General features: G+C 63.9%; 40 protein-coding genes and 3 pseudogenes (1 of these 43 running past the window's edge). 16 read left to right on the top strand and 27 right to left on the bottom strand.

Annotated elements, in window-relative coordinates; genetic code table 11:
* The 6 genes in view from WCY17_RS06125 to WCY17_RS06100 are tightly spaced (at most 51 nt apart) and all read right to left on the bottom strand, a layout consistent with a single transcriptional unit that may run on beyond the window.
* Nucleotides 1-463, bottom strand: the 5' portion of a protein-coding gene (locus tag WCY17_RS06125) for a TRAP transporter small permease (protein WP_372701292.1). The gene continues 5 nt to the left of window position 1, outside the view; the window shows 463 of its 468 coding nt (coding positions 1-463); it begins with the start codon at nucleotides 461-463; its stop codon lies off the left edge, out of view.
* A 24-nt stretch (nucleotides 464-487) separates the two neighbouring features.
* The gene (locus tag WCY17_RS06120; RefSeq protein WP_372701291.1) at nucleotides 488-1,477 is read right to left on the bottom strand and encodes a TRAP transporter substrate-binding protein; all 990 of its coding nucleotides are present in this window, start codon (nucleotides 1,475-1,477) and stop codon (nucleotides 488-490) included.
* Nucleotides 1,478-1,528: 51 nt separating this feature from the next.
* Nucleotides 1,529-2,614 (bottom strand): glycerol dehydrogenase, encoded by a 1,086-nt coding sequence (locus WCY17_RS06115; RefSeq protein ID WP_372701290.1) that lies wholly within the window; start codon nucleotides 2,612-2,614, stop codon nucleotides 1,529-1,531.
* A gap of 3 nt (nucleotides 2,615-2,617) precedes the next feature.
* Nucleotides 2,618-4,135 carry a xylulokinase gene (xylB, locus tag WCY17_RS06110; RefSeq protein ID WP_372701289.1) on the bottom strand — a complete coding sequence of 506 codons (1,518 nt, stop codon included), beginning with the start codon at nucleotides 4,133-4,135 and terminating at the stop codon, nucleotides 2,618-2,620.
* A gap of 31 nt (nucleotides 4,136-4,166) precedes the next feature.
* Nucleotides 4,167-4,934 (bottom strand): SDR family NAD(P)-dependent oxidoreductase, encoded by a 768-nt coding sequence (locus tag WCY17_RS06105; RefSeq protein WP_372701288.1) that lies wholly within the window; start codon nucleotides 4,932-4,934, stop codon nucleotides 4,167-4,169.
* Nucleotides 4,935-4,982: 48 nt separating this feature from the next.
* The gene (locus WCY17_RS06100) at nucleotides 4,983-6,437 is read right to left on the bottom strand and encodes an FAD-binding oxidoreductase (protein ID WP_372701287.1); all 1,455 of its coding nucleotides are present in this window, start codon (nucleotides 6,435-6,437) and stop codon (nucleotides 4,983-4,985) included.
* Between the two features lie 152 nt (nucleotides 6,438-6,589).
* Between WCY17_RS06100 and WCY17_RS06095 the strand changes: the two genes are divergently transcribed.
* The 6 genes from WCY17_RS06095 (at nucleotide 6,590) to WCY17_RS06070 (ending at nucleotide 17,705) form a co-directional block, all read left to right on the top strand.
* Nucleotides 6,590-7,468: a LysR family transcriptional regulator gene (locus tag WCY17_RS06095; protein ID WP_372701286.1), complete on the top strand. Its 879-nt coding sequence runs from the start codon at nucleotides 6,590-6,592 to the stop codon at nucleotides 7,466-7,468.
* Nucleotides 7,469-7,560: 92 nt separating this feature from the next.
* A complete protein-coding gene (gene rpoN, locus WCY17_RS06090; protein WP_372701285.1) occupies nucleotides 7,561-8,907 on the top strand; it encodes an RNA polymerase factor sigma-54 in 1,347 nt (448 codons plus the stop codon).
* Nucleotides 8,908-8,993: 86 nt separating this feature from the next.
* Entirely contained in the window at nucleotides 8,994-10,400 is a 1,407-nt protein-coding gene (gene glnA, locus WCY17_RS06085; RefSeq protein ID WP_372701284.1) for a type I glutamate--ammonia ligase, read from the top strand.
* A gap of 10 nt (nucleotides 10,401-10,410) precedes the next feature.
* Nucleotides 10,411-15,120, top strand: coding sequence for a glutamate synthase-related protein (locus WCY17_RS06080; protein ID WP_372701283.1), 4,710 nt, complete (start codon nucleotides 10,411-10,413; stop codon nucleotides 15,118-15,120).
* 21 nt (nucleotides 15,121-15,141) lie between these two features.
* Nucleotides 15,142-16,617, top strand: coding sequence for a glutamate synthase subunit beta (locus tag WCY17_RS06075; protein WP_372701316.1), 1,476 nt, complete (start codon nucleotides 15,142-15,144; stop codon nucleotides 16,615-16,617).
* Between the two features lie 104 nt (nucleotides 16,618-16,721).
* Nucleotides 16,722-17,705: a diaminopimelate dehydrogenase gene (locus tag WCY17_RS06070; protein ID WP_372701282.1), complete on the top strand. Its 984-nt coding sequence runs from the start codon at nucleotides 16,722-16,724 to the stop codon at nucleotides 17,703-17,705.
* Between the two features lie 60 nt (nucleotides 17,706-17,765).
* Here the strand turns inward: WCY17_RS06070 and ntrC are convergent, their stop codons facing one another.
* Together ntrC and glnL are read right to left on the bottom strand one after the other, a co-directional pair.
* Nucleotides 17,766-19,277 (bottom strand): nitrogen regulation protein NR(I), encoded by a 1,512-nt coding sequence (gene ntrC / locus WCY17_RS06065; RefSeq protein ID WP_372701281.1) that lies wholly within the window; start codon nucleotides 19,275-19,277, stop codon nucleotides 17,766-17,768.
* Nucleotides 19,270-20,394: a nitrogen regulation protein NR(II) gene (gene glnL / locus WCY17_RS06060; protein ID WP_372701280.1), complete on the bottom strand. Its 1,125-nt coding sequence runs from the start codon at nucleotides 20,392-20,394 to the stop codon at nucleotides 19,270-19,272. The genes ntrC and glnL overlap by 8 nt, the downstream gene beginning before the upstream one ends.
* Nucleotides 20,395-20,589: 195 nt before the next feature.
* Here glnL and WCY17_RS06055 point away from each other — a divergent pair, with 195 nt between their 5' ends.
* Entirely contained in the window at nucleotides 20,590-21,060 is a 471-nt protein-coding gene (locus tag WCY17_RS06055) for a copper resistance protein NlpE (protein WP_372701279.1), read from the top strand.
* Here the strand turns inward: WCY17_RS06055 and trxC are convergent.
* The 11 genes from trxC to wrbA all read right to left on the bottom strand — a co-directional run bounded on the left by trxC (nucleotide 21,055) and on the right by wrbA (nucleotide 28,908).
* The gene (gene trxC, locus WCY17_RS06050; RefSeq protein WP_372701278.1) at nucleotides 21,055-21,486 is read right to left on the bottom strand and encodes a thioredoxin TrxC; all 432 of its coding nucleotides are present in this window, start codon (nucleotides 21,484-21,486) and stop codon (nucleotides 21,055-21,057) included. The two genes, WCY17_RS06055 and trxC, sit on opposite strands and share 6 nt — an antisense overlap.
* A 119-nt stretch (nucleotides 21,487-21,605) precedes the next feature.
* Nucleotides 21,606-22,484, bottom strand: a complete 879-nt coding sequence (locus tag WCY17_RS06045) for a F0F1 ATP synthase subunit gamma (RefSeq protein ID WP_372701277.1) — start codon at nucleotides 22,482-22,484, stop codon at nucleotides 21,606-21,608.
* Nucleotides 22,484-24,079 (bottom strand): F0F1 ATP synthase subunit alpha, encoded by a 1,596-nt coding sequence (locus WCY17_RS06040; protein WP_372701276.1) that lies wholly within the window; start codon nucleotides 24,077-24,079, stop codon nucleotides 22,484-22,486. The genes WCY17_RS06045 and WCY17_RS06040 overlap by 1 nt, the downstream gene beginning before the upstream one ends.
* Nucleotides 24,066-24,836, bottom strand: a complete 771-nt coding sequence (locus WCY17_RS06035; RefSeq protein WP_372701275.1) for a hypothetical protein — start codon at nucleotides 24,834-24,836, stop codon at nucleotides 24,066-24,068. Before WCY17_RS06035 ends, WCY17_RS06040 begins: the two co-directional genes overlap by 14 nt.
* Before the next feature lie 6 nt (nucleotides 24,837-24,842).
* The gene (locus WCY17_RS06030) at nucleotides 24,843-25,121 is read right to left on the bottom strand and encodes a F0F1 ATP synthase subunit C (RefSeq protein ID WP_372701274.1); all 279 of its coding nucleotides are present in this window, start codon (nucleotides 25,119-25,121) and stop codon (nucleotides 24,843-24,845) included.
* Complete coding sequence (locus WCY17_RS06025) at nucleotides 25,118-25,813, bottom strand: F0F1 ATP synthase subunit A (protein WP_372701273.1); 696 nt, start codon at nucleotides 25,811-25,813, stop codon at nucleotides 25,118-25,120. Before WCY17_RS06025 ends, WCY17_RS06030 begins: the two co-directional genes overlap by 4 nt.
* Nucleotides 25,814-26,119 (bottom strand): ATP synthase subunit I, encoded by a 306-nt coding sequence (locus WCY17_RS06020; RefSeq protein ID WP_372701272.1) that lies wholly within the window; start codon nucleotides 26,117-26,119, stop codon nucleotides 25,814-25,816.
* A complete protein-coding gene (locus tag WCY17_RS06015; protein ID WP_372701271.1) occupies nucleotides 26,112-26,471 on the bottom strand; it encodes an AtpZ/AtpI family protein in 360 nt (119 codons plus the stop codon). Before WCY17_RS06015 ends, WCY17_RS06020 begins: the two co-directional genes overlap by 8 nt.
* The gene (locus WCY17_RS06010) at nucleotides 26,468-26,878 is read right to left on the bottom strand and encodes a hypothetical protein (RefSeq protein ID WP_372701270.1); all 411 of its coding nucleotides are present in this window, start codon (nucleotides 26,876-26,878) and stop codon (nucleotides 26,468-26,470) included. The genes WCY17_RS06015 and WCY17_RS06010 overlap by 4 nt, the downstream gene beginning before the upstream one ends.
* Before the next feature lie 14 nt (nucleotides 26,879-26,892).
* Nucleotides 26,893-28,245: a F0F1 ATP synthase subunit beta gene (atpD, locus tag WCY17_RS06005; RefSeq protein ID WP_372701269.1), complete on the bottom strand. Its 1,353-nt coding sequence runs from the start codon at nucleotides 28,243-28,245 to the stop codon at nucleotides 26,893-26,895.
* 66 nt (nucleotides 28,246-28,311) lie between these two features.
* A complete protein-coding gene (gene wrbA, locus WCY17_RS06000; RefSeq protein ID WP_372701268.1) occupies nucleotides 28,312-28,908 on the bottom strand; it encodes an NAD(P)H:quinone oxidoreductase in 597 nt (198 codons plus the stop codon).
* Between the two features lie 166 nt (nucleotides 28,909-29,074).
* Here wrbA and WCY17_RS05995 point away from each other — a divergent pair, with 166 nt between their 5' ends.
* Together WCY17_RS05995 and WCY17_RS05990 are read left to right on the top strand one after the other, a co-directional pair.
* Nucleotides 29,075-29,983 (top strand): LysR family transcriptional regulator, encoded by a 909-nt coding sequence (locus tag WCY17_RS05995; protein ID WP_372701267.1) that lies wholly within the window; start codon nucleotides 29,075-29,077, stop codon nucleotides 29,981-29,983.
* 171 nt (nucleotides 29,984-30,154) lie between these two features.
* Nucleotides 30,155-30,565 carry a DUF2628 domain-containing protein gene (locus tag WCY17_RS05990; RefSeq protein WP_372701266.1) on the top strand — a complete coding sequence of 137 codons (411 nt, stop codon included), beginning with the start codon at nucleotides 30,155-30,157 and terminating at the stop codon, nucleotides 30,563-30,565.
* A 188-nt stretch (nucleotides 30,566-30,753) separates the two neighbouring features.
* Here WCY17_RS05990 and WCY17_RS05985 read toward each other — a convergent pair whose 3' ends face one another.
* The 3 genes from WCY17_RS05985 to WCY17_RS05975 all read right to left on the bottom strand — a co-directional run bounded on the left by WCY17_RS05985 (nucleotide 30,754) and on the right by WCY17_RS05975 (nucleotide 36,503).
* Nucleotides 30,754-34,269, bottom strand: a complete 3,516-nt coding sequence (locus tag WCY17_RS05985; RefSeq protein WP_372701265.1) for a beta strand repeat-containing protein — start codon at nucleotides 34,267-34,269, stop codon at nucleotides 30,754-30,756.
* A 102-nt stretch (nucleotides 34,270-34,371) separates the two neighbouring features.
* The gene (locus tag WCY17_RS05980; RefSeq protein WP_372701264.1) at nucleotides 34,372-35,637 is read right to left on the bottom strand and encodes a CsgG/HfaB family protein; all 1,266 of its coding nucleotides are present in this window, start codon (nucleotides 35,635-35,637) and stop codon (nucleotides 34,372-34,374) included.
* Between the two features lie 209 nt (nucleotides 35,638-35,846).
* Nucleotides 35,847-36,503: a hypothetical protein gene (locus tag WCY17_RS05975; protein WP_372701263.1), complete on the bottom strand. Its 657-nt coding sequence runs from the start codon at nucleotides 36,501-36,503 to the stop codon at nucleotides 35,847-35,849.
* Nucleotides 36,504-36,739: 236 nt separating this feature from the next.
* Here WCY17_RS05975 and WCY17_RS05970 point away from each other — a divergent pair, with 236 nt between their 5' ends.
* The 3 genes from WCY17_RS05970 to ftsH all read left to right on the top strand — a co-directional run bounded on the left by WCY17_RS05970 (nucleotide 36,740) and on the right by ftsH (nucleotide 45,635).
* Entirely contained in the window at nucleotides 36,740-40,456 is a 3,717-nt protein-coding gene (locus WCY17_RS05970; RefSeq protein ID WP_372701262.1) for an AAA family ATPase, read from the top strand.
* A 119-nt stretch (nucleotides 40,457-40,575) separates the two neighbouring features.
* Entirely contained in the window at nucleotides 40,576-43,602 is a 3,027-nt protein-coding gene (locus WCY17_RS05965; protein ID WP_372701261.1) for a UvrD-helicase domain-containing protein, read from the top strand.
* A gap of 131 nt (nucleotides 43,603-43,733) precedes the next feature.
* Nucleotides 43,734-45,635, top strand: a complete 1,902-nt coding sequence (gene ftsH / locus WCY17_RS05960; protein WP_372701260.1) for an ATP-dependent zinc metalloprotease FtsH — start codon at nucleotides 43,734-43,736, stop codon at nucleotides 45,633-45,635.
* Here ftsH and WCY17_RS05955 read toward each other — a convergent pair.
* Nucleotides 45,632-46,321: a DNA-3-methyladenine glycosylase I gene (locus WCY17_RS05955; RefSeq protein WP_372701259.1), complete on the bottom strand. Its 690-nt coding sequence runs from the start codon at nucleotides 46,319-46,321 to the stop codon at nucleotides 45,632-45,634. The genes ftsH and WCY17_RS05955 overlap by 4 nt on opposite strands.
* Nucleotides 46,322-46,850: 529 nt before the next feature.
* On the opposite strand from WCY17_RS05955, the gene WCY17_RS05950 reads away from it, so the two are divergent.
* The 4 genes from WCY17_RS05950 to WCY17_RS05935 all read left to right on the top strand — a co-directional run bounded on the left by WCY17_RS05950 (nucleotide 46,851) and on the right by WCY17_RS05935 (nucleotide 54,135).
* The gene (locus tag WCY17_RS05950; protein ID WP_372701258.1) at nucleotides 46,851-49,151 is read left to right on the top strand and encodes a TonB-dependent receptor; all 2,301 of its coding nucleotides are present in this window, start codon (nucleotides 46,851-46,853) and stop codon (nucleotides 49,149-49,151) included.
* 49 nt (nucleotides 49,152-49,200) lie between these two features.
* Entirely contained in the window at nucleotides 49,201-49,767 is a 567-nt protein-coding gene (locus WCY17_RS05945; protein WP_372701257.1) for a MotA/TolQ/ExbB proton channel family protein, read from the top strand.
* Nucleotides 49,755-50,093: a DUF2149 domain-containing protein gene (locus tag WCY17_RS05940; protein WP_372701256.1), complete on the top strand. Its 339-nt coding sequence runs from the start codon at nucleotides 49,755-49,757 to the stop codon at nucleotides 50,091-50,093. The genes WCY17_RS05945 and WCY17_RS05940 overlap by 13 nt, the downstream gene beginning before the upstream one ends.
* Before the next feature lie 94 nt (nucleotides 50,094-50,187).
* Nucleotides 50,188-54,135 (top strand): cobaltochelatase subunit CobN, encoded by a 3,948-nt coding sequence (locus WCY17_RS05935; protein WP_372701255.1) that lies wholly within the window; start codon nucleotides 50,188-50,190, stop codon nucleotides 54,133-54,135.
* On the opposite strand, the gene WCY17_RS05930 is transcribed toward WCY17_RS05935, so the two are convergent.
* From WCY17_RS05930 to WCY17_RS05915, 4 genes and pseudogenes are all read right to left on the bottom strand, one after another.
* Nucleotides 54,126-54,266 carry a hypothetical protein gene (locus WCY17_RS05930; RefSeq protein ID WP_372701254.1) on the bottom strand — a complete coding sequence of 47 codons (141 nt, stop codon included), beginning with the start codon at nucleotides 54,264-54,266 and terminating at the stop codon, nucleotides 54,126-54,128. The two genes, WCY17_RS05935 and WCY17_RS05930, sit on opposite strands and share 10 nt — an antisense overlap.
* A gap of 122 nt (nucleotides 54,267-54,388) precedes the next feature.
* Nucleotides 54,389-55,951: pseudogene (locus tag WCY17_RS05925) on the bottom strand (IS1634 family transposase); the annotation flags it as partial.
* Between the two features lie 275 nt (nucleotides 55,952-56,226).
* A pseudogene (locus tag WCY17_RS05920) lies at nucleotides 56,227-56,400 on the bottom strand (AAA family ATPase); the annotation flags it as partial.
* Between the two features lie 128 nt (nucleotides 56,401-56,528).
* Nucleotides 56,529-57,620 (bottom strand): annotated as a pseudogene (locus tag WCY17_RS05915) (DDE-type integrase/transposase/recombinase); the annotation flags it as partial.
* Between the last annotated feature and the right edge of the window lie 51 nt (nucleotides 57,621-57,671).

The following is a 57,671-nucleotide window of genomic DNA, read 5'->3' as shown; positions in this document are numbered from 1 at the left end:
TGGCGCTCTGGCCAGACAGCCTGCGCCGGATGCGCAGGACATATTCGATCAACATCAGTGCAGACCCCAGCGGGACCGCAGCATAGATCCAGGACTTGGAAATGCCCAGCGCGGGCGTGATCTGCGTCTGCGCCATCTGCATCAGCTGCAGGCCGCCGTACAACAGTGCGGCGAACAGCACCATACAGGCCAGATCGATCAGGTTCAGCAGCCAGACCCTGGCCCGGCCCCGATAGCGCACGAGAAGCAGTTCGACGCAGACGTGCTGGCCCCGCACCAGGGTACTGACCATGCCGACATATACCAGCCAGACGAGCGCATAGCGGGCCACCTCGTCGGCCCACGGCAATGAGTATTCAAGCACGTAACGGCTGACCACCCCAAGAAAGGTAGCCAGCACGATCACGAGAAAGCAGAGGATGACGATCACCTCGCTGAACAGGGGATGCCAGGATTTGTTCATCGGGTGACCCCACTCGAGCCTTGATTACTTGCCCAGTTCTTCGCGCACCTTGACCACGTAGTCGTAGATGCCCCTATCCTTGGCGTATTGATCGACCATGGGCTCGAACAGCGCATTGAGCTCGGCCTGGTCGAGCTCGACCACCTTGACGCCATGCTTTTCCTCGAGTTCCTTGCGTGCAGCCAGTTCGGCTTCGAGACCGGTCAGCGGACGGAACCAGATGCCTGCCTCGCGCGCCGCATCGATGAAGATCTGGCGATCCTTCTCGGGCAGCTTCTGGAAGAACTTTTCGCTGACTTCCCACACCGCCGACTGATACATATGGCGCGTCACGACCGCCCGGTTTTCGACCTCGTAGAACTTCATGGCCAGCATACCCGGATCTTCCTGTTCGTGGCCATCGACCACGCCCGTCTGCACGGCGGTATAGATTTCATTGAAACCCATGGGCGCCGCATTGAAGCCCATCGTGCCCAGCACCTGGAGGTACAGCGGCGAATTGGGCGAGCGCAGCTTGATCCCCTTGAGATCGGCCACGGACTTGACATCCTTGTCTTTCAGAAACACGTTGCGGTGTGCCTGGTCGACGAACCAGAGAATGCGCACGCCGGTGCTGTCCAGTACTTTTTGTGCGAGATCTTCGCCGATCGGGCCATTCATGACCTTGTGCACTTCGTCGAAATCGGACAGCAGGCCAGGCAGGCCGATGATTTCGGTTTCCTTGACGTAATTCGGCAGAATCGCCGAATAACCGAACATCATGTCGAGCAGGCCCGCCTGCATCTGTTCGAACATCTCGGATTCGCTGCCCAGCGTACTGTTGTAGTACACCTTGAAATTGTAGGCATTGTCGGTCTTTTCACGAACGATTTCCTCGAATTTCTTGATGTACGGATTCATGTAGAACTCTTCGGACTGTATGCTGCCGACCCGCACGGTCGTTTCAGCATGCAGGGCGGTCGCACCCACGGACAGGGCGAGCGCCGTAGTGCAGATCGAGAGCCATTTTTTCATGGTGTGTCTCCTTGGTGTGTCATACCATCATGGATTTTCTGTCCATCTGCATCATGCGTTTGACCGATGGACATCAAGGATTGCAGCTGCCAGCCGCTTTTGATCCAGTGGGTGCGTGAAAGCCCCTGTATAAGGGGCCCGTTCCCACGTGATCTGCGCGATCAGATCAGCTGCCTGTGCAGGATCACCCTGCAAACCGAGCCCGGTCAGGGTCCGGGGCAGACCCATGCGACCGTAGAACATCAGCAGGTCCGCCATGAAATCCGCAGACCGGCCTTCCAGCAACAACTGGACCAGCAGGCCAAAGGCCACCTGCTCACCATGCAGGGCCGCTGCCGGGCCTGGCACCGCGGACAGGCCCCGGGTCAATGAATGCGCGATGGACAGACCTGCACTTTCGAATGCCAGCCCGGACAGCAGGATGGTGGCTTCGACCGTACGCTCGAAGTCATCATTGACCCGCCGGTTGCGCACGGCCTCGAGCGCGCCATCGGCATGCGCCCGTACCGTGTCGTAGCACAAGTCGGCGATGGCTTGCGCCAGCAACGTCGCCTGTCCGTCGTGAAAATTCCTGCGTCGGCTGCCGATGCACTGCGCAGCCTCGAATTTCTTGGACAGTGCATCGCCCACCCCCGAGACAAAGAAGCGTTCGGGCGCCTGCACCAGCACCTGGGTATCCACCAGAACCAGATCCGGATTGGTGGGCATGAGATCGACCTTGTCCACCGCATGATCGGCGGTATACAGCACCACCAGGCGACTGGTGGGCGAGTCGTTGGACGCAATGCTCGGCACGATGAAAATGGGCAGGCCGGACTGGATCCGGACCCCCTTTGCGCTGTCGATGGTCTTGCCGCCCCCGACCGCCACGATGACATCGGCCTGGGCGCCCGCAGCCAGGCCCGCCAGCCGGTCGATCTCGGCGCCGGTACATTCGCCGCTGAACACGGTGACGATGGCCTGGTCGGCCAGATCCCCGAGGCCCTGCCGTATGCGCTCGAACAGCAGATCGCGCACGAACGAATCCATGATGACCAGTGGGCGGCGTGCGCCCAGGACCGCGGCCTGGGCGCCCAGCTGCGCGAGCGCATCAGGCCCCTGAATGTATCGATGTGGGGCAGCAAAGACCTTGAGCATGGATCACCTCGGACTGATGGCCGACAGACGGTGGTTGATATCGAACAGCGCCCGGGCCGCATCACGGTAGATCGCATGCATGTCCAGATAACGCTGGTGCTGCCGGGGGTCCGGTTCGTGATGAGCCACGAAAGCCACCGTGCGTTCAGCCGCCGTGGGCAGGTCTGGAAAGGCACCCGCCCCCACTGCCGCAACGAGGGCCGCCCCGAACGAGGCATCGGTGATGCGTGGCATGGCGATGGATATCCCGAGCACGTCGGCCACGATCTGGCGCCAGGTGGCACTGTGCGAGCCACCACCGATGATGCGGGCCTCGGTCATCGCCTTGCCCTGCGCTTCGAGCGCCTGCAGCACATCGTACAGGGAAAAGGCGACCCCCTCGTAGAGCGCGCGTACAAAATGGCGCCGCTCGTGCGCAAACGTGATGCCCAGAAAATCGCCGCGCAGCAGCGGATCCCAGTAGGGCGTGCGCTCACCCTGCAGATAGGGGTGAAACAACAGCCCGCCCGCGCCGGCCGGTACACTGGCCGCATCGCGGTCCATGGCCTGGAAGGCCTGTGCCCCCGTCATGCCGTTGCCGGAAAAGAACGTGTCGCGCAACCAACGGTGCGCCGAGGCGCACGAATTGGTCGCGCCGATGGCGTACCAGTGATCCGGCACACAGAACGGATAATGGATCACGGACGCCGTGGGCCCCGGCTCGGCATTGACCATGGTGATGGTGGCCGCAGTCGCCAGCTTGACCGCCCCGGTGCCCAGGGCCACCGCGCCCGCCCCATAGGTTTCGATGGATGTATCGGAACTGCCGCAGACCACGGGCGTGCCGACCGCCAGGCCGGTGGCCGCGGCGGCGGCCGTGGTCACCTGGCCCACCACGTCCGTCACCGCCACCAGGGGCGGCAACAGGGCTGGATCCAGCCCGATCATCGCGCAGAGGCGATCGGACCACTGCCGACGCTGCACATCGTACAGCAAGGTGCCCGCCGCTTCGGTGTGATCGGTTTCCCAGGTGTCCGTCAGCTGCGCCCGCAGCCAGTCCTTGGCCACATACAGGCGTTTCGTGCGCGCCAGTGCATCTGGCTCGTGACGCGCCAGCCAGAGCAACTGCGGCTGCGTCCAGGTGGGCGCCGGCACGTTGCGGGCAATGCCGAAGATCTCGGATCCGTGATTTTCCTTGAGTTCGGCTGCTTCAAGGCGGCTGCGCGTGTCGCTCCAGAGGATGGCCGGGCGGATGACCTGCCCGGCGGCATCGACGAGCACAGGCGTATGCGCACCCGCGCTCAGTGCGACGGCCCCGATCTGGTCGGCAGCCAGCGACCCCTGGGCCAGTGCCTGGCGGGCCGTGCCGCACAGCGCATGCCACCAGTCGTGCGGATCCTGCTCGCTCCAGCCGGCGTGGGGGCTGTGCGTGGTCAGTTCGGCACTGGCCGAGCCGACAACCTGCCCCTGCAGATCGATCACCGTCGTCGTCAGACTGCCCGCGCCAATGTCGATACCGATGAAATAGTGTTTATTGCCCATGCCATCCATGCCCGTCCGTCCCGATCCGGGATCAGCCCCAGTAGAAATCACGCCGGCCACCATCCATGCAGATCAGTTCACCATTGATGAAGCCGGCATGCCCGGAACACAGAAAGGCGACCAGCGCAGCCACTTCTTCGGGCTGGCACAGACGCCCCATCGGATTCTGGCTCTGCAGACGCCGCATCATGTCGGCCGAGAACTGGGCGATCAGTTCGGTCGCCACGTAGCCGGGGGCGATCGCATTCACGGTGATCCCCAGCGGACCCACCTCCTTGGCCATCGTCCGGGTCAGGCCGACGATGCCGGCCTTGGCCGCCGAGTAATGCGCCACCCCGGGCCGGCCGCCACCGGTGAAATTCATCGAAGAGGTATTGATGATGCGCCCGAAACCGTTCTCGCGCATGGGCGCCACCGCAGCCCGCGACCACAGGAAGGTACTGTCCAGATGGACATGCAGCATGCGTTGCCAGGCGTCGAACGGCATCTCCTGCACCAGGGCGGCCGGCTTGACCCCGATGCCGGCATTGTTGACCAGGATGTCCAGCCGGCCGTGTTCCGACAACACCCCGGCCACGGTGTCTTCGACCACGTCCGGGACCGTGGCATCACCCGGCCGAAAACCGACCTGTATGCCGTCGGCACGCAGGCCACCGACCGCCGCTTCGGCTGCCTGCTCATCGACATCGTTGAGGATGATGACGGCGCCTTCATGACCGAGCGCACGGGCATGCGCCAGACCGATGCCACGCGCACCGCCGGTAATCAGGGCCACACGCCCTGCCAAGCCCAGATTCATTGCGTCACCCCCATGCCATGCATCGGAAACCGCCGTCCACCCGGGCCATCAGCCCGCCAGCGGGCTGGACAGCCCCAGTTTGCCGGGACTCAGGATCCCCTGCGGGTCCAGCCCCGACTTCACCCCCTGCAGGAGGCTCATGCCCGCCGCCCCGAATTGAGCCTGCATGTGGGGCCCCAGACGCATCCCCACACCGTGATGATCGTTCATCACCCCACCGGCGGCCAGGGTGGCCTGCACCGCAGCAGCCACGATCCGATCATGCAGCGCCACGGCCTCCTGCAGATTGTCCGGCCCTCGAGGCACATTGACCCTGGCGTAGATCATTGCACCCCATTCATACCAGTGCGACAGGTGCGTCTTGACCGAAAGCCCCCACTTGGGGTCGATCGAACTGGCAATGGCGGCGGTCACCCCGTCGTACAGCCCCTGAATGCAGCGAAAATCGGACACCGCATCCATCGTCATCCAGATCTGCGGCAACGCTGGCGTATGCGGCGGATGGGACATCCCATAGCGATCATCCCACCACAAGGCGCCGATACGGTCATCGAGTTTCTGCCCGCCGTGATCCTGGCAGATCTGCTCGCAAATCTGCATCTCGGCATCGACCAATGCCGCGTGCTGGCCTTCCACCATCAGCACCATGGTTTCGCCCTGCAGGCCGGCGCGCACGATCTTCTCGAGGCTGAGCACCGAGGAATGCGCATCGTAGAGGCGGATCACCGCCGGGCGCAGCCCCGAAGTGACGATCTCCCGCCCGGCTGCAATACCCGCGGCCAGTGAAGGAAAGCGCACGGCACTGAAGCGCCGGGCTCCGGGCTGCTTCTGGATTTTGACACGCGCAGCAGTGACGATGCCCAGCACCCCCTCGCTGCCCACGAACAACTGGCTGAGTTCGGGCCCCACGCCATGCTTGGGCACGGCCGGCAGCTGCACCACCTGGCCATCGGCCAGCACGACTTCCAGGGACAGCACGTGATCCTGTATGTTGCCATAGCGGGTCGACAGCACCCCCGAACCGCGCGCCGCGATGGCGCCGCCCACCGAGGCCCATTCGGCCGACGCCGGGTCGTGCGTGAAGGTCAGGCCCTGCCTGGCCAGCTCGGTATCGAAGCGCTTGACGTTCATGCCGCACTCGACCGTGCAGGTCAGCGACGCTTCGTCCACGTCACGGATGCGATCCAGTCGGGTGAGATCCAGCAGCAAGCCGCCCAGGTTGGCATTGGCGGCCCCCTGGACACCCGAACCGCCACCCAGCGGGGTGACCGCCATCCCGGTGCGCGAGGCCAGGCGCATGATGTCCGAAACCTGCGCCACCGTGGCCGGTGCCACAGCAATTTCAGGCTGGTTCAGCGGCTGGCCATAATGCGCATGCACGATCGTCAACCAGCTCTTGTCGCCCGGGTAGCGCTGGCGGGCCTGTTCGCCACACCAGACATGGTCGGCCCCCACGATGCCGGCCAACTCGGCGGCCACCGCGTCGCGGGTGGCCAACGGCATTGCCTGACTACGACGATATGCATCATGCACTGGACTGCCCACGCGTTTCTCCTTCGATACAGTCTGATTCGTATGCTCTTCACCGATTGTAGGAAGACGATAAAATAAACAAAAGTTGAATATTCTGACCTTTTGATTCATGAATCATAAACATGCGCGAACTGAACCTCGATCGTCTCCGAACACTCGTCACCATTGCCGAGCAGGGTTCCTTTGTCGCGGCCGCACGGGCGCTGCACCTGGCACCGCCCACTGTCAGCCTGCACATCAACGAACTGGAAAAACAACTGGGGGTCGAACTGCTGCTGCGCAAGCGCAAGAAGGCCGAACCCACCGGCGTCGGGGCGGCACTGATTGCACGGGCACAGCGCTTGCTGAACCAGAGCGACGCCATGCTGCAGGACATCCAGCTGCATGCGCAGGGCAAGATCGGTCGTGTGCGGGTCAGCGCGGCGACCCCGGTGATCACCTATCTGCTGCCCATGGCGCTCAGGCGCCTGTCGGAAAAACACGCGGGCATCGAAGTCGAACTGGCCGTACTCAACTCACGCGAAGCGATGGACCGCCTGGCCAAGGGCCTGCTCGACATCGCCGCGGTGGCCTTGCCGCAAAGCCAGATGGCCGAAGTCCAGGTGCGTCCATGGCGAAAAGACCCCGTGGTGGCACTCGTGCCGGCACACTGGGACAGCCCGGAGAAGGCCACGGCCGCCTGGCTGGCGGCACGCCCGCTCATCCTCAATGACGACAGCACGCAACTGGCCAGAATCATCAACGAATGGTTCGCCGCCGGTGGCCTGCGCCCGCAGGCCAAGATTCGCGTCAACTACAACGACTCGGCCAAGAGCCTTGTAGGGGCGGGCTATGGGGCCACCCTGCTGTCCTACGAAACGCTGCAGCCGCAAATCGATGAACGCATCAGGATCCTGTTCCTCGACCCGCCCCTGTGGCGCCCGATGGGCATCGCCCATCGCACGGGCCCCCAGGAAATTGCGGTTCAGCATGTGCTGGACGAGCTGAATCGCATCCGCTGACAGGGGCGCGCAAGCCGCAATCCAGCCCGCTTGCACGCCAATCGGGCTGCGGTAAGATGAATCCGCAAGCATCCCGCAGCCGATGAATCACCATGCCCAATCTCGCCCAGCAGCCTGGCGTCAGAACCACGCAGCAGTTGACCATGACGCCCGAACTGCGGCAGTCGGTACGGCTGCTGCAGATGTCCGGCCCCGAATTGCTGCAGGAAGTCGAGCGGCAGCTCGAATCCAATCCGCTGCTCGAGCGGCAAGAGGCGGAGCCCTTGGTACCCGCCCAGCCCGCGGGTGATGCCGATGCGCGCAAAACTGCGCACGAACCCATCGTGCCCGACACGCTCTTTCAACATTTGCTGCAGCAATTGCGGCTGCTGGGCCTTGCAGATGCAGAATTCGCCATTGGCTGCGCCCTGATCGGCGCGTTGGACGAGCGCGGCTACCTGTGCGAGGCGCCCGAGGCACTGGCACCCGTCTGTCGCGACCTGCTCGGAGCGGCTGTGCCACCGGATTGGCCACAACCGCGCCAGGTGCTGGCCGTACTGCGCCAGATCCAGCAATTCGACCCTGCCGGGGTTGCTGCCCGCGATCTGGTCGAGTGTCTGCAGTTGCAGCTCGAAGCCCTGCCGGCCGCAACCCCGTGGCGCCTCCAGGCGCACGCCTGGCTGGCTAGCATGCGCTCGGGACAGGGCCTGCAGGCACTACCCACCCCGGCCCTGCCACCTGGCATGCAGGGCATCGGGATCCTGCTGCGCCAACTGGATCCCGCGCCGGGCGCGCGCTTTGCCGACGCATCGGCAGGGTCATCGTCAGCCGCTGATCTGCCCGACGTCATCGCCAGCCGGCACCATGGCGGGTGGCAGGTCACACCGAACCCCATACTGCAGCCCACGTTGCGCATCGATGCCGGCTATGCCGGCCTGATCCGCACGGTGGCCGATGCAGCAGCCCGCACCTACCTGAGCAGCCGGCTGCGCGAGGCACGCTGGCTGCTGCGCGGACTGCAGAACCGCCAGGCGACGCTGGCCCGGGTCGTCCATTCGATCCTGGCCCTGCAGGACGATTTTTTCAGGCATGGCGCGCAGGCCATGAAGCCGCTGGTACTGGCCGACGTGGCAGACGACACTGGCTTGCATGTGTCCACCGTGTCACGCGCCATTGCCGGGAAATTCCTGCTTGTCCCGGGCAGCGGCCTGCACGCCCTGCAGTATTTCTTCTCCAGCGGGGTTCCGGGTCGCCATGGTGAGCGATGCTCCAGCACCGCCATCCAGGCGCGGATCCGGCGCCTGGTGGCGTCCGAGTCGGCGTGCGCTCCATTGAGCGACAGCCGCCTGGCCCAGCTGCTGAACGCCGACGGCATCCAGGTGGCGCGACGGACCCTGGCCAAGTATCGCGAGGACGCCGGCATTCCATCATCCCGGGCACGCAAGGCGCGCCCGGGCTGACCGCACAGCTCTGGTTTGGCATGTTTTTTGCTTAATGATGGATGTGCGCCGGACCATGGTGGTTCGGCCCTGCAGAGGCACATCCCATGTCCGATTCAAGAACGCTCGACCTGATCCAGCAACACGACGCCCAGTGGGTAGATCTCCGATTCACGGATACCCATGGCAAGGCGCATCACATCACCTATCCCGCGGCCACCTTCGATGCCACCGCGCTGCACGAGGGACGCATGTTCGACGGCTCGTCGATCCAGGGCTGGAAGTCCGTGCATGAGTCGGACATGCTTCTGATGCCTGACGACGCAACGGCTGTGGTGGACCCCTTTGCCGCCGCAGCAACGGTCATGGTGACCTGCACCGTGCAGGATCCGGCCACGCTGCAAGGCTATGAGCGGGATCCGCGTTCCATCGCGCTGCGCGCCGAGACGTTCCTCCAGGCGTGTGCGGTGGCCGATGCGGCACTCTTTGGCCCGGAACCCGAGTTCTTCGTGTTCGACGGCGTACGCTGGCAGACCGACATGCAAGCGGCCCTTTATGAAATCGTGTCGAGCGAAGGGGCCTGGATGAGCGCGGCGTCAGACAGCCCGAACCATGGCCACCGGCCACATGTCAAGGGTGGCTATTTTCCGGTGCCGCCCATGGACTCCCTGCGAGACCTGCGCGGCGCCATGTGCGATGCCATGGCGGCCATGGGGCTCGAGGTCGAGGTGCATCACCACGAAGTCGCCACCGCGGGCCAGTGCGAGATCGGCGTACGGGCCAATACCCTCACACGCAAGGCCGACGAGGTGCAGATCCTCAAGTATTGCGTACACAGCGCAGCGCACGCCTGCGGCAAGACCGCCACTTTCATGCCCAAGCCGCTTCTGGGCGACAATGGTTCAGGCATGCACGTCCACCAATCGCTCGTGAAGGACGGGGTCAATCTGTTTGCCGGCAACGCCTATGCCGGCCTGTCCGAAATGGCCCTGCACTACCTCGGTGGCATCATTCGGCACGCCCAGGCGCTGAACGCCTTCACCAACCCCACCACCAACTCCTACAAGCGCCTGGTGCCCGGATTCGAGGCGCCGGTCATGCTGGCGTACTCGGCCCGCAACCGCTCGGCGTCCATCCGCATCCCGCTCGTGGGCAGCCCATCGGCGCGACGCATCGAGGCACGTTTTCCCGACCCCGCCTGCAATCCGTACCTGGGCTTTGCTGCGCTCCTGATGGCGGGCCTGGATGGCATCCTGAACAAGATCGATCCAGGCGATGCCATGGACAAGAACCTGTACGACCTGCCGATCGAAGAGGCGCAGGGGGTGCCGTGCGTCGCCACATCGCTGGCGCAGGCACTGGACCGTCTGGAGCAGGATCATGATTTCCTGACGCAAGGCGGCGTGTTCAGCGAAGACATGCTGGCGGCCTACGCAGCGCTCAAGCGCGAGCAGGTCCAGCGCGTGGCCATGGCGCCCTGCCCGGTCGAATTCGACCTGTACTACTCGGTCTGAAGGTGACGCGATGAACCAGTGTGCCAATCCGGATCCAGGTGCTGGCCTGTACGATCCATGCCACGAACATGACGGCTGCGGCGTGGGCTTCGTCGCCCACGTCAAGGGGAAAAAATCCCACGCACTCATCGAACAGGGGCTGCTGATTCTCGAGCACCTGGAGCACCGGGGCGCAGTGGGCGCCGATCCCCTGATGGGTGACGGCGCAGGCGTCCTGATTCAGATCCCGCATGCACTCTTTCGGGCCGCGATGGTGCGCCACGGGGTCACCCTGCCCGATCCCGGCGAGTACGGCGCCGGCATGCTCTTCCTGCCCAGGGATGCCACGGCGCGCCAGGCCTGCGAACAGGCGCTGGAACGCTGCGCGCTGGCACATGGCCTGCAGGTACTGGGGTGGCGCGACGTACCCACGGACCGCACCATGCCCATGTCGCCCATCGTGCGCGCCCATGAACCGGTGATCCGCCAGGTTTTCATCGGCTGCGGTCGCGCACACGTGCAAACCGATGCGCTGGAACGCAGGCTCTACGGCTTGCGCAAGAGATGGGACCATGCCATCCGTGCCCTGGAGCACGTACCGGCGGGCACGTATTGCATGGTTTCGCTATCGGCGCGCACCATCGTCTACAAGGGCCTGCTGCTGGCGGAGCAGGTGGGCCAATATTACCCGGACCTGCGCGATCCGCGCGCAGCTTCGGCGCTGGTGCTGGTCCATCAACGCTTTTCCACCAACACCTTTCCGGCCTGGGAACTGGCCCACCCCTACCGCATGATCGCCCACAATGGCGAGATCAACACGATACGCGGGAACATCAATGCGTTGAACGCCTGCCGCGGCACCGCCACCGCAGCGCTGCCGGGTGGCGACCTGGATGCACTCTGGCCGATCATCCATGCGGGGCAATCGGACACGGCCAGCTTCGACAACTGTCTGGAGTTGCTGGTCATGGCGGGTTATCCCCTGGCGCAGGCAATCATGATGATGATCCCCGAGGCCTGGGAGCATGATGTCCACATGGCGGCCACGCGCCGTGATTTCTACGCCTATCACGCGGCACTGATGGCCCCCTGGGACGGGCCTGCAGCCCTGGTGTTCACGGACGGCCGCCAGGTCGGGGCGACGCTCGATCGCAACGGCCTGCGCCCGGCGCGCTACGTCGTGACCGGCGACGATCGCGTGATTCTGGCCTCCGAGGCCGGCGTTCTGGCCATCCCCGAGAAAAATATCGTGCACAAATGGCGCCTGCAGCCTGGGCGAATGTTGCTGATCGACACGGAAGCCGGGCGCATCATCGGCGATGACGAGATCAAGGACCAAATGGCCAGTGCCCGACCCTACGCCCAGTGGCTGGCGCGCACCCGGATCCGCCTTCGGGACCTGCCATCGGACGATGGCGAACCGAGACCGGCGACCGACACAGGCAAGCCGCGGCCGGCCACTGACAAAGGCGCGTTCCTGCTGCGGCGCCAGCAGGCATTCGGCTACACACGCGAGGACCTCAAGTTTCAGTTGCTGCCCATGGCGCAGTCCGGTGCCGAGGCCTTGGGATCCATGGGCGATGACCGGCCGCTTGCGGTGCTGTCGAACCAGCACCGGTCGCTCTACGATTACTTTCGCCAGCAGTTCGCCCAGGTGACCAACCCGGCAATCGACCCCATCCGCGAGCGCCTCGTCATGAGCCTGGCCACGCTCATCGGCCCGCGCCCCGGCCTGCTCGAGCGCAATCCAGCCCATCTGCCGGCGCTTCTGGAAGCCCCACAGCCGGTGCTGGATGAGGCGGACATGGCCGCGCTGCGCTGCCTGGGCCGGGCGGTCCCGGACCGTTTGCGCAGCCACGTGCTGGATATCACCTGCGAGGCACAACAGGATGCGTCAGGCATGGCGGCGCGCCTGGATACACTCTGCACCGACGCTGAAGAGGCCTTGCGCCAGGGCGGCAACATCCTCATCCTCAGCGACCGCAGCGCAAGCCGCGAGCGCGTGGCCATCCCGGCCCTGCTGGCCACCTCGGTCGTACACCAGCACCTCGTGCGCCAGGGGCTGCGCACCCGCACGGGCCTGGTCGTCGAGACCGGGTCGGCGCGCGAAGTGCATCACTTCGCCGTACTCGCCGGCTATGGCGCCGACGCCATCCATCCATACCTGGCACTGGAAACCGTACGCCACGAGCACGCCGCATCAGCCGGCTCGCCGGGCGGCCAGCAGGCCGTCGAGAACTACGTGCACGCCATCGGCAAGGGTCTGCTCAAGGTGATGTCCAAGATGGGCATTTCCACCTATCTTTCCTATATGGGCTCGCAACCTTTCGAAGCGGTGGGCCTGGCCGATGACCTGGTCGAGCGCTGCTTCGCGGGTACCGCCTCGACCATTCAGGGCATCGGCCTGAAAGAACTCCTGGAAGAGGCGCTGTGGCTGCACCGCTCAGCCTGGCGCGGCGATCCGGTGCTGGCCGATTCGCTGGCCGACGGCGGCGACCATGCCTGGCGCGAGCGCGGCGAGGCCCATATGTGGACCCCGGACACCATTGCCCATCTGCAGCACGCGGTCCGCGGCCGTGATGCCCGCACCTACGCCCAGTATGCCCGGCTCGTCAATGAGCAGAGTACCCGCCTGATGACGCTGCGCGGACTCTTTCGGCTGCGGCTGGGACCCAGCGGCGCAGTGCCGCTCGACGAGGTCGAACCGGCCGCCGAGATCGTCAAGCGCTTCGTCACCGGGGCGATGTCGCTGGGATCGATTTCCACGGAAGCGCACACCACGCTTGCGATCGCGATGAACCGCCTGGGCGGCAAATCGAATACCGGCGAAGGCGGCGAGGATCCGGCGCGCTATCGCGCCGAGATGGCCGGCGGGCACATCCAGGCCGGCGACACCCTGTCGGGCCTGCTGCCGCAGGCGGGCATCGTGCGCGATCAGGTGCTTCAGGAAGGCGATTCGCTGCGCAGCCGCATCAAGCAGGTGGCCTCGGGTCGCTTTGGAGTGACGGCGGCCTATCTGGTGTCGGCCGACCAGATCCAGATCAAGATCGCACAGGGTGCCAAACCTGGCGAGGGCGGGCAGCTGCCTGGCCACAAAGTCACACCCTATATCGCCGACCTGCGGTTCTCGGTGCCCGGCGTGGGATTGATTTCGCCGCCGCCGCACCACGACATCTATTCGATCGAGGATCTGGCGCAACTCATCCACGATCTGAAATGCGTCAATCCGGCCGCCTCGATCTCCGTCAAACTGGTGTCGGAGGTGGGTGTGGGCACCATTGCGGCCGGGGTGGCCAAGGCCAAGGCAGATCACGTGGTGATCTCGGGGCACGACGGTGGCACCGGCGCCTCGCCATGGTCATCCATCCTGCGCGCCGGCTCGCCCTGGGAACTGGGGCTGGCCGAAACGCAGCAGACCCTGGTGCGCAATGGTTTGCGCGGGCGCATCCGGATCCAGGCCGACGGCCAGATGAAAACCGGCCATGATGTCGTGATCGCCGCGCTGCTGGGGGCTGACGAAATGGGTTTCGCCACCGCCCCCCTGGTGGCGATGGGCTGCATCCAGATGCGCAAGGGCCAGACGAACACCTGTCCCACGGGCATTGCGACGCAGGATCCAGAACTGCGCCGGCGCTTCGTCGGCCTGCCCGAGCACGTCATGGCGTATTTTCTGTTCGTCGCCCAGGAAGTGCGCGAGATCATGGCGCAATGCGGTTTCCGTCGTTTCGATGACATGGTGGGACGGGCCGACCGACTGGACATGCGTGCGGGTATCGACCACTGGAAGGCACGGGGCCTGGATTGCACGCGCATCTTCCACCGCCCCCCGGTCGCCGGCGATGTGGCCATCCGCCACGTCGACAGGCAGGATCATGCCCTGGACAAGGCACTGGATCACGTGATCCTCGCCCAGGCCCGCCAGGCCATCGACACTGGACAGGCGGTCTGCCTGGCACTCGATGTGTGCAATGCCGATCGCAGCGTCGGCGCGCTGCTCTCGGGCGAGATCGCGCGCCAGCATGGCGAAGCCGGGCTGCCCGAAGACACCATCCGGATCCACCTGACCGGCACGGGAGGGCAGAGTTTCGGCGCATTCCTCGCAGCCGGCATCACCCTGGACCTGGAGGGCCAGGCCAATGACTACGTTGGCAAAGGCCTGTCGGGCGGCCGGATCATCGTGCGCCAGCCCGACGGATTTCGCGGTTGGGGCCCTGAGCAGATCATCGCGGGCAACACCCTGCTGTATGGCGCCACGCGTGGCGATGCCTGGTTCAATGGCGTGGCCGGCGAGCGCTTCGCCGTGCGCAACTCCGGGGCGGTGGCGGTGGTGGAGGGCGTGGGCGACCACGGCTGCGAATACATGACGGGCGGCACCATCGTGGTGCTGGGCGAGACCGGCCGCAATTTTGCCGCCGGCATGTCCGGCGGCGTGGCGTACGTCTTCGATCCGCACGGCAGGTTCCCGGCGCGCTGCAACCCCGACATGGTGGCCCTCGAACCCGTCTGTCGGCAAGTGGGCCGCGATGCACCCGAAACGGACGATGAGCGCACACTGAAGGCCCTCATCGAGGCGCATCGCCGCCACACGGGCAGCCGCCAGGCCGCGCGGATCCTGGCCGACTGGCAAGCCAGCCGGCCGCATTTCATCAAGGTCGTGCCACATGAATACCGGCGCGCACTGGCGCAGCTGCGCGGCACGGTGCCCGCAGCAGACGCTTGCCGCCCCATTCAGGTCGCCTGAAAGGAGTACAGCATGGACGATATGGACAAATTGCGCGGCTTCATGCGGATTCCGCGCCAGAAGGCGCCGACCCGGTCACCCGCAGTACGCGTGCATGACTTCCTTGAATTCGTCGAACCCATGGACACGGCCACGGCCCGCAAGCAGGCTGCGCGATGCATGGATTGCGGCATTCCCTATTGCAGCCACGGCTGTCCGGTGGGCAACATCATTCCCGACTGGAACGATCTGGTGTTCCGCGATGATTGGCATGCTGCACTGCAACGCCTGCTGTCGACCAACAATTTCCCGGAATTCACGGGCCGCATCTGTCCGGCGCCTTGCGAAGCGGCCTGTTCCCTGGCGCTTTCCGACGATCCGGTGGGAATCAAATCCATCGAGCATGCCATCATCGAGCGGGGCTGGGCCGAGGGTTGGGTCGTGCCCATGCCCGCCGAAGAACAGACTGGCAAACGGGTGGCCATCATGGGATCCGGTCCTGCGGGACTGGCCTGCGCACAGCAATTGGCGCGTGCCGGGCATGCAGTGACCGTCTTCGAGAAGAACGACCGCATCGGCGGCCTGCTGCGCTATGGCATACCCGACTTCAAACTGGAGAAGCGGCACATCGACCGCCGCATCGTCCAGATGGAGCAAGAGGGTGTGGTCTTTCGCAGCAGCAGCTACGTCGGGCACGCCGCGGATGCCAGCCGCTTCAGTCACGGCATGGCGCCCGTCACCTGTGTGCACCCAGACACCCTGTTGCGGGAATTCGACGCCATCGTCATGGCGGGCGGCTCGGAAACGCCCAGGGATCTGCCGATCCCCGGCCGCGCGCTGGACGGCGTGCGCTTTGCACTCGATTTCCTGCCCGAACAGAATCATGTCGACGCCGGCGACGATCTCGCGCAACGGTGCACCGCCCAGGGCAAGCGGGTGATTGTCATCGGCGGCGGGGATACGGGTTCGGACTGCGTGGGCACCTGCAATCGCCAGGGCGCACAGGCCGTCGCGCAATTCGAACTCATGTCCATGCCGCCCGTTACCCCCGACAGACTCATGACCTGGCCGGGTTGGCCACTGCGCCTGCGGACCTCGAGTTCACATGAAGAAGGCTGCCAGCGCGACTGGGCCATACGGACCCTGCGTTTCAACGGAGATGATGCGGGACGCGTGCGCAGCGTCTCCTGTACGCGCGTCCAGTGGCGCGGGCGCGAGATGGTGCCGGTTCCGGACAGCGCATTCGACATGCCGGCCGATCTGGTGCTGCTGGCCATGGGCTTCGAGTGCCCGCGCCAGGCCGTGGTGGATGCCTTCGGTGTGGCGCGCGATGCGCGCGGCAACGTGGCGACTGGCGGCGACGAGGGCACCCGCTACCGGACGAGCGTTCATAACGTCTTTGCTGCGGGCGACATGCGCCGAGGGCAGTCTTTGGTAGTCTGGGCGATTCGGGAAGGACGCCAGTGCGCCCGTGCGGTCGATCAGTACCTGATGGGGTCGAGTCACTTGCCCCGTTGAGTATTGGCATGATTTTTGCTTGTATCTGGGCAGGCTCAGGTCGGGCGCGACGCCCGGCATGGCCGTTTGATCAACCATGCGGGTGACCGCAAGAGGATAGCAACATGAGCGAAATTCGTGCCGCCATCGTGGGCCACGGCAACCTTGGACGAGGCGTCGAGCAGGCGCTTGCCCAGGCACTGGACATGCACCTGGTCGGTATTTTCAGCCGCCGCCCCGCAGAGGACATCCAGCCTCTGACGGCTGGCGTGCCGGTATACGCCCTGAGTGATATTGACAGTCACCAGGATACGATCGACGTGCTGATCCTGTGCGGCGGTTCCAGAAGCGACCTGCCCGAACAGGGCCCTGCACTGGCTGGGCGTTTCACCACGGTGGACAGCTTCGATACGCATGCCCGGATTCCCGATTACTACGCGGCCATGGACGAGGCCGCGCGCCAGGGGCACAACGTCTCGCTGGTTTCCATCGGCTGGGATCCCGGGCTGTTCTCGCTGAACCGCCTGCTGGCCGAGGCGGTACTGCCGCAAGGCACGACGCACACATTCTGGGGCAAGGGCGTCAGCCAGGGGCACTCCGATGCGATCCGCCGCATACCCGGTGTGCGCGCTGCCGTGCAATACACTGTTCCGGTGCCCACAGCCCTGGCACAGGTACGCAATGGCGAGAACCCCGCGCTTTCCACGCGCCAGAAGCATACCCGCGAGTGTTACGTCGTACTCGAAGAGGGCGCCAACCCGCAGACCGTGCGCGAGGCGATCGTGTCGATGCCGTATTATTTTGATGAATACGATACCCAGGTGAATTTCATCTCGGAGGCGCAACTGCAGGCGGATCACAAAGGGATGCCGCACGGCGGCTTCGTCATTCGCAGCGGCAGCACAGGTGCAGGCACCGCGCAGACCTGTGAATTTTCATTGCAGTTGCAGAGCAATCCCGAATTCACGGCCTCGGTCATGGTGGCCTATGCCCGTGCGGCGCAACGCATGAAGGCGCAGGGCCTGACCGGTGCATACAGCGTCTTTGACGTGGCCCCCGCGCTGCTGTCGCCGCGGCCCGCGGCCGAGTTGCGCCAGATGTTGCTGTAGGCACGCGTGGTCTACCGGCCAGTTGCGCCGGGCGATCAGCGATCCATGGCAGGGGCTGGATCAGGGCGTGGGCGGCCGCTCGCGGCACTTGCGCGCCAGCGTGTTGCGCCCCCAGCCCAGGCGCCGGGCGGCTTCCTGGCGCTTGCCATGTGACGCGCCCAGGGCCGCGTCAATCAGTGTGCGTTCGAAAATCGGCAGGGCCCGGGCCAGGAGATCCTGTGCGCCAGCGGCCAGCGCATCGTCGGCCCAGGCCCGCAAGGCCTGCGGCCAGTCAGGCGGGGCGGCTGTAACCGGCCCCGTTCGTGCAGGGATAGCCGATGCAGGCGCGGACCGTGCAGGCGTGGGCGGTGCAGGCGTCGCCGGGATGTCGAACGCCGGCTGTGCCGATGCGACGGGTGTCCGGGCGTCGGCCAGCAATGTGTCGGGCAGATCGCCCCGGCGGATGATGCCACCGGCCACCATCACGGTCAGCCAGCGGCAGAGATTCTCAAGCTGGCGCACGTTGCCCGGCCAGGGCAATTGCGCGAGCAGGCGCATGACGTCGTCATCCAGCCGTTTCTGCTCTACACCCATCTCCCGCGCTGCCTGAGACAGAAAGTGGTACGCCAGCTGGGGGATGTCTTCGGGACGCTGGGCCAGATCGGGCAGGCGGATGTTGATCACATTCAACCGGTAGAACAGATCCTGCCGAAAACGGCCCTCCTGGACCCGCTGCGCCAGGTCCTGGTGGGTTGCGGCGATGATGCGCACGTCCACCTCGATGAGCGAGGTGCCGCCCACCCGATAGAATTCGCCCTCCTGGAGCACGCGCAGCAGTCGCGTCTGCACGTCCAGCCGCATATCGCCGATTTCGTCGAGGAACAGCGTGCCGCCGTCGGCCTGCTCGAAGCGTCCGATGCGCCGGTTATTGGCGCCTGTGAAGGCGCCACGTTCGTGACCGAACAGTTCCGACTCGATGAGCTCCTGCGGGATCGCCGCCATATTGAGGGCAAGAAACGGCCTGGAGGCACGCGCCGAGCGCTGGTGCAGGGCCTGCGCAACACGCTCTTTGCCCGTCCCCGAGGCGCCGTTGATCAGCACCGTGGCTGATGACTGGCTCAGCCGGCCGATGGCCCGGAAGACGTTCTGCATGGCGGCGGACACGCCGATGATGTCGGGCACCGGAGACGCGGGGCCACCGGCATCCGCGGTGGCCCCTGCCTCCCGCCTCGACAGCGCGCTGCCGACGAGCGCGTTCACATCGTGGATGTCGAATGGCTTGGGCAGGTAATCGAATGCCCCGCCCTGATAGGAATTCACGGCGGCGTCCAGGTCGGGAAAGGCCGTGGTGACGATGACCGGCAAGTCCGGATAGCGTGCCCGCAGCCAGCGCAGGGTATGCAGCCCGTCGGTGCCCGGCATGCGGATGTCGGTGATGAGCACATCGGGCGCCGGTTCACCGGCCTCGAGCCGGTTCAGCGCATCATCGGCATTGTCGAACGTGGTGATGGCATAGCCTTCGGGTTGCAGGGTTTTTTCCAGCACCCAGCGGATCGAGCGATCGTCATCCAGGATCCAGATCGTGTCAGACATGGCAAGGCTCCTGCAGGACAGGCAGCCGGTCGGCCATCACCGGCAGCAGCAGGCTGAAACACGTGCAGCCGGGCTGGCTACAGCAATCGATCAGCCCATGGTGCCGGCGGGCGATGTCCTGCGCCAGTGGCAGCCCGAGCCCGATGCCGTTGGCGCGGCCCGTCACCATGGGAAAGAACAGGGCGTCCTGCAGCGATTCGGGCACGCCGGGGCCATTGTCGATGACGTCGATGCGCAGCACCAGCCGGTGACACCGGCCATGCAGGGTCAACTGGCGATCCGCGCGCGTGCGCAGCAGGATGCGCGCATCGGGCACAGCATGTTCCACCAGGACTTGCATGGCATTGCGCACCAGATTCAGCAACACCTGCACAAGCTGGTCGTGATCGGCCAGAATGGTGGGCAGGCTGGGATCATAGTCGCGCATGATCGGCAACCCCGGCTGCTCGACCTGTACCAGCGTGCGCGCACGCTCGAGACATTCATGGATATTGACTTCACTGCGCGCAGCGGCCGGGCCGATACCCAGCATGCGCCCAGCCAGTGCCTGCAGCCGATCACTCTCGGCGATGATGACGTTCAGGTACTCCTGCCATTCGGGGTCCGGCAGGGCCGTGGCCATCAGTTGCGCCGCCCCGCGTATGCCCCCCAGCGGATTGCGGATCTCGTGGGCCATGCCCCGCACGAGCTGGTTGATGGCCTGTTGTGCCTGGGCGCGACCCTCCTCGCGGGACAGGCGCAACTGGCGCTCGACCGGCTGCATCTCCAGCAGCAGAAACGGGGTGCGGCTGCCTGCATGCGCATCGACCTGGCCGTCTTTCTCCAGCCGTGCAACGCTGTAGTCTATGGTCTGCATCATGCCCGTCAAGGTACGCACAGGCACTTCGCGGCAGGTGATCGACTGCCCGATCTTCAGGCATTCCCGCAGGGTATCGGCCATGCCGCCATCGTCCTGCCAGCAGGACTCGAGCGCGCGCGCCCGCAGGTGCCGGCGGCTGGCGGACAGCAATGCCTCAGCGGCCGCGTTGAGATAATGGATGGTCAGCGTGTGGTCGAGCAGCACCAGGGCGGTGCGCTGGCTGTCCAGCAGCAGACGATGAAGGACCGGTTTGCCCACGGAAGTTCCATTCGTTGGGGATGCACCATCATGATGCGATTTTTGTGATTATGCTCGCTTTTTGTGCAACCCGGCCCAGACCGATTGCAGGACCAGACCCGTTATAGTAGTCAAGCCAGGTGCATGGATTGAACCTGGCACATGAGATCGCGCACACCGCGCAAACCGCAGGGGATACCCAAGGAGGACCACCGCATGTTCAGAACAATCACGAAACTGGCCGCATTCGCCATGGTCCTGGGCCTCGCCGCCTGTGCGGGCAGGCCACCCGCGCCGACCCCACCCGACCCCGCCCACAATGCCCGCAATGCGCTCGACTGGGCTGGATCCTACCGCGGCATCCTGCCATGCGCCGATTGTGAAGGCATCGAGACCACCATCAATCTGTACGCCGATGGGCAATACTGCGCGCAACTCGTCTATCTGGGCAAACCGGGCACGCCGTGGCTGGAGCACGGGGCCTTCACCTGGGGCCCTGAAGGCAATTCAGTCACCCTGCAGGGCAGCGAACCCAGCCATTACTTCGTGAGCGAGAATCGGCTCGTGCGCCTGGCCGCCGATGGCAGCCGGATCCAGGGGCCACTGGCACCGAAATACGAATTGCCGCGCATCGCGCCCACAGCGTGGCCCGGCTGCCCGAAGCCGCAGGATACGCCTCGCTCATAGATTCGCCTCGACCCACTGACGAAACTGGGCTGCGGGCAGGGCCCCGGACACCCGGGCCACTTCGCGCCCCTGGCGGAGCATGACCAGTGTCGGAATGCTGCGGATATTGAAACGTTGCGCCAGGGCAGGTTCGGCCTCGGTGTCGACCTTCAGGAAGCGAGCACGCGGCTCGAGCTGCCGTGCGGCATCTGCAAATATGGGTGCGAACTGGCGGCATGGGCCACACCATGTGGCCCAGAAATCCACCACCACCGGCAGGTCGCTGCCCGCGTGCGCATCGAACGCCTGTTGGCCGGCGGCAATGGGGGCACCGGTGAAGAGAGGCTGCTTGCAGACCCCGCAATGGCCGCCATCCTGCAGACGGTCGGCGGGTACGCGATTCTTGCGGTGGCAATGCGGGCATGCCACGATCAATGGGGATGTCATGTCGGAAGGCCTGTGATGAAGCCCGAAGGCAACAGAAACTGTGATGAAGACTATATTGGGGCATACCGGTGAAGTGCAATGCCCTGCCCGGGGCATACCGGTAGAGTGCAGTGCCCGGCCTACCCATGCGCCAGAATGATGTCCATGATCTCCTGGGTGATCTGATCCTGGCGAACAGACGACATCTCGAGCTTCAGTTGTGCCATGCGCTCATCGACCGATTGCTCGGCCTGCTGCATCAGGGCCAGGCGCGCGGCATTTTCCGTGACCATGGCTTCTGCCGATGCCCGAAAGACGCTGGCAAACAGGTGGTGGCGCACCAGCGCCGACAATTGCGCAGCCGGCGCCAGGGTGAAATCCGGCAAGGCCCGCGAGGGCCAGCGTGCCGGGGCCTGCAGCAACTGGGGCGGCAAGGGCAGCAATGCGCTGATGGCCGGCGCCCGCAGCCCGTGCCCGACCCGGCGCGTATACGCCAGCCAGACCCCCAGCCGGGTGAGTGGCTGGCCGCGGCTGCGCTGCTCGATCTGCTGCACCACTTCGCTGGCCAGGCGTGCCACGCCATCGACCGACGCAGGCGGGCGCAGGCGGTGCTCGACGGTCATGCCGCGCTCTTCGAGGGCGGCCTGCAGGCGCGCCCCTGCGCACAATACCTGGGGATGCCCCTCCTGCCGATCCGCAGCCTGTACGCACAACTGCAGCACTTCGGTGGCCAGCACCTCGTTGTAATTGCCGCAGAAGCCATGATCGGAGCCAAAGGCCACCACGATCCCGTGGCGTATCCCTCGGCGGTCACTGGTACCGGGCCAGCCAGTCTGCATGCGATGGGCGAACGCCGAAAACCCCCGACGGATGGTGGCCTGATAGGCCTCGATGGCCAGGGCCGCCTCTTCATAGGGCGCCGCATTGATGGCTGCCAGGCTTTTCATGGTGCGCACGATGCCACGGATGCTGGCGAGCGTATGCCCTTGTCGCGACAGGGCTTCGAGCGACTGTGCCATTACGGCCTGCCGCGCCGTGCGGCAGGCGGCACGCCGCCGACGGCCTCGCGAGCGACCTGCAGGATGCGCTGGCGATCGTCCTGGCCCAGACGCGCGCCCGTCATGGCCTGGGCCTGCAGATCCGGCAGGGCCTGGCGTGCGGCAACACGCAGCTGACCCATGGCCGCCATGACCCGGCTGGCCGACAGGCCATCGAACAGACCCTCCATGGCGGCGATCAGCACGGCCAATTGCTCGATCACCGGCATCGGATCGCGCTCGGCCTGGCGCAGCGCCATGCGCACCGCGGCACCGCGCGCCAGATGCGCCCGGGCGGTGTCATCCAGACGGGTGCCGAAGCGGGCGAAGTCTTCGAGTTCCTCGAACTGCGACAGCGTGACCCGCAGATTGCCGGAGACATCACGCAGGCTGCGATTCTGCGCCTTGCCGCCCACGCGCGAGACCGACAGGCCCAGATCCACCGCCGGAAACTGATTGCGGCGCACCAGGCGGGGAGACAGGTAGATCTGCCCGTCGGTGATGGAAATGAGATTGGTGGGAATGTATGCGGCCAGATTTTCGGCCTCGGTCTCGACCACCGGCAGCACGGTGATGGAACTGCCCCCCAGCGCCTCGCTGAACTGCCCCGCGCGCTCGAGCAGGCGGGCATGCACGTAGAAAATGTCGCCCGGAAAGGCCTCGCGACCCGGCGGGCGGCGCAGCAGCAAGGACAGCTCGCGGTAGGCCCGCGCGTGGTGCGTCATGTCATCGAAGACCACCAGCACATCCTGCCCCTGTGCCGCAAAATACTCGGCCATGGTCATCGCGCCATACGGCGCCATGTAGGCCAGCCCCGGGGCTTCCTCGTCACCGACGTGCATGACGATGCTGCGACTGCGCATCCCGTTCTCGGTCAATGCCCGGATGACCCGCGCCACCGCGTCGCCACGCTGGCCAATCGCGCAGTAGATGCACAGCACCGCGCTGTCGCGCTGGTTCAGCATGGTATCGATGGCCATGGAGGTCTTGCCCGTCTGCCGGTCGCCGATGATCAGCTGGCGCTGCCCCAGACCCACCGGGATGGCGGCGTCCACCGCCTTGATGCCCGTGAGCAGGGCGCGCGATACGGGCGCGCGCTCAAGAATGCGCGGCGCCTCGGCCTCGACGGGGCGCTGCAGCGTCGCACGCACCGGCCCCAGGCCATCGATGGGCCGGCCCAGCCCGTCTACCACACGCCCCAACAGGGCGGCGCCCACCGGCACGCTGACCACCTTGCGCGTGCGCCGGGCACTTTCACCCGGACGGATCATTTCGGCGGGCCCCAGCAGCACTACCCCCAGACGGTCGGGCTCGAGGTCCAGCACGACCCCATGAGCACCACTGTCGAACACGATGAGTTCGTCGGCCAGTGCCTGCATGAGGCCGGAGACGGTGGCCACGCCATCGCCTACATCGGTGACGACCCCCATCTCGGACAGGGTCGGCCCGGGCGCGGGCAGGTCGAGCAGGCGGCTGCGCCAGCGGGCAAAGGCACGATCGGGATCGCGCGGCACCCCCCCGCCCGGCGCCCGTGGCAAGCCGGACACGCCGGCAGCCGACCCTTCAGACCCCATCATGCCCTTCTTCATGACGCAGGGCGGCCGCATGATGTTGGGCCACCCTGTCGTCGAGTTCATCCATGTAGCTGTCTATCGTCCAGGCCAGCTGCACGCCCCCCATCTGGAGGATCAGCCCCGGAGACTGTTCGGGATCGGTGGCATAGTCCAGTTGCACACCCGGGAGCACGGTCTGCAGATCGGTGTCGAGCCGTTGCCGTGCCTCGGGTGCCAGGGGCTGATGCGTGGACACCCGCGCCTGCTGCCCGGCCGCCACCGTGGCGCCCAGTTCGGTGACCAGGGGCCGGATCTGCTGCGCGGCCTTGCGCGCGATGGCCGCTTCGAGGGGTTCATCGGCCAGATCGACCAGCACCTTGCGGGCCATGTCGAACACGGTGCGGGCAGCGGCCTGGTGCAGGCGCTGGATGAATTCCTGGCGCTCGCGCTCGAGGTGCACCCCCCAGCCGGCCTGTTCCTGCTTGAGCTGACGCCGCGCATCCGCCATGATCTGCTCGCGTTCATGCTCGGTGGCCGCCAGCGCCTGGGCCACGGTCGCCTCTTGTTCGGCCAGTGTACGCTCGAGCGCCTGCTCGTACTGCACCCCGGTCGCCATGGCTTTTTCATGCGCGGCCTCGGCCTCGGCCATGCGACGCGCGATGGCGGCTTCGCGCGCATCGATGCCGTTCAGGATGGGAAGATAAAGGAAACGGCGCAGCAGCCAGACCAGCACCAGAAAATTGGCAAGCTGTGCGAGTACGGTGACCCAGTCGATCGACATGGCGCATCAACCCCCCGCTGCACTGCGCACGGCATCCCAGAACGGATTGGCAAAAATCAGGATCAGCGCCACCACGAAACAATAGATGCCCGACGACTCGACCATGGCCAGGCTGACGAACAGCGTGCGCGACAGCGTAGGCGCCGCATCGGGCTGCTGGGCAATGGCCGCCATGGCGGCGGCCGCCGCCCGCCCTTCGCCCAGTGCGGCGCCAAATGACCCGATGGCTACGGTCAGGCCGGCCGTCAGGATGGAGATCAGGGCAACAAGCGTCAGTTCGGTCATGGCGTGTCCTGTGGTGAAGCCTCGGGGCTGGCATCGGCCATTACGGATGAAATATATACGGCCGCCAGAATGGCGAAGATGTAGGCCTGGATGACACCCACCAGCAGGCTGAACAGATCCATGACGACCGGAAAGAAAAACGGGGCAATGCCCAGCAGAATGGCGGCGATCACGGCCCCGCTCATCACATTGCCGTACAGGCGGATGGACAGCGACACCCCTTTGGACAGTTCGCCAATGAGGTTGAAGGGCAGGACGATGATGGAAGGTTGCGCCAGCCGGGCCAGATAATGGCGCACACCGCCATGCATGATGCCGAAGGCCGGCACGGCCAGCAGCACCGCCAGCGTGAGGGCCACCGTGGTGGACAGCGAACCCATGGGTGACCGGAACCCGGGAATCACGGCCATCAGGTTGGCGGCCGCAATGAACAGGAACAGGGTGCCGGAAAAGATCATCACCTGACGCACTGCGGTGCGGGTGACGGCGTGGATCTGCCCCTGGATGAGTTCGACCATGACCTCCAGCGCAGAGCGCCAGCGCCCGGGGGGCACATCGGGGCGCAGCCGGCGGGTCACGAGCCAGGACACCCCGACCAGTACCGCCATCACGATCCAGGTGTTGATGATGGTCGCATTGAGCTGGATGTCGCCGAGCGTGAGGACGATGTGGGTGTCGGGCGTGAGTTCCATTCAGTATCCCTGTCCGGGCGCGGGCGCTTGCCGTACCCTGCGCACCCGGCGCACGCCGAGCATGCGCGCCAGCACGAACGCCAGCAGGAAACCCGCCGGAGCCCACAGCGGGTGCACGGCACGCGCCAGCCACAGGCCGGCCCCCAGCAGCAGGGCTGCACGGCCCAGAAAGCTGGCTGCCAGGATCAGTGCGGGCTGCGTGCTGGCCAGGGCGCGGCGCATGCCCCACCACAGCCCCAGGAAAAACAGCACACTGACGGGCAGGCCAACCACGAACCCGAGGAGCAAGGCATGCGTATCAATCATGATCTGGTTTCTTGCCGGGATAGTCTGTGTTCTTGCCGGGCTGGATGCCCGGTTCGGAATCATCGTCGCGGGCGCGCCGGCTTTCCCGGCTGACCCAGTTCGACACCACGATGATACCAATTACGAGCCCGCCCAACATCAGGGCAATGGGCCAGGAGAATGACTGGGGCGCCACCCGGTCGAGCCACAGACCCAGCAGCGCCCCCCCCACGGTGGGAATCGCGACCGACCAGCCTATGACGCCGAACGCGCTCAGGCCCTGCAGGCTGCTGTAGGGTGGCCGACTGCGCGCACGCCCCATGCGCCGGGCCTGGCGACGGATTGGATCGATCGGGTCATCGTCGGGGCTCATGCGGCCGGCTTCCGAAGATCGCTGAAATGACGCAGGATGCCGATTTCGAGCCGCGACAGCGCCGTGCGCGCCACCCGTTCGGTTTCATCGACCACCATGAAACTGGTTTCGAGGGCACCCGAGAGGCTGGCCAGGTCGTCGGCCTGCACCCCGCGCTGGATGGCGACATCGACCTGATGCCCCCATTTGACCAGCAAGCCATGATCGATGCCGAAATACAGCTCGCGGCCCTGGGGGTCGCGCAGCACCAGAATGGAAGGCACCAGCGACGCAATGTGGTCGGCATGGTTGGGCCAGATGCCGAAGGCCCCGTTCTCGGCCACCGCCTGAAGGCTGATGGCATCCCCCTGAAACAGCAACCGCGTGGGCAGATGCAGGCTGACCTGCATGCACTGGCTCATGCTCATGCAACCATCTCCAGTCACAGGGCACCCTTCATATAGTAGTCCATTTCATTGTCGCTGAAGTGCACCTGCTCGAGGATGCTTTCACAACCCGCCAGGGTCTGCCCGATCGAGACCCGCTCGCCTGCCACGCCGCTGAATTGCTCGGCCACGTGAAAGGGTTGCGTAAGAAAACGCTCGAGGCGACGCGCCCTGGCCACCACGGCGCGATCCGCTGCTGACAGTTCTTCGAGCCCCAGCATGGCGATGATGTCGCGCAATTCTTCGTACTCTGCCAGCGTGCGCTGCACGGCCCGGGCGATCTCGTAGTGCCGCTCGCCCACCACCGCCGGGGTCAGCATCACCGAGGTCGACGCCAGCGGATCGACCGCTGGATACAGGCCTTCGGCGGCGCGCTTGCGCGACAGCACCACCGAGGCCGACAGATGCGAAAAGATATGGGCTGCCGCAGGGTCGGTGAAATCGTCGGCCGGCACGTAGACGGCCTGCACCGAAGTGATCGCCCCGCGATGGGTGGACGTGATGCGTTCCTGCAATGCGGCCAGTTCGGTTGCCAGGGTGGGTTGATAGCCCACCCTGGACGGCATGCGCCCCAGCAGGCCGGAGACTTCGGCGCCCGCCTGCACGAAACGGAACACGTTGTCCATCAGCAACAGGACATCCTGCCCCAGATCATCGCGAAAATATTCTGCCATGGTCAGGGCGGATTTGGCCACCAGGAAACGCACCCCGGGGGCTTCGTTCATCTGGCCAAACAGGAGCACGGTCTTGTCGCGCACCCCCGCTTCGCCCATTTCGCGGTAGAGTTCCTCGGCCTCGCGCGAGCGCTCGCCAATGCCGCAGAACAGGCTGACGCCCTGATAATGCTGCACGGTGTTGTTGATCAGTTCGTTGATCAACACCGTCTTGCCCACGCCAGCCCCGCCAAAAAGGCCCGCCTTGCCGCCCCGCCCGATGGGCGAGAGCAGATCGATCGCCTTGATGCCCGTCTCGAGCAATTCGTCTTGCACGGTACGGTCCTTGAGCGGTGGCGGCGGCCGATGGATCGGGCGCCTGAATGCGGCAGCGGGCTCCGGCCCGTCATCGAGCGGCCTGCCGAACATGTCGAGCATGCGCCCCAGCACCGCGTTGCCCACCGGCACCTGGATCGGCATGCCGGTGGCCACCACCGCAGCCCCCAGCCCCAGGCCGCGCACCGGCGCAAGCGCCAGGCAGCGCACCCTGCCCTCGCCCAGCAGCGTGGCGACCTCGAGCGGAAGATCACCCGCCAGGAGCATGTCCTGGATACGCGGGCCTGGCCCTGGAAAAACGGCATCGACCACATCGCCGCGAATGCGGACCACCGTGCCACTGTGCGCCTGTGCAGTCATCCTGGCCCTCCGAGACCGGTTCCTGGTGGCCGGGCATCGGCCTGATGCGGGCCCGGTGCCCGGGTTTCACGCCACGGCGAGCTTTTCCGCCACCTCGACCAGGCGGCGCGTCTGATGCGCAATGGCTGCCTTGTTGTCGTCCGTGAGGGGCTGGCCCTGGGTGTGGCTGTAGCCATACGGGTTGCCCCCGGACTTGAAGATGGACTGATCCGTGAAGCCCGGCGCCACCACGATACCACCCCAGTGAAAGACCGTGGTGTACAGGGACAGGATCGTGGCCTCCTGGCCACCATGCGTGTTCTGCGCCGATGACATCGCCGACATGGGCTTGTCGGACAGGCTGCCCTGCGCCCATACGCCCCCCAGCGTATCGATGAACGCCCGCATCTGGCTGGCCATCACGCCAAAGCGTGTGGGTGCGGAAAACAGGTAGGCATTGGCCCATTCCATGTCCTGCGGCGTGGCCCTGGGGATATGGGCCATGCGCTCGGCCTGGGCCTTCCAGGCCTCCTGTCCGGCCACGACCTCGGCTGGCGCCGTTTCATTGACCCTGAGCAGCCGCACTTCGGCACCCGCTGCACGGGCGGCTTCGGCCGCCACCTCGGCCATTTGATGGTTGGTTCCGTACGTCGAGTAATACACGATGGCCAGTCTGACGCTCATTTTCTTGCTCCTGTAAGAGATCCGGAACCGGCGCTGCATGATGTATCGGGCAGATCGCCCGATGCGCAACCCCGGATGACATGTGGATCATGATAGCTGTTTCATATATAAAGAAAAACAGGGACAATAGAACAATGTATTCCCGAATATGGCACAATCCATTCCGATGACACCGTTCGAACTGTATGCCGATGACCTGATCCTGTTTGCCCAGATCGTCCAGGCCGGCACCTTCACGCGGGCCGCCGAACGCACCGGCTTGCCCAAGTCCACCCTGTCCCGACGCCTGGCGGCCCTTGAAAACCGCCTTGGCGAGCGCCTGATGCAGCGCAGCACCCGGCGGCTCACGCTCACCGAGTTCGGCGAAAAAATGCTCATGCACGCCCAGAACATCAGCGATGCCACCGAGTCTGCCGTTGAACTGGCGCACAACCGGCGCGCCATGCCCCAGGGCGTGCTGCGCGTCTCGCTGCCACCCGAGTTCCAGGAATTCGGCATCGTGCCGATTCTGGACCGGTTCACGCAACGCTACCCGCAGGTCCCCATTGAACTCGACCTCTCGGCACGCCGTGTGGATCTGGTGGCCGAACGCTTCGACCTCGCCATCCGCGCCGCCACCAGCCTGCCGGATGACAGCGCCCTGGTGGCCCGTCATCTGGTGACCATGGCCAGCGGCCTGTACGCCAGTCCGGCCTATCTGGCCCGGCATGGCACGCCGCGGCGGCCCGAAGATCTGGCCAGCCATGCCGGCCTGCTGTTGATCGCCAGTGACGGCCGGCCCCAGACGTGGCGCCTGACGCATGCCCGGCGCATCTGGGAAGGCCAGCCCCCGCAGCACCTGGCCGCCAATTCCATCGGCCTGCTGCGCGCCCTGGCGGAACAGGGCCATGGCATTGCCGGCCTGTCGGGGCCATCGGCTGCAGATCTGGTCAGGCAAAAGCGCCTGCAACGGGTGCTGCCCGATTGGGCGCTGCCGGCCACCACCCTGTGGTGCGTGACCCCCGGCAGACGGCTGCTGCCACAGCGCAGCCTGGCCTTCATCGCCCTGCTGAAAGACACGGTGAGCGCCACCTGAGCCACCCGATTCCCGGATGCGTGTGGCCAGCCACACTGGTTCTTGCCTGCAGGGTCGGGTATCACGGGATCCTGCAGAGTCTGGCATCACGGGATCCTGTAGGAGCGTGGGCAGGATGAAAGTATACTGGCCGCATCCGGTTGGTCGGAAACGTGCACGCAAGGGGCTCGCATGCGGACCTTTACCGTCTACAAGAATCAGATCAATGGCTATACAGACGCGGTAAAACAGGGGTTCTCGTGGCCCGCACTGTTCTTCGGCCCGTTCTGGATGCTGGCCAAGACGCTGTGGGGCCGGGCCATCCTGTGGTTCTGCCTGCTGATCTCAATGAGTCTGGTCATCGATGGGCTCGAACGGTTCACGGCAGGCCACATGCAGGATACCAGCGAACTGGACATGCTGCTCTGGGTCTCGCTGGCTGCCATGGCCATGAACATGTTCCTGTGGCTGTATCCGGCGTTTCGCGGCAACCGCTGGCGCGAGGGCCGGCTGCTGCGCAGAGGCTATCTGCCCGTGGCCACCCTGGCCGCCCGCAACCCGGATGCGGCCATCGCCGCCGCAATCGACAGCCTGGCCGATTGAGCCGGTTCGTTTGCCCGCGTACCACGGGGCCCGAATGCACAACCCGTGAATGCACAGCCTGAATGCACAGCCTGAATGCACAGCCTGAATGCACAGCCTGAATGCACAAAGCCGCAGGCGGGGCCTGCGGCTTTGTGTTCCTTCGGTCGCTGCCGCCCAGGCCGCGAAGCCCGGGCGAAGAGGCCCGCTCAGTTACCCAGCGTGATATGGCTGACCGAGGCATTGCCCACGGCGGTTGCCATGATGGTATTGCCGCCGATCACGGCCGTGCCCGGCCCGGCTGCGACACCAATGCCCATGTTGTTCACGGACGCGGTAATATCGCCCGTGTTCATCTGGGCTGACACCAGGGTTGCGGTAGTGGGCAGCATGCCGACCGTCGATGACGCGCTCAGGCTGTTGTAGGCCGTATTGCCATAGGCCACGCTGGCTACCGCATTGTTGAGCACGTTGGCCGTGTAGCCATCACTGGCCGCAGACGTGAACACCCCGATGCCCGGGCTGAAGCCGCCCACGACCGGTGTCGTCGGCCCGGCGACCGACGAACTGATGGCGGCCAGGTTGTGCTGCGTGCTGCTGGAGCTGAAGTCGCCCATGATGCCGGCGGCCCCGGTGGCATTCAGGGCGTTGCTGGCGCTGTTGCCGTAGGCGCTGGCCAGCACCTGGTTGCCCTTCACCGTCAGGACACTGCCGTCAGCCAGCGAGGCTGACCCGGTGCCGACCCCCGCCGTCGTGGTGCTTGCCATCACCGTCGAGGCATTGTCCTGCACGTTGGAAACCGATGCCGAAGCGCCATTGCCGGTGTCGGTATCGATCGTCACGCCGTTGGTGGCGTCATTGCCAAAGGCCACGCTGCGCGTGACGTTGTCGAGCACTGCAGCATCAGGCAGTGCGCCCGAAGCCTGCACGCCGAGCAGCGACGTGCCCGTGGTTGCGACAGTCACCGAACCCAGCGCATTTTGCTGGTTGATCACCTCGAGATCGCCCCCCTGGATGGAACCCGCCTGGGCCGCGAGGATGTTGGTGGCCGTGTTCTGCCCACCGGTCGCCTCGATGCGGTTGCCCGAAACGGTGGCATCGCCCAGGATATCACCACCCAGGGCCAGGATGGCCAGACCACCCTCCGTGGCAGCATTCACGGTAACCGGAGTATAGACACCGTTATTCGGAGCATCATCAACAGGCCCCTGATTGTTGGTTATCGTGGCCGCGGCACCATCACCAAAGGCCAGCACTGTATCCGCCGCAAGGCTGAGTGAATTGTCGGCGGCATTGGCGATCGCAGAAGATTGCAGCAGGTTGTCCAGCAGGTGGCTGCTGCCGGCAATGTTGCCCGTGGGCGCGACAATCATCACCTGGCCGGCGGTGGAGGCACTCACCAGTACGCCATCTTCCACCACGCCCGGTGTGCCCCCCGGTTTCATATTGGTGCTCTGTGTATTTTCAAGCGATACATCGCCATCGAGTGCCAGATTGCCGCCGGCCAGCGCCAGGGCATTGTCCGCCTGGCTGCCAAGCGCCGTGGAGCGGATCTCATTGCCCAGCACATCCGAAGTGCCCGTGACCCCGCCGGCGGCCACGATGCCGACCAGCGGGCCGTTGTCGCCCCCAAGAGTTTCAGCCGAGATCTCTGCCCCGGTGACATGCTGCCGGTTGATGATATCTTGACGATTGATATCTTGCTGACCCGATTCCGGGATGGCGAGGGTCGTATCCACCGTGACGTCGAGGTCGTTGTCAGCCAGGTTGCCGCTGGCGGCCGAAGACAGGGTATTGCGGTCGACCACCGCATTCGAGGGTGTATCGGCACCACTGTTCTCGGCCAGTTGGGCCTGGATGCCCGGGCTCTCGGTCGTGCTCTTCGCATCCGTCCCCGAGAATTGCACATTCATGACAGCCGCAGTGAACGATGCCGAGCCGGCCGTGGCCTGCAGGCCATTGTCAGCCTCATTGACGCTCGCCCGGCTGACCACCACGTTGCGCGTCAAGGCCACATTGGCTGGCTCGTCTTCGGCGTTCTGCAGATTGGCCCACAGGCTGCCCGTGCCCTCGGCGTTCACCGAACCGTCCAGGCTGGCCTGGTTATTGCTGACGATGAAGGCCAGCCCATCTGCCGTGGACTGGATGCCGGTATCGGTGTCCAGGTCGATCTGATTGCCAGCCACATTGCCCGTGGCCGAGGCCCCGAGGACGTTGCGCGCCAGGACCACCTGGCCGGTCTGTGCCAGAGGCCCGCCACCGCCAGCAGCCTGCACGGCAACTACGGTGTCATTGTTCGCGCCAATGGTGGCATTCAGATTGTGCTGCATGCTGGCGATGGCCGCGCTGGCCCCATCGATGCCGGTGCCTGCCGCAATGCCCAGGGCATTGTCGGCGTCATTGCCGGTGGCCGATGCCCACGACGCATTGCGGGTCACCGAAATATCACCTTCGCCCCCCGTGCCGCTGACGACGACGGGGCTGGCCGTAATGGTGGATTGCAGGGTGACCCCGCCGTAGTTCTGCTGCAGGTTGGCGATGGCCAGCGTGGCATCCTGAACGTCGACATTCCAGCCGTGCGAACTGACACTACCCGCTACCGCTACGCTGGGCGCTGCGTCATTGCCGGATACCGTAGTGGCCGCAGCCACATCAGCCGCATTGGCCACGGCATTGCCCTTGGTCTGCGCGATGATGCGGTTGCCGGTCACCGTGACCGTGCCATCGATTGCCTTGTCGTTGGTCGAGACGGCCACGCCGCTGCCCGAAACCGTGGCCCCTTGGTCAGGCGAAGGATGCTGGGGCGCGGTCCAGTCGAGCTGCAGGTTGCTGACGGCGACGCTGCCTTCGAAGGCGCCCCCCGAACCTTCGTAGGTATTGCGGGCATCGTTGTCGTTGAAGGTCGCACTGACCTCATTGCCGGACACCGTGATCGTGTCGCCCGTACCCAGATCGGCCGTGTCAGCGGTGACCCGCACGCCCGAGCCCGATACGTTCGCCCCGGATGCGCCCGAATTGATGTTACTGCGTGCCTTTTGGGCGTTGGCGATCGCGCCGGTCGCGTCAGCTTCGGCGACGCCGGTATAGCTCGGGTCACCAACATGGTCGCTGGTGGCCAATGCACTGCCTTCGTTACCCGCCGAACCCGCGACGAAATCGGTGTCGCTCACCGCGCTCTCGGCCTGATTCAAGGTGGCACCCGCATGGATCGTGTTGCCCACGACGTCGTTGGTACCGTTGCTGAAGGTGATGGTGGCCGGCGAGTTCGTGATCGAGGCCTTCACCTGCTGGCCACCCGCACCCAGCCTGACGGCCTGGCCGGTGGCTACGGAAAATTCCAGCTGACTGGCCAGCTCATCGGCATCCAGCGTCTGCACCGCACTGTTGCCCAGCGCATTGGCGAGCAACTGGTTGGTCGTGATGATGACGGCGTCACCCGGGTCGCCACTGGGCGAACTGGTAAACAGCGGGCTATCGGCAATCGAGGCATCGACGATGCCTTGCTGGAACTGCGCCGTGCCGAGATAAGGCGGTGCCGGAGAAATCGGCGGGTTCGGCGTCAGTACGATATCATCAACTGACGTGGGCGTATTCGGTATCAGGACCGATACATCGGCGGCTACAGCGGCGTTGACCAACCCCAGGATCAGAGCCAGGCCCGAGGCACTGGCAACGGTACGGGCACGAGGGTTGCATCGCGCACTGGATCTGGACTTCTTCTTCATATCGAACTCCCTGTGAGTTTCATGGCCCAGGCCTACGCTGCGATGCCACGGCACGTGGCCCGGTTGGGGTACAACATCTCTTGGTTCTGCAAAACCAGATGCCTACTGTGGCGTGACGCTGACCACGGCAAATATCTGGTAGCCTGCGCCATCCCGACGGATCGAGGTGTCGGATGGCGCCGGTTCCCAGGTCAGGCGTACGCGCGAGGGGTGCACACCACGCACCGCCAGGGCGTCACGCAGGTTGCGCACGCGCTGGCCAGTGAGCTCCTGGCGTTTCATGGATGACCAGTTCTCGTTGTCACGGGCGATGATCTGGACCTCCACAATCTTGTTCTTGGCGGCATCGGCCACGATGCGCTCGATGGTCGAGCTCGACTGCTGGCTGATGCCGGGGTCGCCGAATTCATACAGCACCTGGTAGCTGTTGCCACCTGACAGGGCGGGCCCGGCGTTGGTCGCCCGGCTGATGGGCACCGGGGCGGCAGCCACAGCCGCCGTCTGCGTTTGCGCAGCAGTGGCCTGCGGCTGTACCGGGGCAGGGGCCACTGCCTTGGCCGGGGCCTTGCCGGCCTTGCCATCTGCGAGCGCCTGGGCCAGGCAGGCCTGGGGATCCAGCTGGTAGACTGAGCCCAGCAGGTCGAGTACGCCCTGCTCGAGGGCATAGCGCACCCCGAGCTGCAGGGGTTCCATGTTCTTGGCGCCCAGGTTGATGTCGAACAGGTCGCTGCCAAAGAAACGGAACACATCGAGGCCGACCTCGAAACCGGTGATCTGCTTCTGCAGGCTGACGGTATCGACCACCACCAGCGTCCTGGTGTCCACGATGCGCAGGTCGACGCCTATGCTCATGGTGAAGGTGCGCGCCTTCGGGCCGATCTGGTTGATCAGGAACTCGCCGCCGCCTGACTGGATGTTGTAATTCAGTTCGGTGATGCCGCCCACGATGTAGTAGTCTGAACGCAGGATGGTGCCGCCGAAATACGGCACCCAGGGCACGCTCTGCTGGCCTTGTGGGGTCTGCAGCACGTGTTCGCCGCCGTCACCCAGCTGGCGCCGGTCTATATAGGCCAGTTCGAGTTCGGCGATGCGCGTATCGAAGCGCTCGTGCAGCTGGATAGCACGGCCCATCTTGCCCAGTGCCGAGTACACCATCAGGGCCCCGCCCTGGGTGATGGCACTGCCATCGTTCTGGCTGTATTTGCCGGTGTAGTCTTTCACGTCGCCCACGGCGATCGACAGGCGGGGCTTGCGCCGGGCGATGATGTCGTTGGCCAGGCAGGCAAACGCGCCGTCTATGGGTGTGCGGTTGCCGTGCACCGCCGGGCCGTGCACGACCGGGGCTTCGTCTGGAAACCGCTTGTGCATCGAAATGGATGCACAACCGCTAAGGGCCAGCACGCCGATCAGGGGAATGAGCCTGAGCCAGGGGCGCCGCCCTGTTGGACGGCACCTGGCACTGTGAGCGGGGCGGGATACAGCGATTGAAGATTCCATGGTCATCACTTGGCAAGGGATTCAGGGGGTGCAAACACTCGGGATGTGGCCTGCGAAGAGCGCGGGCATCATGGCGCCACTCAGTTCAAGGCGACCCCGCCCGGGCCAAAGGCACAGGCCGAGCTGTCCCAGACCTGCGCCGTCTGGTCACCCTTGTTGACTTGATCGACATTCAGGGCCTGCCAGCTGCGGCCATCGCCCGCAATCACCGGCGCCGAAGACGCCCAGCTGGAGGAATCCCTGATCCCTGCCGCGACATCGCCCGAATTGTGCTGGCCGGTCTGCGCAGACGTGGCGCCGGCCCCGTGGCCGCTTGGGCCCAGCAGGCCGTCATCCTGGATATCGGTGCTGCTGGTGTTGGCTGCGGCGTTCGCATCGTTGCCACTGGTGTTGGTCGTGATCGGCGAGGACACCGTGGATTGCATGCCGTTTTCAGAGGCCGAGCCCGTCGCCGTTGCGCTTATGCCGCAGTTGTATTGACGATCGATGCGCGTGTTGTTGGTGACGTTGTTCGTGACGTTGTAGGTGGCCTGAAAGGAATCGTAATAACCACCCTTCTTGCGTTCGATGACATCGAGCATCACCGCCTTGGCGCTTTTGGCCGCCGGTGTCTCGAACTGCCAGGGCAGGCCCTCTATGGCCCACACCTGGGCCTGCGCCGCAGGGATGGCGGCCACATACAGCAGGCCAGCCCCACACGCCAACCGCCAGGAACCCCTCGAGAATCGTACTGTCATGGCATGTCCCTTACCATCCAAGCAAATCGGTTATGAAAATTCACCACCCGGATCGTAAAAGCACTGCGTAAGCTGTGCGTTAGTTGGATCAAAAATTGATGTATAAACATTTTTTTGTCGTAATATCTCCGTCTGGCAGGATATGCAGCACAGAACGCAGTGACCCATTACTCGATGTCATCGATCAATTGGCGCGCATGGATTCCAGAACCCGCTCCGCATCGCACGCTGAGGCCATGGCCGCAGCGCCGGCGCACCTGGCCATTCGGCTGCTCGGTCACTTCGACGCACTAGCCGGGCATCAGGCACTGACAGACAAGCTGCATCGCAAGACCCAGGCGCTGGTGGCCTACCTCGCGCATGAAGCAGGTCGCCGATACACTCGTGAATTCCTGGCCGCCCTGCTCTGGCCCAGGCTGCCAATGGCCGATGCCCGCACCAATCTGCGCCAGGCGCTGTTTCAGCTGCATCGAGCCCTGGGCACTACGGCCGCTCACTGCCTGCAGGGCGAACGGGATCACGTACAACTGCTGGCAGGCCCATGGTGCTGGGTGGACGTGCACGCCATCCAGGACGAAAGTGCTTGCCACAGCCGCTGCCTCGAGTCGGCGCCAGAAGGCCCGTGCAGTACCTGCCTGGATGACATTCAGGCCAGGGCAGCCCTGTATCAGGGCGACTTCCTGAAGGACTTTGCACTGCAAGACGCACCGGAATTCGAATTGTGGTGCGATGCCCAGCGTGAAACCTTGCGCTGCCAGGCCATGGCACGCGAAGAATTCCTGTGCAACGCACGACAGCACCGGGGCGAACTGGAGCTGGCATTGCAGCACGCACTGCGCTGCACGCAGCTGGATCCCTGGAACGAAACCTGCCAGCACCGTTACGTGCAATTGCTGACCGCCACCGGGCGAGCCGGCGCGGCCGTGTTGTGGAGCAGCCACTTCCATGGCAGGCTGGCCACCGAAATCAACGCCGAGCCAGCGCCCGCTTCAGCCCACCCAGCGGTGTATGGCGACTTGCAGGATCGCGCCGTCGATGCCCGGAGCGCCAGGCCAGATGCGTCGGCCACGATACCAGAATATCTGGTTGGCCCTGCCATACAGCGCCGGCTGGTCACCGTGCTTTGCTACCATACCCAGCCCGCCAGCGGCGCGGAGCCTGAAGCCCGTGAAGAGCTGGCACAGGCGAGGCTCATGGCCACCCGATTGCTGCGTACCCGCCAGGCGTGCGTCACGCAGGGGCATGATGGCCATATTTTCGTCTACCTTGGCTATCCGCGCTGCACGGAACAGGTTGCACCCGAAGCCGTCGAAGTCGCCCAGATATTGCGCCAGAATTTTGTCCCTCAATTTGCATTCAGTGCCGGCATTTGCACCGGGATCATCATCACCAGCCGGGACATCCAGCGACCCGAGCTGTCCGGCTCGGTGTCCCGAACGGCCTATGATCTGTGCGAACAGGCGCCGGAAAGCGCCATATTGCTGTGCAGCCGCACCTTAGGGCTCCTGCAGCAGCAATCCGGCCGGCACGCCAGGCCAGCACGCCGGGTGGCTGCAGGCGATGGAACAGCCGGCGAGTCCTATCTGTTGCTGGACGGCCCTGCACCCGGCACCGCACGCGACACCGCACACGACACCCTGCCAATGGCCACACAGATGCTGGGTCGTGAACCCGTATTGAAGCAACTGCTGCAGGCCTGGAAACAGGCGTGCCAGGGGAAGTTCCAGCGTCTGCTGCTGCTGGGCGAGACCGGTATCGGCAAATCCAGGCTCGTGGATGCATTGCGCGGACACATCACCCAGGCCACGGGTTGCGTTTGTGTACTGCATGGACAGCCCGGGCGGCACGATCAACTGCTGCATCCGTTTCGTGAACTCCTGGGCGCGCACCTTGGGCTGCCGGCGTCCAGCCCCCCGGAATCAGGTCAGAATGAAATCGAAGGCATCCTCAAGGCCCGCTACCCTCAATTCCAGCAGGCGACCATCGACATGCTGCGCCCGCTGCTGTACGACGCCGCAACGCCCCATGCGCTGCAGCAGGCGCGCATCCGTCGCGCAGACCTCATGGCGGTGATCGCCGGCCTGCTGAAAGAATTTGCAGCCCGGCGACCGCTACTGCTGATCATCGAAGACCTGCAATGGCTGGACATCGTCAGCCAGGAGGTCGTGGCCACCATTGCACAGCAGAAGATCTGCACGCCCACGATGGTGCTGCTGACAGCCCGCGAACGACCATCGGCATCGTGGCTGAACACCTTCACCAGCATTCAGCTGCCACCACTGACGGAAGCGGGCATTGCCCGTATCCTGAAAGACGATCAGCCCGCCCTGCCCACCCATGTCCTGCGCACCGTCGTGAAACGCGCCGATGGCATCCCATGGTACGCACAGGAGCTGGCCCGGGAAGCCCTCGTCGCCGATCGGCACAGCGCGCACAGGGCCGCCTCCGACCCGCAGCCGCCAGCGCCGCAGCCAACTGAAATCGTGGATACCGGCAACCTGCCAGTATCACTGCACTATGTCGTACAGGCACAGCTCGATGCAGCAGATGATGCACTGCGGGTCATGCGGCTGGCGGCCATCATCGGGCCACGATTCGATCTGCCGCTGCTGGCACAGATCTGCAACGTCGATGAGCAGGCGCTGGGCGTGATCATGCAGCGACTGCTTGCGCTCGGCATCGTGAATGCACTGCCGGGTGTGATCGCAGGCTTTCAGTTCCGGCGCGTGCTGACGCACGAGGTGCTCTACAGTTCGATGCTCGCGGCGGATCGCGAAGAGGTCCACCTGCACATCGCCCGCGCCCTGGAGCGGCACTTCCCCCAGCGCGCCAGGCAACAGGCCGACAGCGTGGCCCGCCACTACGCGGCCGCAGGCCACCTGGCGAGTTCCATCTCCTGGTGGCTGCTGGCAGGGCATCATGCCATACGGGTTTCGGCATTCGACCAGGCAGAGACCTGTCTGCGTGCCGGCCTGGCACTGATCCCGGACCTGCAGGCCAATGAGACCAGGGACACCCTGGAGCGTTCGCTGTTGTTGCCACTGGCGCAGGTGCTGCTGGTCCGCAATGACGAGGACTCGCGCACGATCACCCGGCTGCTGGGTCGCGCGCTCGCCTTGAGCAAGCCGGTTGCGCCCCCTTACGAGCGCATCGAGATGCTCTGGGGCCAATGGCTCCTGGCCAGCACGGGCAAGGATGCCGATTATCGAAAGGCCGCCACACTGGCCGATGAACTGCTGCAGCTGGCCATGGCGCACGATGAACCCGGCCTGCTCGCCGAAGCGCATGCCGTCTGTGCGCGCACATTCCTGTGGGTCAATCATCTCGAGGCCGTCGTACAACACGGGCTGGCCAGCCTGGCGGCAGCGCCCGGACACACCCTGCCACTGACCGGGGCGCATGCCCACGTCACCAGCCTGTCGGCCCTGTCATGGGCCTATGCACGCCTGGGGCAACGGGCCCGGATGCAGGACTGCCAGCACCAGGCAATCAGGCTGGCCAGGCGACTGCAGCACCCCAACTCGCTGTGCCAGGCACTTTTCTTTGCGGCCTTGCTGGCCAGTCTGGCGCAGGACGCCGACGCCGTCGAGCGCCTGGCGAGCGAAATGACACTGACGGCGACCCAACACCGGCTGTCCATCTGGAAACACAGCAGCCACATCCTTCACGGCTGGCTGCAGGCATTCGAGGGGAATCACGCAGGGCCTGCGCAAATCCTGCCGGCTGCCCACGCCTTGCAGCGCAAGATACCGGGCCTGAGCATCTGCGCACTGATGACGCTCGCGCACGCCCATGAGCTATTGCACCAGCACGCGCCACGCGAGCTGGCCATCGACTGGGGCCTGCAGGCGGCCAATGCCACGAACGAAGGCTATTTCAAGGCCATGCTGCTCGAGATGCAGCGTGACACCGCGGGTGAGGCGCACTGGCTGACCCGCCCGATCGGGCCATAGCGCCAGACGCGGGCCGACGGCCGGTTCCCCGTGTGGATGCCATTGCTGCTCCTCAAGGCCCGGGCCGGTTCACCGCATGAATACCATTGCTGATCCTCGGGGACTGTATACTCGATTTCATGCGCATACTCGAATACATCGACCTGGATACCCGTGGTGTCGGCAAGGCCTATCGCAAGGTCTGCCAGGCCATCGGCGCCGGGGATTTTCAGGCAGCCCAGGTCAAGAAACTCAGCGGCATCAACCGCGGCAAATTCTATCGCGCCCGGCTGGATGCAGCCGACCGCCTGCTGTTCTCGCTGCTGCGCCATGGCGATGAGGTCTGCGCCCTGATGCTGGAAGTCATACGCAACCACGACTACGACAGCTCGCGCTTTCTGCGTGGCGCCCGGGTCGACGAGGCAAAGATCCCCGATTTCGATCCACAGTCGGCCAGCACCGATGCCGAGCCGCTGCGCTACCTGCATCCGACCCGGTCCGTCATGCATGTGCTGGATAAACCCATTTCATTCGACGATACACAAGAGGCGATTTTTCGCATGCCTGCACCGCTCGTCGTGGTGGGCAGTGCCGGCAGCGGCAAGACCGTACTGACCCTTGAAAAACTCAAGCAGGCCGAAGGCGATGTCCTGTATGTGACCCATTCGGCCTACCTCGCCCAGAGTGCCCGTGATCTGTATCAGGCGCATGGTTTTACACACGACAGGCAAGAAGCCACCTTTCTGTCCTTCCGGGATCTGGTCGAGTCGATCCGGGTTCCCCAGGGGCGCGAAGCCCTGTGGCGCGACTTCACGGCATGGTTCGAACGCATGCGCCAGGCCTTTCGGGGTCTGGATCCGCATCAGGCATTCGAAGAAATCCGCGGCGTCATCACGGCATCCGCCCAGGGGCCCCTGACCCGCGAGGGCTATCGCGCGCTGGGGGTGCGCGAATCGATCTTCACCGAAAACCAGCGCGATACGGTATACGATCTGTTCGAGAAATACCGGGCTTGGCTGCAGCAAGCCGGGCTCTTCGACCTGAACCTGATCGCCTGGGAATGGCTGGCCCGGGTCACGCCACGCTACGATTTCGTGGTGATCGACGAAGTCCAGGACATGACGCCGGTGCAACTGGCCCTGATCCTCAAGACCCTGACCAAACCGGGGCAGTTCCTGCTGTGCGGCGACTCGAATCAGATCGTCCACCCGAACTTCTTTTCCTGGTCGCAAGTCAAGAACCTGTTCTGGCGTGATCCCGAACTGGCCAGCCGCCAAACCCTGAATGTACTGAACGCCAACTTCCGCAATGGCCATGAAGCCACCCGGGTGGCCAACCAGTTGCTCAAGCTCAAGCAGCAGCGTTTCGGTTCCATCGACCGCGAGAGCAACTACCTGGTCGACGCCGTGGGTGGCGCCCCGGGCACTGTGCACCTGATGACCGACCAGCCATCCGTCAAGAAGGATCTGGATCGGCAGATCAGCCAGTCGACCCAGTTCGCAGTGCTGGTCATGCGTGATGAAGACAAGGCGCAGGCGCGCAGGCACTTCCGCACTCCCCTGCTGTTTTCCGTGCGCGAAGCCAAGGGGCTCGAGTACGACAACATCATCCTCTATCGGTTCGTTTCCGACCACCGCCAGGAATTCTCGGAAGTCGCCCATGGCATAGCCCCCTCCGATCTGGAAGCCGACACGCTCGACTATCGGCGGGCCCGGGACAAGACCGACAAATCGCTGCAGATCTACAAGTTCTACGTCAATGCGCTGTACGTTGCCCTGACCCGGGCCCTGCGCAATCTGTACGTCATCGAGTCCGATCCGGGGCACCCCCTGTTCGAACTGCTGGGCCTGGCCGAAGGGGCGCCCGTTCGGGTGATTGCCCGCAAGGCCAGCACGGAAGACTGGCAGAAAGAGGCGCGCAAGCTCGAACTGCAGGGCAAGCAGGAACAGGCCGAAGCCATACGCGAGGGCATTCTCAGGCAAAAGACCGTACCCTGGCCGGTCTTCGATCAGGCCCGAACCACCGAACTGCTGGTGAAAGTGTTTCGCGACCGGCAGCCCGGCAACAAGCCGCGGCAGCAGGCCTATGAGATCGCGATCTGCCATGACCTGCCCCTCCTGGCCGAGAAGCTGGAATCAGACGCCGGCTACAAGGCTGCGGGCTCGTTCACCGAGCAGCGCATCGCGCTGGCACACAAATCCCATGCGAACTATTTCGCGCGCACGTTCAAGGACATCCTGCAGCAATGCGATACCTATGGGGTCGAACACCGCCTGCCCATGAATCTCACGCCACTGATGGCCGCTGCGGCGGCCGGCAATGTGGCGCTGGCCGAAACGCTGCTCGAGCGCGGGGCCGATCGCGACGCCGTGGATCATTTCGGCTGCAATGCCCTGCATTGGGCCATGCGCAAGGCATTTCAGGATGAGAGCTTTGCACATGGGCCTTTCCAGGCCCTGTACGGGCTTCTGGCGCCTGCGGCCATCGACGTCAATACCGGCGATCGCCTGGTGCGCATTGAACGGCATCTTGCGGAATATATCCTGTTCCAGACCATGTGGGCGCTCTACAAGACCTGCTTCACCGATCCCCTGCTCTGCGACTACAGCGCTTTTGACACCGAGATGATCCTGAACGCCTGGGCTGCACTGCCCACCGGTATCGTACGCGACGTGCAGAACCGGCGCGCCCATGTATCCAACGTGCTGTCGCGCAATGAAGTGGCGCGTGATTACCGCTACAACCGTGCCTTGTTCAAGCGGGTGCGGCAGGGGTTCTACCAATTCAACCCCGAACTTTCCATCCGTGTCAGAAACGGTACCGAAGACTCGTGGGTTCCGGTGCATCAGGCTCTGAATCTGCCTTTCATCAATGAATTTGCCCAGAATGTGGCCTGGACCAACATCGATGCCTGCCTGTTGCAGGCCCGGATGCCCGCGCGCACGGACCCCATCGTTTTCGAGCATGCGCTGGCCGAGCTCCGCGCGGAATTGAAGGCGAGGCAAGCGGCACGAATCCCGCCGCAACCCATCCAGCCGCAACCCATCCCATCGCAACCCGCTCCGAAATCGACCGAACGCGCGCCCTGGGGCACGCCAAAGGCCAGGCAGCAGGCCATCGAAGAGTTGCGCCAGAAAATCGCCGAGCGGAAGATGGCTGCCGACTGACGCGATCGGCACGCAGCGCAGCGTCCTGAACCGGGCGTGCGACATGAATCGTGCGCGCAACATGAACACCCGTGCAGCAAGCCGCGCAATGCGGATGCCGCACGATCGACGACTTGTACGGAAGAACCGCCATGCCCGCATCACGCCCCTCAAATTCAAAGATTTCGTGGAATGTCGGCTACTGGCTGCTGGCACTGCTGTTGCTGCTGGTACTGCAGAATTTCTGGCAGGCGAGTCAGGTCGAGCCCGTGCCGTTCAGCGAATTTGAAAAGGCCCTGGTCGACGGCAAAATTGCAAACGTCGTGATTGGAGACACGCAGATCACGGGCACGCTGAAAGCCACCGATCAAGGCAAGACCATGATCGCCGCCAACCGCGTGGACCCCGATGTGTCAGCGTGGCTCGATCAATACAATGTGCCCTACTCCCGGCGCATTGAAAGCACCTGGCTGCGTGACGTGCTGTCCTGGGTCTTCCCGGTGCTGATCTTCGTGGGCCTGTGGTTTTTCCTGATCCGGCGCATGACCAGCCGCATGGGCAGCATGGGCAGTTTCATGAACATCGGCAAAAGCCGGGCCAAGGTGTATGTCGAAAAGGATACGGGCGTCACATTCGCCGACGTCGCAGGTGTGGACGAGGCCAAGGCCGAGCTGCAGGAAATCATTTCATTCCTCAGGGATCCCCAGGCGCATGGCCGGCTGGGCGCACGCATGCCCAAGGGCATTCTGCTGGTAGGCCCGCCAGGCACCGGCAAGACCCTGCTGGCCAAGGCCGTGGCCGGCGAGGCCGCGGTGCCCTTCTTCAGCATCAGCGGCACCGAGTTCGTCGAGATGTTCGTCGGTGTGGGTGCGGCCCGCGTGCGCGATCTGTTCGAACAGGCGCGCAGCAAGGCGCCGGCCATCATCTTCATCGACGAGCTCGATGCCCTGGGCCGTGCGCGGGGCACCAGCACCATGATCGGCGGCCATGATGAGCGCGAACAGACCCTGCAGCAACTGCTGGTCGAACTGGATGGTTTCGATGGTTCATCAGGCGTGGTGCTGCTGGCGGCGACCAACCGGCCGGAAATTCTCGACCCCGCCCTGCTGCGCGCGGGGCGCTTCGATCGCCAGGTGCTGGTCGACCGCCCGGACAAGGCAGGCCGCGTGCAAATCCTGAAAGTCCACATCCGCAAAATCAAGCTGGCCGCCGACGTGGACCTCGAACAGGTCGCGGCCCTGACCACCGGATTCTCTGGCGCCGATCTCGCCAACCTGTGCAACGAAGCCGCCCTGGCTGCGACCCGACGCGATGGCAGCGACGTCACGCTGGATGATTTCACGCTGGCCATCGAGCGTATCGTCGCCGGCCTGGAAAAAAAGAACCGCGTCCTGAATCCGCGCGAGCGCGAGATCGTCGCGTATCACGAGATGGGCCATGCACTGGTCGCCCTGTCATTGCCGGGCAGCGATACCATCCACAAGGTGTCGATCATTCCGCGCGGCATCGGCGCGCTGGGCTACACCATCCAGCGCCCCACCGAGGATCGCTACCTGATGACGCGCACGGAGCTGGAGCACAAGATCATGGTGCTGCTGGGCGGGCGCGCCGCCGAGAAACTGGTCTTCGGGCACCTGTCCACCGGCGCGGCCGATGACCTGGCCAAAGTGACCGACATTGCCCGCGACATGGTGACCCGCTACGGCATGGACGAGTCACTGGGCTACGTGGTCTACGAGGCACAACGGCCGCGCTTCCTGGATGCTCCCGGCTACCCGCCGGGCGGCAGCCACCCGATCAGCCCGGAGACACAGCAGCATATCGATGCCACGGTACGCGCCATCGTCATGGATGCGTTCCAGCGTGCCACTGGCATTCTGGCCCGGCATCGCGACACGCTGGAGCGTGCCGCACGGGAACTGCTGCAGAAAGAGACGCTGGACGAAGCCGCGTTGGCCGAACTGACGCAGGGCATACGGCCTGTGGAGCCAGCACCGCAGGGATCTGGCGATGCTCGCACGGGCACGCCTGGCCAGGCGGCCGGCAGCCCCTAGAAGGCCGGATGAATGCTGAGGGCGAGCATGGCCGACAATTGGCACAGGGGCCGGCCGCAAGCCTGCTGCAGCGCATTGAACACCCCCTGCACGGCCTGTAGATCACGCTGGCTGGCAGGCGCGCGCGCAATGACGCCGGCAGCCACCAAACGTGCCACCACGTCGCTGGTGAGCAGAAAGGTATCCTTGCCAACCAGCCGCAGGAACCCGGCAGCCGAGCGCCCCCCCAGGCGCGCGCCCCGAGTGGCCAGCAGGCGCCACAGGCCCACGATGTCGGTAACCGGCCAGTCTGCAATGAACGCCCCGAAGCCCCGGCCCTGCGCCTGACGAACATCCAGGATGAACCGGGCATTTCTGGGGATGGTCTGCAATTTGGCCCAATGGCGGATGAGGGCTGGATTCTGCATGTGACGCTGCAGGGCAGCGTCATCCAGCATGGCCATAGGCTCGGGCGCAAAGCCGGAAAAGGCCGCTTCGAACGCCGGCCATTTTGCATCGACCACCGAATGCTGCATGCCGGCCTGGAATATCCGCTGTGTCATTGCGGACAAATACCGGTCATCACCCTTGCGTGCGAGAACTTCGGGCGGCGTGGCCTGGGGCAGGAAAGCGTCCATGGCCCCGTCGGACTCGAAACGCGCCCGAACCACGTCGTACAGCCACGGATAGGTCAGGTTGCTTGCCATCAGTGCGGGTCTCCCAGGATGAATGTCTCGCAAGCCAGCTGGTAGGGCAGGCGTCATTTCGGTATCCTGATTGTATCCAGTTGAGCGAAATCCGAGCACCATGCAACACATCGGCCTGTACGAGCAACTGATCAACGAGGAACTGTTTCACTGGCAGTCACAGAATGTCAGTCGCCCGGATCACGGCCGCGGCCAGGAATACATCCAGCACCAGGCGCCTGCGCAGTGCCATGTTGGATTTCATGTGACAGGAGGCAGCCAAGCTGGCAGTTGGCTGAGGGTGCGGTGCCCAACTGACCCCGAGCGAAATATCCTCTGCATCGTGTCCATGTTTTGACCTGGTCTGACATGTGTCGTAACATTGTCGCGGCTTCGAATCGCAGGGCTTTGCAGGGGCCTTGGCGCGGGTGTTGATCGACCGCCTTTGGAATCCCCAAGCCTGCTTTCTTTCTCCCCTGCCTGCGCTGTCAGGTACGGTCTTTTTGCAATCATTGGATAAAAACAATTAAAAAACAGGCCGCTTTTTTCCATGCTGACCAGAGAAACAAAAAAATCATCTTGCCCGGGACGGATTGGCAGACACACCCTTGCGGGCACACTGGCGCTGGTGGGGGGACTTCTGCCGGCTCAGAACGTCGGGGCTGCCGATCATGTTGGCACCTTGTCGCCTATTGTCGTGACGGCAACCCGATCCGCCACGGCGGCAAATGAGACGCCTGGCGCCAGTTATGCGCTGACGGCCGAGAACCTGGAGAAACGGAACATCAAGTCGCTCGATGATGCGCTGCGGTTCGTGCCAGGGGTGTTCGTGCAGCGTGGCAAGGGCCTGATGGATACACGAAGCGAAATCATTATGCGTGGCGTCCCGGGCGGCAAACGTTCCTTGGTACTGATCGATGGTTTGCCGCTCAATGATGCCTACGACAATTCTGCACGGTTGGGCGGTTTTGCACCCGAGGATCTCGAGCGTGTCGAGGTGGCGCTGGGGCCAGGCTCCAGCCTGTATGGGTCGAGTGCCATGGGCGGCGTGGTTCATTTCATAACCCGCATGCCACAGACTGAGGAGTACCGTTTTCGTGTTGGTTATGGCAGCGGTCTGCGCTCGGACCGTGGGTTGGCCAATCTGCGGCGCAGCTATGTTTCGCTGGGCAACGCCTGGGAAAGCGGGCTGTCCATGATCGCGTCGGTATCGGCCACCGCAACGCACGGCTACGCGTCCGACCTGGTGACAACGGCACTCAGGCCGCCCGCGGGTATCGACGGCGCCGAACCGTCACGGACGGTCAGTGGCAGCAACAACTTCATTGTTGGCGACCGTGGCCGAAATGCCTGGCACGATCAGGAGGTTTCACTGCGCGGGCAATTCAAGGTCAACCCGGCCACGACGCTTTCGGCGCGTTTTTTCCGCACAGTATATCGCTATGAATACGACGATCATCAGACTTACTTGCGCGATTCGTCGGGAAATTCTGTCTGGAGCTATCAGGCCGATAGCGGGGCATGGCTATCAGAGGCCGCATTTTTGCCCGGGCAAGGGCGATATGAGCGCAACCTGTACAGCCTTGGCATGGAAACGCGCCTGGGGGATTCTGATCTGAAACTGCAAGGCGGGCTCGTCGACTCACGTACCAATTGGTATACCTCTGTCAGTGCCTCGTCAACGACAGCGAGCCTGGAGGGGGGCGGCGCAGCCAACGGCTATTCCCAGACGCCCTCTCGCGTGGCGCTGTTCGATGCGACCGTAACGACGCCTCTGATGGATCGTCACCTGCTGGTGTGGGGTGCCAGCTGGCGCCATGAACGTGCCGACACCAGTGAGTACGATCTGGCAGACTGGCGTGACCCGGGGTCGCGTACGGCCCGGGTGGCGGATTCAGGCGGCAAGGCGACCACGATCGGCCTCTTTGCCCAGCTCGAACTGGAACTGGCCGAAGGCGTGCATGCGTACCTGGGGGCCCGCTATGATCGTTGGCGATCCTACAGTGGCTACGCCAGTAACTATGCATCCGATGGATTTGCCCAAACCTACGCCAACAAGGCGGTGGGCTCGGTGTCACCCAGCCTTGGCCTTGTCTGGGTCGTCAACCCTGCGCTCACCCTGCGTACCAGCGTCGGCAAGGCTTTTCGTGCGCCCGGCATTTATGACTTGTATCGCACCTGGAAATCATCCACCACCGTTTACGCCGGGGGGCCGCAGTTGACACCCGAAACCATGAAAGGGTTTGAGCTGGGTGGCGATTTTCGGCCCTGGAAGGGAGCGGAATTCAAGCTGACCTATTTCCGTAATGATTTCGACAACATGATTTATCGACGTACGGTTACAGCGGATGCGGAACGGCTTTCGGTGTGCGGAACGACCACGCTGGCGTGCCAGGTGTGGGGCAATGTGGCCCGCGCCTTCAGCCAGGGCATCGAGGTCGCGGCGAGCCAGGATATCGATGCACATTGGCGCACCTTCGCCAACTTCACCTATAACGACACCCGGATCAAGGAAAATCCCGCCAATCCCGCGCTTGTCGGTAAGCGGCTGACGCAGATTCCCCGCGTAATGACCTCGTTTGGCATCGACTGGGAGCGCGGTGACTGGTCGGCGTCAGGGAATCTGCGCTATGTCTCCAAACGCTACAACACCGATATGAATACGGACGTCGTCAATGGCGTCCCGGGCTCGTACGATCCCTACACCCTGGTCGATCTGAAGGCCAGTTATCGGATCGGACGCCATCTGAGCGCATCGCTGTCGGTGGACAATGTCTTCAACCGAAAATATTTTTCTTCTTATCTTGCTCCGGGCCGCTCATGGTTTTTTGAATTATCCGGCCAGTTTTGATTGGCGCTGCCATGTACGGGTAGCGCATTGATACATCCAGAGGTGTTTGATGATCCAACTGTTGGAGCACTTTTTATTCGAAATCGGCAACGCGCTGTACCTGCCAGTCATTGTGGCCCTCGCTGGTTTGGTCATTTATGTGCTGCTGACGTTGGGTGCTTTGGCTCACGAGGCCTGGGAACGGCGCCGTTCTTCGCGTGCCGTGGCGCTGTACCTGGCCCAGCTGCATATCGAGCTGGCCGCCCGGGCTCCACACCTGGATGCGCGTTTGGAGCGTCTGCTGCAAAGGGCTGAGCTGGCTGTCTCGGCCAGCCTGGATCGCATCCGTTTCGTCATCCGGGCCGGGCCGGCCCTGGGCCTGATGGGTACCTTGATCCCTATGGGGGTCTCACTGGCTGCGCTCGCCGATGGGGACATACCGCAAATGGCGAGCAGCATGGTCATGGCTTTTACGGCCACCGTGGTTGGCCTGGGGTGCGGCGTGATCGCTTACCTGACCGCGCTGGTGCGCGAGAAGTGGCTTTATGCCGATATTTGCGAAATGGAATACCAAACGGAAATTGCCTCCCGTTCTTTGCAGGATGTCGCAAAAGAGGAGCTGTCATGCGCCACATGAAACGGTGGCGACGCTTCAATCTTCGTCAGAATGCGCAAGAAGATCCCATTTCCGGTGTTGCCAATTTATTTGATGCTTCGATTGTCTTGATCGTGTCGATGATGATTGCGCTTTTCATGGCGTACGATCTGCTGGATTTTCTGAACCCCGATTCGAGCGTGACAATTACAAAGCAGGGCGCGGACGGCCAAGTCGAAATCATCACGAAAAAGGGCAACGAGATCAAGGCCCGGAAAATGACGGACAAAAAACTGTCTGGTGAGGGTGAACGACTGGGCACGGCCTACCGTCTGAATGACGGCCGGATGGTCTATGTGCCGGAGTAAGGCACCGTCGACTGTTCGGCAGGGGCTGCTGGTGTGGCTCTGGCTGTGTTGTGCCGCGGTCTGGTCAACGCCGGGCGTTGCGGCCCGTACCGACATGGGGCCGCCGACGATCAGCCTGGTTTTCAGCGACCTGGATTCTTTGACGGCGGCGGCGGCCGTGCAACAGTTGCGTGATGACCCCGCGCTGGCGGATGTGCGCTTCGCGATTTATCACAGTACAAGCCTGCCATCGGCCGATCTGGAGCAATTACGGCGGTCGGACGTCGTGATCATACAGACTTTCGGGCGCGGTCTGGTCAGGCAGCTGGAAGACGAATTGCCATCCATGGCCGCCGCTGGCGCACGTATTTACGCTTTGGGGCCCAGTTGGGACGACGATTTTTCCGATTTTGGCCTGATCCATGATGAACAGATGCAAGAATACATGGCGTCGGGCGGGGTGACCAACGTGGCCCATTTGATTCGTCTGGTCCTGTGGCGCGACCTCGGTTTGGGTGCTCCCGCACCGCCACCCCAGCCAGTCTTGCAGATGGCTTATTTTGACCCGGACAGCGGCCGGTCGACGGCGCACTTGGAGGAATTCCTGCAATGGCGCCCGGGTCTTGATCAGGCAGCACGGGTGGGCATTCTGTTCTATCGTACGAATGCCTTGTCGACACAAACCGCCACCGTCAAGGCGCTGGCCGACGACCTGGAGGCCCAGGGCCTGAAAGCCTTGCCGGTTTTTGGTTATCCGAATGAGGCGGCGATCAGGCGCTTCTTCATGGACGCCGACGGACGCTCACGCATTGATGTCCTGATTGCCTTGGGGCTGAAGATTGGCACGACGCCCGATGCAACCATCCCCGTTTTGAAGGCACTCGATGTACCGGTGATCAACGCCATTACGTTGAGCAATCAGAGCCGCGCGGATTGGGAAGCATCACCCATTGGCCTGGACGTGGCTGAAAGAGCCTGGCAAGTGGCGTTGGCGGAGTTCGGAGGCGCCGGCCAGCCCACTGTGGTGGCCAGCAAGGAGGCGCGCCACGAGCGGGGGTCTGGCCAGGACGTCATGGTCGAGACGCCAATACCAGAGCGGGTAACGCGCGTAGCCGAGCGCGTGCGACGCTGGCTGACTCTGCGCCAGGCGCCCGCCGCAGAGAAAAAAGTGGCCATACTCTATTACAACTATCCTCCAGGAAAGGAAAACATCGGCGCGTCTTACCTGAATGTCTTGCCGCGGTCTCTGTGGCAGATTCTGCAGCGCCTGCGCACAGAAGGCTTTCGCAGCGACGGGGCCCCGGATTCGGAAGAAACGCTGTTCGATGCGATTCATGAGTACGGCAGCAATATAGGCAATTGGGAACCCGGTGCGGTCGCCGCGTTGGCGGCCAGCGGACGGGCCGTATTGTGGCCTGTGTCGGCGTATCGTCATTATTTTGACCGTCTGCCGGAAGTATTGCGCACAGCCATGGTACAGGCTTGGGGCGATCCCGAGGATTCGAATATCGGCATCTGGCGCGATGCCGAGGGCGTTGGCCATTTCCTGTTCCCTGCGCAGCAGTGGGGCAATCTGATTTTTGCGCCACAACCCGCTCGGGGCTGGGAGCAGGATGTCAAGAAGCTCTATCACGATGTCACCATTCCCCCACATCACCAGTACCTGGCGTTTTATCTCTGGCTGCAGCACCAAGCGGCTGTCGACGCCATGGTGCACGTGGGTACGCACGCCACACATGAATGGCACAGCGGAAAGGAGGTGGGCTACACCGCTGCGGATCCGGGAGAGATATTTGCTGGCGCGGTACCCCAGCTGTATCCCTACATCGTGGACGATATCGGCGAAGGCCTGCAGGCAAAGCGACGAGGTATGGCGACGCTGATCTCGCATCAAACGCCGCCCCTGGACAGAGCTGGCTTGAACCCTGAACTCAAGGCATTGATCGGCCTGATTTCCGATCATGACGTCGCGCAGCAAAAGGGGGATATTGCGCCAGATGCCATACGTCACGCGATCGCCGAGCGGGCTGCGCAGATGGGGCTGTTGACGGATCTGGGCCTCACCGAAGTCGATTCGCAGGCCATCGAGACCATCGAGCATTACATCAAAGAGGTCGAGGAAAAGCGTACACCATTCGGTTTGCATACCTTTGGAACCGCGCCCACTGAGCCGCAGCGTCGTTCTACCGCCGATGCCATCCTGTCGCTGGATACGGATCTGACCGCCCTCGAGCGGTCTGCGCGCATGCAGGAATTGCAGAGCCGCTTGCTGGCCAGTGGCCCCGCTGAACTCGATGCGCTTTCCGCAGGCCTGGCCGGGCGCTATATCGAAGCCGGTAGCGGCAATGATCCCATCCGCAATCCTGAGGCCTTGCCAACAGGCCGCAATTTGTACGGCTTTGATCCGTCGCGCCTGCCCACGGAGGCAACCTATGCCGCCGGCGCCGAGTTAGCCGAAGAACTGGTCGCCGACTGGCGGGCGCGTCACGGCGAGTGGCCCAAACGGTTCGTATTCAACTTGTGGGGAGTGGAGTCGTCCCGCCATGAAGGGGTGATGGAAGCCCAGATCCTGGCACTTTGGGGCGTGCGGCCGGTCTGGGATGCCCGCGGCCGCGTTTCAGGCGTCGAGCGCATCCCCCGCAACGAGCTGGGCCGCCCACGGGTTGACGTAACGGTTATCCCATCGGGACTGTACCGCGATCTTTTTGCGCCACTGATGCGCTGGCTGGATGAAGCAGCAACGGCTGCCCGAAATAGCCCCGAACCCGACAATCCCATTCGGGAGAACGCCCGTGCGACGCGAGACCAACTGATCGGGCAGGGATTGGCTGAGGACGAGGCCGAGCGCCTGTCGGGCGTGCGGCTGTTCTCTGTGCCGTCGGGCACGTACGGTACCAACCTGGACAAGGTCATACCTTTGTCGAATACGTATGACGACGAGAACGCCGTGGCTGATGTTTATTTCATGCGGATGAGCCATGCCTATGGGCAGGGGTACTGGGGGGGCCGGGTCATGCAGGATGGACGGGTTACCGACGAGATGGCGCCAAAACTGGGGGTCGACTTGCTGCGCATGGCCTTGCAGGGGGTGCAGGCCGCGGTGCACAGCCGTTCGTCCAATATCTATGCGACGCTGGACAATGACGATTTTTATCAATACCTGGGCGGAACAGCCATGGCCGTACGGCAGGTCAATGGTGCAACCCCCGAGGTATTGGTTACCAACATGGCCAATCCGCGCGACATGAAGACCGAAACCCTTGAAAAATACATGGGCCGAGAGATGCGCTCGCGCTATCTGAATCCACAGTGGATTGAAGCCATGCTGGCTGAAGGCTACGGCGGTGCGCGCTTCATCAACAAGGTGGTGGACAATCTCTGGGGCTGGACCGTCACCACGCCAGACAAGATCGATGACGCCAAATGGCAGGAAATGTATGAGACGTATGTCGTTGACCGTCATGACCTGGGGATCAAGGACAAGTTTCGCCAGGCGGATAATCTGCTGGCCTATCAGGCTTTGGTCGATCGCATGCTGACGGCGGTGTACAAGGGCTATTGGGCCGCATCACCTGACGTGGTGGCGCATTTGCAGCAGGTCAACCAGGAAACGATTGCCGAAGCGGGCGTCGCCTGCTACCGCGACACTTGTTCCAGCGCCGAAATCGTGGCTTTGGCCGAGCAACAGGACCGGATGCTGAACCAGCAGGCACAAGCGCCCGGAGCGGTGCACGACGCCGCGCCTGCCGTGTCATTGAACGCGGGAACCCCGCGCCAGCCTGCGGCGGCGACCCGGCAGGCAGCCTCCGTCGCACAAGAGGCCGCATCCGGGCAGGCGGCGGCCCCCGGGCAGGCCACTGTCGCCCAGGAAGAGGCCGCTCGGCAAGTGCAGGGTTATGAGGTTCAGGAGGTGACCCTGTCCTCAGGCGAGGCTTCTCCTTCCAACGAGCCGCCGACCGGCCGGTTTCTGTGGCTGTTGCTCCTGGTCGTGGCTGTTGGGGCATTCTTGCGCAGTCGCCTGCCGGCAGTCATGCCCCAGGGGCCTGCAAGCGCTCACCATTGAAACAGATCATCCAGCGATTGCCTGGCATCTGCGCGACCGGACGCATTCGCCACTGATCTTGCCGCCGTTTTTCGTAATCCCCAGAAGCTTTCCACTGGCGAATTATCCCAACGATCCGCCTTCTTGCTCATGGATGACCGTATCCGCATGCCGCTTCCCGGCAGGCCGCCCAAGCATGATCTCAGCACATGGAAGTTCGACACCAAACATTATAAGATATTGATTTATATAGATCACGCTTTAAAAATTGCCACTACAGCAGCGTCAGCTGCTCGGGTATGGATGGCTTTGTCAGTCTCAGTGCATGCAGAATCTCCGATTGCTCCCGGGGTACGGTACCAATCCCATTGAGGGGTTGACTGTTCAAGGTGATACGGTGCTGATGGATCCGGCGCAGGCTCGCCAGAGCACGTTCCGGTGACAGGCCGGATTTCGCTGCACGCAGCCGATGACGCATGAGTCGGTACAGAATGAGCGCCATGAAGCAGATCATGGCATGCGCCCGGATGCGCTGCGGTAGACGATAGTAGACAGGGGCAATTTCAATTTCGGACTCCAGCACCTTGAAGCCACGTTCGATATCGGCCAGGCTCTTGTAACGTGCGACAATCTCTGTGGGCGTGAGGTCGGTCAGGTTGGTCACCAGCAGCAGCTTGCCATCCATGAGTTGCGCCTGCTCAAGCGCTTTGGCATCCATATCGTAGGTGAAGAGATCAGACTTCAGATCCACCTTGATGATGTGGGCCAGGTGCGCCTGTCTGACCTCGTGATAGAACCTGGCCTTGACACCGCTGTCAGAGAGCTTGCGCCCGCGGCTCCTGGCACCGGCGTCCTGCCCATCGAGCTTGCCAGCCCAGCGGGCCGCCAGCGCTTCGAGTTCTGCAATCCTGTCACGGCGCCGTGTGCTTTGTTCGCTGGCGCGCACCGGATTGTGTGCGGCCACCAGACGCTTGCCCTGCCAGAACGTCTCGGCCACAGTCTCATTTTCCTGATCCGCGATTGTCCCGTGAAATTGCTGCAGGATATCGTGGAATTCACTGTAGCGGCGCCCCGGCACCGCCAGTATGAACTCCAGCGTGCGTGCCTCGGGCAACGCCATCGCAAGAATCGCCTGCATGTTGTCCAGCGAGAGCAGGCTGCGGTCGGCCACGATCACCAGGCGTCGGATATGGGGAAAGCGCGCCAGCACCCGTTCCAATGCCGGCAGCAGAGTGGGCCCCTCGGATTGATTGCCTTCAAAGACCTCGTGATGCAGTGGCAGCCCCTCAGCAGTCTGCACCACACCAAGCATCACCTGGCGAGCGATGCCACCCTCCTTGGACGGCCCATAATGACGCAAATCCTCGCGCAGTTCGCTGCGACCAGCGATACGGATGGTGGTCATGTCGTAAAAAGCCAGCGTCAGGTCCTGATCGACCATGGGGCACAGCAGCCCGGCCACCATTTCCTCGATCGCAGTCTGATTGTCCATGAGCGCGTCCATGGCGCGCAGCAATTGCTGATGGCTCAGCGCCTTGGTATCCACTTCGGGCAGACTCACCGTTTCCAGCCAGCGCAGCACCCCAAGCTTGGAATCAGGATCACACAGGCGGTTGAACACCATGACACGAATCGCGTGCTCGACCGAACTGGTGTAGCGATTGCGCCGAAAAACCTGCTCAAGGGCATCAAAGCCCACTTCCTTCCACAGGCTGTGCAAGGCCCAGACATCACCGAGCGAAAGCGCCGCCTCGAACACCACCTGTGGAGTATCGGATGCCAGCTGCCCTTTGCCTTTGACTCGCAGCAGTGCCTCGAGCAGCGTATCGAGTTGGCCACTATGTACAGCTTCTCATCGAGTGCGGGCAGGTTTCGGGCGGCACCGGCAGCCAGCAGCTCGGCGGCCATGGTGGTGAGCACTCGATAGTTGCCCAATGCATGGTCACACAGAGTCTGACACAGGCCCTCGGTCATCAGGCTGACGTTGCCCGCGCCCGCCATGAGATGCTGCAGGCAGGCCAGCAGTTCCTGCTTGTCGGCAAATTCGGTGGCCAGTCGCATGCGGATACGGCTGCCCAAAGGGATCAGTTCCTCGCGCCGCAGCTTCTCGGGCAGGCGTGCGTCACCGGCCAGGATAATGCACAGCAGCGGCTGGGAATCGAATTGGGCAGCCGCCAGCAGGCGAAGTTCCGAGAGCACCACGGGGTTCATCTCCTGGGCTTCGTCGATGAGCAGCACCATTCGGGTTCGGGCCGACTCCAGATGCGCGACCCAGCGCTCGCGCAGGGCCTTGAAGCCACCCTAACGGTTTGACGGGCGTAGCGGCACACCAAAGATGTCGCCCAACTCCCGGTAAAAGTCGCCGATGTTGCTCTGCGGGTGATTGATGGCCCCCACGGTGATATCGGGCAGGTGCGCAAGGCCTGGCGCAGAACCTTGGCCTGCGGACAAGGGCGCAACACGTTGGGGCCTCGAGATAGCGGGCCAGCGGCGTAGTGCCAATCTCGCCATGCTGGCTGCGGTGATATTCCTGTTCCACCCAAGCCTGGGTGGCCAGGTTCAGGTACTCGAGGGTCAGTTGCTCACAGCCCTCGAGCATGGCCATCAGACGTCCTTCGAGTCGTCCCCAGAAGGCCTCCTGCTTGGCGTTCTGGTAAGGCGAATAGGGCAAGGTCGTCTGGTGCAGTATGCCCAGGTGGGCCAGGCCTGCTGTGGTCTCCTCGGCAGTCATGGCCGCACCGTTATCGGTCATCAAGGCGCGCGGGCAGGCCGCGCTTCATGAACGCCTGCGACAGGCCGTGCACGAGGCTTTGGGCGGTCTCATCCAGATACCACTGCAGGTGGCAGATCAGGCGACTGTGATCGTCGATGACGCCGAGCAACAACGGGGTCACCCACTGACCAGAGGCGCTGACTACTTTGTGTGATCCGTGATGAAAGTCCAGATGCCACAGCGTGCCAACGTGATCGACTTCGAAGCTGCGCACCTCCAGGCGCTCGAGTCGATCGCGGGCGGCCAGGGCACCGGCACTGGCCTGCCTGGGGCGGGGCTGGCGAAACATGCCGTGAGCCAGCATGTAGCGCCGGATGGTAGGGTAGGATGGTACGTAGGTGTCGCTGCTGTTGAAGGCGGCATGCAGGTTATCGAGATGCAACTGGGTCGTCCAGCCCGGATGGCTCGCGTACTGCTGCTGCAATGCCTGGGCCACAGCCGCGCTCACACAGGAAAAGCGCATGCCACCGCTGCGCGGGCGATTGCGCAGTGTGGCCACTGGATCTGCTGCGCGGCGGGCGGCGTAGTACCAGCGCTCGATACTCGAGGCGCCAAACTGGATATCCATGCCTGTGACGGGATGGCGCCAAGTTCTGGCGGCCAGGGCCTGCGGGGCGTCAGCCAGTTGGCCTGGTTGGGGCGGTGCGGCCAGCAGTGGTCCGATGATGGCAAAGCGCAGTTGCGCCCAGCGCTGATTGCGATCCTTGCGATTGGAATCGTTTGATGTCTTCAAGAAAGTCTCCTGGTTTGTGTCCCTTCGCGATGAACGGGTACAGGCAGGCAG

Origin of the sequence: Castellaniella sp. (assembly GCF_041677825.1) — a bacterium.
Taxonomy (GTDB): domain Bacteria; phylum Pseudomonadota; class Gammaproteobacteria; order Burkholderiales; family Burkholderiaceae_B; genus Castellaniella.
Note: the sequence above shows the minus strand (reverse complement) of the source record. Positions and strands in the feature narration are given on the sequence as shown.

Coding starts and splice junctions, on each gene's coding strand:
- WCY17_RS06035 (WP_372701275.1), bottom strand. CDS start 24,836: ATGTCGATCGACTGGGTCACCGTACTCGCACAGCTTGCCAATTTTCTG.
- WCY17_RS06055 (WP_372701279.1), top strand. CDS start 20,590: ATGTTCAGAACAATCACGAAACTGGCCGCATTCGCCATGGTCCTGGGC.
- WCY17_RS05975 (WP_372701263.1), bottom strand. CDS start 36,503: ATGACAGTACGATTCTCGAGGGGTTCCTGGCGGTTGGCGTGTGGGGCT.
- WCY17_RS06040 (WP_372701276.1), bottom strand. CDS start 24,079: ATGATGGGGTCTGAAGGGTCGGCTGCCGGCGTGTCCGGCTTGCCACGG.
- WCY17_RS05935 (WP_372701255.1), top strand. CDS start 50,188: ATGGGGCCGCCGACGATCAGCCTGGTTTTCAGCGACCTGGATTCTTTG.
- ftsH (WP_372701260.1), top strand. CDS start 43,734: ATGCCCGCATCACGCCCCTCAAATTCAAAGATTTCGTGGAATGTCGGC.
- ntrC (WP_372701281.1), bottom strand. CDS start 19,277: ATGTCTGACACGATCTGGATCCTGGATGACGATCGCTCGATCCGCTGG.
- atpD (WP_372701269.1), bottom strand. CDS start 28,245: ATGACTGCACAGGCGCACAGTGGCACGGTGGTCCGCATTCGCGGCGAT.
- WCY17_RS05930 (WP_372701254.1), bottom strand. CDS start 54,266: ATGAGCAAGAAGGCGGATCGTTGGGATAATTCGCCAGTGGAAAGCTTC.
- WCY17_RS06075 (WP_372701316.1), top strand. CDS start 15,142: ATGGACAAATTGCGCGGCTTCATGCGGATTCCGCGCCAGAAGGCGCCG.
- WCY17_RS06095 (WP_372701286.1), top strand. CDS start 6,590: ATGCGCGAACTGAACCTCGATCGTCTCCGAACACTCGTCACCATTGCC.
- WCY17_RS06045 (WP_372701277.1), bottom strand. CDS start 22,484: ATGGCACAGTCGCTCGAAGCCCTGTCGCGACAAGGGCATACGCTCGCC.
- WCY17_RS05990 (WP_372701266.1), top strand. CDS start 30,155: ATGCGGACCTTTACCGTCTACAAGAATCAGATCAATGGCTATACAGAC.
- WCY17_RS06115 (WP_372701290.1), bottom strand. CDS start 2,614: ATGCTCAAGGTCTTTGCTGCCCCACATCGATACATTCAGGGGCCTGAT.
- WCY17_RS06070 (WP_372701282.1), top strand. CDS start 16,722: ATGAGCGAAATTCGTGCCGCCATCGTGGGCCACGGCAACCTTGGACGA.
- WCY17_RS06010 (WP_372701270.1), bottom strand. CDS start 26,878: ATGAGCATGAGCCAGTGCATGCAGGTCAGCCTGCATCTGCCCACGCGG.
- WCY17_RS05980 (WP_372701264.1), bottom strand. CDS start 35,637: ATGCACAAGCGGTTTCCAGACGAAGCCCCGGTCGTGCACGGCCCGGCG.
- wrbA (WP_372701268.1), bottom strand. CDS start 28,908: ATGAGCGTCAGACTGGCCATCGTGTATTACTCGACGTACGGAACCAAC.
- WCY17_RS05970 (WP_372701262.1), top strand. CDS start 36,740: ATGGCCGCAGCGCCGGCGCACCTGGCCATTCGGCTGCTCGGTCACTTC.
- WCY17_RS05945 (WP_372701257.1), top strand. CDS start 49,201: ATGATCCAACTGTTGGAGCACTTTTTATTCGAAATCGGCAACGCGCTG.
- WCY17_RS06080 (WP_372701283.1), top strand. CDS start 10,411: ATGAACCAGTGTGCCAATCCGGATCCAGGTGCTGGCCTGTACGATCCA.
- xylB (WP_372701289.1), bottom strand. CDS start 4,135: ATGGGCAATAAACACTATTTCATCGGTATCGACATTGGCGCGGGCAGT.
- rpoN (WP_372701285.1), top strand. CDS start 7,561: ATGCCCAATCTCGCCCAGCAGCCTGGCGTCAGAACCACGCAGCAGTTG.
- glnA (WP_372701284.1), top strand. CDS start 8,994: ATGTCCGATTCAAGAACGCTCGACCTGATCCAGCAACACGACGCCCAG.
- WCY17_RS06100 (WP_372701287.1), bottom strand. CDS start 6,437: ATGCCGTTGGCCACCCGCGACGCGGTGGCCGCCGAGTTGGCCGGCATC.
- WCY17_RS05940 (WP_372701256.1), top strand. CDS start 49,755: ATGCGCCACATGAAACGGTGGCGACGCTTCAATCTTCGTCAGAATGCG.
- WCY17_RS05965 (WP_372701261.1), top strand. CDS start 40,576: ATGCGCATACTCGAATACATCGACCTGGATACCCGTGGTGTCGGCAAG.
- WCY17_RS06120 (WP_372701291.1), bottom strand. CDS start 1,477: ATGAAAAAATGGCTCTCGATCTGCACTACGGCGCTCGCCCTGTCCGTG.
- WCY17_RS05955 (WP_372701259.1), bottom strand. CDS start 46,321: ATGGCAAGCAACCTGACCTATCCGTGGCTGTACGACGTGGTTCGGGCG.
- WCY17_RS06020 (WP_372701272.1), bottom strand. CDS start 26,119: ATGATTGATACGCATGCCTTGCTCCTCGGGTTCGTGGTTGGCCTGCCC.
- WCY17_RS05950 (WP_372701258.1), top strand. CDS start 46,851: ATGCTGACCAGAGAAACAAAAAAATCATCTTGCCCGGGACGGATTGGC.
- WCY17_RS05995 (WP_372701267.1), top strand. CDS start 29,075: ATGACACCGTTCGAACTGTATGCCGATGACCTGATCCTGTTTGCCCAG.
- WCY17_RS05985 (WP_372701265.1), bottom strand. CDS start 34,269: ATGAAGAAGAAGTCCAGATCCAGTGCGCGATGCAACCCTCGTGCCCGT.
- WCY17_RS06015 (WP_372701271.1), bottom strand. CDS start 26,471: ATGAGCCCCGACGATGACCCGATCGATCCAATCCGTCGCCAGGCCCGG.
- WCY17_RS06105 (WP_372701288.1), bottom strand. CDS start 4,934: ATGAATCTGGGCTTGGCAGGGCGTGTGGCCCTGATTACCGGCGGTGCG.
- trxC (WP_372701278.1), bottom strand. CDS start 21,486: ATGACATCCCCATTGATCGTGGCATGCCCGCATTGCCACCGCAAGAAT.
- WCY17_RS06025 (WP_372701273.1), bottom strand. CDS start 25,813: ATGGAACTCACGCCCGACACCCACATCGTCCTCACGCTCGGCGACATC.
- WCY17_RS06030 (WP_372701274.1), bottom strand. CDS start 25,121: ATGACCGAACTGACGCTTGTTGCCCTGATCTCCATCCTGACGGCCGGC.